Here is a 57,671-nt window from a genome sequence, read left to right as displayed (position 1 = left end):
ACACCGACCCCCGCGCGGCCCACGAGCTGGTCGAGAGGTGCGCCCGGTTGCCCCTGGCCCTGGTCATCGCGATCGCACGTGCCGCCACTCGACCGGAGGCGTCCCTGCGCAGCCTGCTCGACGAACTCACCGCGGACGGCGGGCTCGACGCCTTCGACGCGGGGGAGCCCGACGTCAACCTCAGGAACGTGTTCTCGTGGTCCTACCACGCCCTCACCCCACCCGCCGCGCGCCTGTTCCGCCTGCTCTCCCAGGTTCCCGGCGCCGACATCGGCACCGACGCCGCGGCGTCCCTGGCGGGAACCACCCCCGCCGCGGTGCGGCCGGTGCTGGCCGAACTCGCGCGCGCCCACCTGGTCGACACCCCCGCCCCGAACCGGTTGCGCCTCCACGACCTGCTGCGGGCCTACGCCGCCGAACGCCTGGCCCTGGACGCGCCGCACGAGTGCGATGCGGCGCTGCGCAGGCTGCTGGACCACTACCTGCACACCGCTCTCGCCGCCCAGCGGCACCTCCTCCGGCACCGGACCTCCCCCCACGCGGACCCGGTGCCCACCGACGTCACGGTGACCCCGGTCGAGGACCAGCGGCAGGCGAGCGGCTGGTTCCTCGCCGAGCACCACAACGTGGTCGCCGCGTCCGACCGCGCCGCCGTGCTCGGTCTGCACACCCACGCCTCCCGACTGCCGCAGGCCCTCGCCGCGTTCCTCAAACGCGGCGGCCACTGGCACACCTGGATCCGCACCCAGCGCACCGCTCTCGCCGCCGCCGAACACCTCGGCGACCGGCAGGCCCAAGCGCGCGCCCACCGGGACCTGGCGCGGGGCCTCGCCGTGCTCGGCAACCCCGTCGAAGCCGAGATCCACTTGGAACGGGCGCTGCTGGCGCACAGCGAGGCCGGTGAACCACTCGCGCTCGCGGGCACCCTGCTCACCGCCGGTTGGGTGTGCGTGGACCAGCACAGGTACGGCGAGGCCGCCGACCACGCCCGCCGAGCCCTGGACATCTACCGCGCCGAAGGGCATCGGGCGGGGGAGGGGCCGGCCCTCAACCAACTCGGCTGGGCGCGAACCCACCTCGACGACACCGACTCCGCGATCGCCCACTTCCACCGGAGCCTGGAGATCTACCGCGAGTTGGACCACGGCGTCGGCATCGCCCGCGTGCTCGACAGCCTCGGCCGCGCCCACCACCTGGCGGGGCACCACGTCGAGGCCGTCGAGCACTACCACCAGGCGCTCGCCCTGCAACAGACCCTCGCCCTCGGCGACCGCTTCGACGAAGCCTGCACCCTCAACGGCCTCGGCGACACCCATGCGGCCCTCGGCGACCACGGCGCCGCCCGCGACTGCTGGACCCGGGCCGTCACCCTCTTCGACGAACTGGGCCACACGGAGGCCGAGATGGTGCGCACCAAGCTCTCCCAGGCCGGACCGGAGTGACGACCGCCGCGTCCGATCCTGTGCCTGTCGACGGGTGACCTGCGGAAAGCGTTTACCGAGAGTGACGTGCGCCGTGGTGGTCCGTGCACCGGTTCGGACCTTGACCTCGGTCGCGCGGGGCTGCTCTGATGGCTCGGTACGTGACTGGGAGCGCTCCCAGAGATCCGGCGAGTGAAGGAGCAACGGTGCTCTCCACCAACCGAGTGCGGGTGGTCGCCGCCGCTACGGCGATCAGCGCGCTGACGGGTGGCCTCGTGGTCGCCGGGGTGGCTTCGGCCGCTCCGGGCTGCGGGGTCGACTACGTCGTGCAGAACAAGTGGCAGGGCGGGTTCTCCGCCAACGTCACCATCACCAACCTCGGCGACCCGGTCGACGGGTGGCGCCTGGCGTGGACCTTCCCCGGTACCGAACGCTACGGCCAGGGTTGGAACGCGGTGTTCACGACGTCCGGCGCGAGCGTCACGGCGTCCAATGTGGACTTCAATCGGGTCATCCCGACCGGTGGCACGGCGTCCTTCGGGTTCAACGGCACGATGAGCGGTGACGAAGTCGGCATACCCGCGTCGTTCACGCTCAACGGCACCACGTGCACCGGAGGTGTCAACCCGACGACGACCACCACCACGACTACGACCACGACTAGTACGAACCCGGTTCCGGGTGACCCGACTGGGCGCAAGCAGGTCGAGCGGCTGGACCGCGGGGTGGTGAGCGTGCGGTCGGGCAGCGGCAACCTGGTCAGCTGGCGGCTGCTCGCGGGCGACCCGCGCGATGTCGGCTTCAACGTCTACCGGTCCGGCACGAAGCTGAACTCCTCGCCCATCACGGCGTCCACCAACTACCTCGACGCCGGCGGTCCCAGTGGCGCTTCCTACACCGTGCGGGCCGTGGTCGGCGGGGTCGAGCAGCCCGACTCCCCGGCGTCCCTGTCGTTCGCGAGCGGCTACCTGGACGTCCCGATCCAGGCGCCGGCCAGCGGGTACAGCGCCAACGACGCGAGCGTGGGCGACGTCGACGGCGACGGCAAGTACGAGCTGTTCGTCAAGTGGTACCCCGACAACGCCAAGGACAACTCGCAGGCCGGCGTCACGGGCAACACCTACATCGACGCGGTCCGCCTCGACGGCACCCGGTTGTGGCGCATCGACCTCGGCCGCAACATCCGCTCCGGCGCGCACTACACCCAGTTCCAGGTCTACGACTACGACGGCGACGGCCGCGCCGAGATCGCGATGAAGACCGCCGACGGCACACGCGACGGCCGGGGCACCGTCATCGGCAACGCCTCCGCGGACTACCGCAACGCCGAGGGGTACGTCCTGTCCGGACCGGAGTTCCTGACCATGTTCAGCGGCCAGACCGGCGCCGCGCTGTCCACGGTGAACTACGACCCGCCGCGCGGCACGGTGTCGTCGTGGGGCGACAGCTACGGCAACCGCGTGGACCGCTTCCTGGCCGGCACGGCGTACCTGGACGGCGCCCGCCCGTCGCTGATCATGGCGCGCGGCTACTACACCCGTTCGGTGATCGCCGCGTGGGACTTCCGCAACGGCCAGCTGGTCAAGCGCTGGACGTTCGACTCCAACGCCACCGGCAACAGCACGTACGCGGGCCAGGGCAACCACTCCCTGACCATCGGCGACGTCGACGCCGACGGTCGCGACGAGATCGTCTACGGCGCCGCGGTCATCGACGACACCGGCCGCGGCCTGTGGAACACGAGGTTCGGCCACGGCGACGCCGCCCACCTGGGCGACCTCGACCCGTCCCGGCCGGGCTTGGAGTACTACAAGGTGTCGGAGAGCAGCAACCAGCCCGCGTCGTGGTTCGCCGACGCCCGCACCGGCCAGGTCCTGTGGCAGACCCCGGCCTCCGGGGACAACGGTCGTGGTGTGTCCGGTGATGTGTACGCCGGCAGCCCCGGTGCGGAGTCGTGGTCCAGCGCGGACAGCCAGATGCGCAACACGCGGGGCCAGACCATTGGCCGAAAGCCGTCCTCGGCGAACTTCCTGCTGTGGTGGGACGGTGATCCGACGCGGGAGTTGCTGGACGGCACGCACGTCGACAAGTACGGCACGTCCGGCGACACCCGCCTGCTGACGGGCGCGGACGTGCACTCCAACAACGGCACCAAGTCCACGCCGTCGCTCAGCGCCGACCTGTTCGGCGACTGGCGGGAGGAGGTCGTCTGGCCGACGTTGGACAACAGGGCACTGCGCATCTACGCGACACCCCACCAGACCGACCGCCGCATCCCGACCCTCATGCACGACCCGATGTACCGGGTGGCGATCGCCTGGCAGAACACGGCCTACAACCAGCCACCACACCCGAGCTTCCACATCGGCAACGGCATGACCACCCCACCCTGGCCCGACGTCCACTACGCCAACTGACCACGCGCCGACCGCCGGCGAACTGCCGACGATCGGCCACTACGGCCACCAACGGCCGGCTGTTGGACAGCTGATCGCCAGTCGACCGCCGGCCAGTCCGCTCGTGCCCGGTGCCGCGGGGTCCGGGCACGAGCGGACGATCCCCACTCCGAACGACTTCCTTCCGATCGTTCTTCCAACGATCGTTTCCGCCCCGAACGGTCGCACGTCGCTCGCCCGCCGCCGCCGCCGCTGCGCCGCCGCCGCTGCGCCGCCGCCCGCCCGTGGACGCTCGCGTTCGCGTTCCCCAACACCGCGCAGAAGCTCACCCAGGGCTGGAACGCCAGGTGGAGCCAGTCCGGCTCGACGGTCACGGCGGCGAGCCTGGAGTGGAACCGGTCGCTGGCAACCGGCGCGTCGGTCGACCTCGCCTTCACCGGGTCGTGGAGCGGCGCGAACCCCGTGCCCCCGGCGTTCACGCTCAACGGCGTCGCCTGCACGGGCACCCCGGTCACAACAACCACCACCACCGGGAACCCGCCGGTCGGCCGGAACCCGGTCGAGATCAACGGCCAGCTGCGGGTGTGCGGGGTCAACCTGTGCAACCAGTACAACCGGCCGATCCAGCTGCGCGGCATGAGCACGCACAGCATCCAGTGGTTCGACAAGTGCTACAACAGCGCCTCCTTGGACGCGCTGGCGACGGACTGGAAGGCCGACCTCCTGCGCATCGCGATGTACGTGCAGGAGCAGGGCTACGAGACCAACCCGAGCGGGTTCACCAGCCGCGTCAACAGCCTGGTGGACATGGCCGAAGCGCGGGGCCTGTACGCGGTCATCGACTTCCACACCCTCACTCCCGGCGACCCGAACTACAACCTGGACCGGGCCAAGACGTTCTTCGCCCAGGTCGCCTCCCGCAACGCCGCCAAGAAGAACGTGATCTACGAGATCGCCAACGAGCCCAACGGTGTCTCGTGGGCCGGCATCAAGTCCTACGCGGAGCAGGTCATCCCGGTGATCCGCGCGGCCGACCCGGACGCGGTGGTGCTGGTCGGGACGCGGGGGTGGTCGTCGCTGGGTGTCTCGGACGGGTCGAACGAGAGCGAAGTCGTCAACAATCCCGTCAACGCCACCAACATCATGTACGCCTTCCACTTCTACGCCGCGTCCCACAAGGACAACTACCGCGCCACGGTCAGCCGCGCGGCCTCGCGCCTGCCGCTGTTCGTCAGCGAGTTCGGCACGGTGAGCGCGACCGGCGGCGGCGCGTTCGACCAGGCGAGCAGCACGGCGTGGCTGGACCTGTTGGACCAGCTGAAGATCTCCTACGTCAACTGGACCTACTCGGACGCGAACGAGAGCAGCGCGGCCCTGCGGCCGGGCACCTGCAACGGAAGCACGTACACCGGCAGCGGCGTGCTCACCGAGTCGGGCGCGCTCGTGAAGAGCCGCATCAGCACGGCGGACAATTTCCCGACCAGCTGACCCCGGACCGTGCCCGGCCGCGAGGAGCCCCGGCCGGGCACGGTCACCGAGCGCCTTGATCCCGATAATTGCGGGTCGGGTGCCGTGTGGATGATTGCGCGAATGGACGGGAGCGCGCGGCGTCGCACCGAAGGCGGGGAGCGGGTTTCCCGGGTCGACCAGTGGGCGGTGGCAGCGGAGGCTGGGATCGTCATCCAGGCCGGTCGCGATGCGAACGTGGCTTTCGGGGCCGGGGCGTCGAATCGGGACGTCTCGTGGCCGGTGCGGATCGGGGTTCCGCCGCCGATCGCCGACCGGTACCAGTTGCGGGAGGCCGACCGCCTCCTCGCCGAGGCGCTCCGCTCCGGTCGGACGGTCGTGCTGACGGGGGTGGAGCGTTCCGCCGGGGTCGTCCTCTCCGGACTCGGCGGTGTCGGCAAGTCGCAGTTGGCCGCTCGCTACACCTGGTCGGTGTGGCGGGAGCCGGAGGTCGACGTCGTGGTGTGGGTCGACGCGATGTCGCGCGAAGCGATCCTCAGCCGCTACGCCGAGGTGGCCGCCCGGCTGCTCGTCGACAACGACCCGGCGATCGCGCAGCGTCCGGCGGAGGACGTCGCCCGCGCGCTGGTGGCGTGGCTCGGTGTCACGGACCGGCGGTGGTTGGTCGTGTTCGACGACCTCCAGGACCCGGCCGACCTCAAAGGACTGTGGCCGCCGCACACGTCGTCGGGCCAGGTCGTGGTGACGACCCGCCGGCAGGACGCGGTGCTGCGGCGGGAGGACCGGCACGTCATCGAGCTGGACGTGTTCTCCGAGCAGGAGGCGCTGGCCTACCTGACCGGGAAGCTGCCCGGCGACACCGACCCGGACGAACTGCTCGGCCTGGCCCGCGACCTCGGCCGCCTCCCGCTCGCGCTGGCGCAAGCAGCGGCGTTCATCGCCGACAAACCGTTGTTGACCGTCGCCGACTACCGCGCGCGCTGCAACGACCGCCGCACCGCCCTGGCCCACGTCATGCCCCGCGAAGGCGAACTGCCGGACGAGCACCGCGCGACCGTAGCCGCAACCTGGTCACTGTCGATGGAACGCGCCGACGAACTCGCGCCGGGACTGGCCCGGCCGCTGCTGGAGGTCCTGAGCCTGCTCGACCCGGCCGGCGTGCCAGCCGCCTTGTTCAGCGCCCCGATGGTGTTGCACTACCTGACCGTGGTGCGCGAGGTCGACACGACCGCCGACGAGGTGGCCGACGCGCTGGCCGTCCTGCACCGCCTCGGCCTCATCACCCTCGACCCGACCCAGGCCGCGCGCACGGTCCAGGTGCACTCGCTGGTCCAACGCGTCGTCCGCGACGACCTGACACCCGACGCGTGGGAGTGCTCCGCACTGGCCGCGGCCCGTGGGCTGATGGAGATCTGGCCGGACGTCGAGAGCGACGGGGCGTTCGCGCAGGCGTTGCGGTCGGCGACGGAGGCGCTGGACGTCCACGCCGACGACGTGCTGTGGGAGCCGGTGCCGCACCCGTTGTTCATGTCGGCGGCGAAATCGCTGCGCAATGCCGGTCTGATCACCGCCGCGATGGAGTACTTCACGCGCTGTCGAGACGCCGCCCACGCCGGCTGGGGACCGGACAACCTGGCCACCATCATGATCCGTGCCCAGCTGGCGGACTGTCGCGGTGTGCGGGGAGACCTGGCGGGCGCGATCGCAGACCTGGAGCAGGTGGTCGCCGACCTGACCGAGCTGTTCGGGGACGACCACGATCGCACCCTGAGCGTTCGCGGTGGCCTGTCGTTCTGGAAAGCGAAAGCCGGCGACCTCACCGGGGCGATCGCCGAGCAGGAGGAGCTGCTCGCGGCCCGCATCCGGACGTCGGGTGAAGATCATCCGGACACCGTGTTGGCGCGGCACAACCTCGCGGTGAGCCACAGCCACGCGGGGAAGCTCGTGGAGGCGACAGCCGGCTTCACCACCGTGGTCGAGCACCGGATGCGGACGTTCGGCCCGGACCACCCCTACACCCTGGGTGCCCGCAACGACCTGATCCAGCTCAAAGCGCAAGCGGGCGACGTGGCCGGTGCGATCGCCGGCAACCGGGAACTGCTGGCCGACTACATCCGGGTCATGGGTGTGGACCACCCGATCACCATGATCACGCGCAACAACCTGGCCTGCGTGTTGGCGGATTCCGGCGACCTCGCCGGAGCCGTCGCCGAGCACGAGCGGCTGCTGGTCGACCGCAACCGCGTCCTCGGCGCCGACCATCCCGACACCCTGCTCACCCGAGGCCACCTCGTGCAGCTGAAGGCCGATGCCGGGGACGTGGCCGGTGCGATCGTGGACTGCCGGGAGCTGCTGGCCGACCGCACGAGGGTCTTGGGCCATCGCCATCCGAGCACCTTCTCCTGCCGCAACAGCTTGGCCCTGTTCGCGGCTCGAACCGGTGATCCGGCAGGTGCGGTGACCGAGTTCGAGCGGCTGCTGGTCGACCAGGTGGAGGTGCTGGGGCCGGACCACCCGAACACGCTTGCCACTCGCAGCAACCTCGCTGTGACCCTGCGCGAAGCAGGTGATCTCGCCGGGTCGGTGGACGAACACTGGCGGTTGCTTGAAGACTGCGAGCGTGTTTTGGGGCGTGATCACCCTGACACGCTCAGGACCTGCCACAACCTGTACCAGGTGACCGCCGAGTCCGGGGACGTCGTGCTGGCGATCGTGTTCTACGAGATCCTGCTGCGCGACTGCCTGCGGCTGCTTGGCGAGGGCCACCCGTTCACGGACACCGTCACCGACACGCTCATGCACTGGGAAGCGGTCCTCAAAGAGGGGAACCACCAGCCGGCGCCGGGCAGTTTCGACTCGGCGATCGTGTCCGTCTCCTACTCGGGCGGCGTGATCGTGCGGGGCGGCGCCGAAGGGGCTGTGTGAGCTGTAACACACCTGGAGATCGGTGCGATGACCGTTCGAATGCCCTAATCGGGTGAAGCCACGTCTCGCGTTCGGGTGAACGCCGGGGGTGTTGGTGGTGACTGCGCAGCGCACGACGTTCCGCCGCCGGGTGATCGCACGTCTGGCTGTCGCTGTGCTGGTGGCCGCGGTCGCGGCGGTTCCGCAGTCGCATGCCGGTGCCCAACCCCTCCCGGACGCCGTGGTGGACCCCGCCCTGCGCGAAGCCCTCCGGAACGGGGGCACGGCGGACTTCTGGGTGCACCTCTCCGCCATCGCCGACCTGTCCGGCGCGTACGGCATCGCGGATTGGGCGCAGCGCGGCCGGTTCGTCGTGGACCGGCTGCGGGAGACCGCGACCTCCAGTCAGCAAGACCTGGTCGGCGAGTTGCGCACGCGCGCGGTCAAGCACCAGACGTTCTGGGTCGCCAACCGGGTGTTGGTGCGGCAGGGCACCGCCGCCGTGCTGGACGCGGTCGTGGCGCGGGCCGGGGTGGCCAAGGTGACGGTCGGGCACGTGTTCTCCGTCGTGCAGCCCCGGCAGACCGGCCGCGCGGCCCAGGTCGACGAGGTGGACTGGAACGTCGCCGACACCGGTGCGGACGCGGTGTGGCGGGAGTTCGGGGTGCGGGGTGACGGGGTCGTGGTCGCGAGCATCGACACCGGGGTGCAGTTCGACCACCCCGCGCTCGCCGCCCAGTACCGGGGGCGCCGCGCCGACGGCACGGTCGACCACACCCGCAACTGGTACGACCCGGACGCCGTGTGCGTGCCCACCGGTGACCGGCCGTGCGACGACCAGGGCCACGGCACGCACACGATGGGCACGGTCGTCGGCGACGGCGGCGAGGGCAACCGGATCGGTGTCGCGCCGGGCGCGCGGTGGATCGCCGCCAAGGGCTGCCAGGTCACCACCTGCCCGGAGCACGCCCTGCTGGCCGCCGGGCAGTGGATGCTCGCCCCGACCGACGCCGCCGGCCGCGACCCCGACCCCGCCGCCCGGCCGCACGTGATCATGAACGCGTGGGAGGACCAGGACGGCTCGAACACCTGGTACCGGGACGTCGTGCGCGCCTGGCACGCCGCCGGGCAGTTCGCCGCCTTCGCCGCCGGCAACAACGGGCAGCACCGGTGCGCCAGCGTCAGCGCGCCCGCGAGCTACCCCGAGAGCTACGCCGTCGGCGCGCACGACCGCGACAACGTCCTGACCTTCTTCTCCGGCCTGGGACCGTCCCCAGTGGACGGTGGGATCAAGCCGAACGTGACCGCGCCGGGCGTGGACGTCCGCAGTGCCGCGCTGGGCGGCGGGTACCGCGTGGAGGGCGGCACGTCGATGGCCGTCGCGCACGCCGTGGGCGCGGTCGCGCTGCTGCTGTCCGCCGCGCCGACCCTGGTCGGTGACGTGCCCGCGACCCGGGCCGCCCTGGACGGCTCGGCGCGCGACCCGTTCTACCCCGACTTCATCGGCTGCGGCAGCACCGCCGGCGCGGACACCCTGCACGGCGCTGGCCTGCTCGACGCGTTCGCCGCGGTCCGCCGGGTCGCGTCCGCCGACGTCGCCACCCTCGCCGGCCGGGTCACCGACGCGGACACCGGCGCACCCCTGGCCGAGGCCCGCGTGCGCGCCGCCGGCGACGAAGCCACGACCGCCACCGATGGCACCTACCACCTGTTCCTGCCCGCCGGCACGCACGACGTGGAGACGGCGGCCTTCGGGCACGCCACCCGCATCGCGGACGTCACCCTCACCGCCGGCCAGACCACCCGCCACGACACCGCGCTGGACCCGGTCGCGCTGGTGACCGTGTCCGGCACGGTGACCGACGCCTCCGGCCAGGGCTGGCCGCTGCGCGCCCGCGTCCAGGTGGACGGCCTGCCCGGCGGCCCGGTCACCACCGACGCCGTCACCGGGACCTACGCGGTGCGCCTGGCCCCCGGCGCGCGCCACACCGTCACGGTCACCGCGACCGGCTACCTTCCCGCCACCCGCGAGGTCGACGTCCCCGGCACCGACTCGACCCAGGACTTCGCGCTCACCGCCGACCCGACCTGCACCGCCCCCGGCTACCGGCTGGACCAGGGCCTCCACCAGGGCTTCGACTCCGGCGCCAAGCCGGAGGGCTGGACCGTGCGGATCGGCCAGCCGGACCCGTTCGACCCGCAGGCGGGCGGCTGGCGGTTCGACGACCCGGTGCGGCGCGGCAACCTCACCGGCGGCACGGGCGGCGCGGCCATCGCCGACAGCGACCACGCCGGCCCGTTCACCCAGATCGACACCGACTTGACCTCGCCGCCGGTCGACCTGTCCGGTGTCGCCGCGCCCGTGGTCCGCTTCCGCCACGACCTCCCCACCAACGACGACGAGATCGCCGACGTGGACGTGAGCACCGACGGCGGCGGCAGCTGGACCACGGTGTGGCGGCAGGAAGGCCAGTTCGGGCTGGGCGACCGGCGTGGGCCGCGCGTGGAGGAGGTCGCCATCCCGGAGGCCGCCGGCCAGTCGGACGTCCGGGTGCGTTTCCACTACCACAACGCCAACTTCGACTGGTGGTGGCAGGTGGACGACGTGGTCGTGGGCGGCGCGCCGTGCGCGAGCGACCCCGGCGGCCTGGTCGTCGGCACGGTCACCGACGCCCCCACCGGCACGCCCCGCAGCGCGACCGTGGACAGCGCCACCACCGACCGAGACGGCCGGTACACCCTGTTCACGAGCACGGGACCGCACACCCTCACCGCGTCCAGCCCCGGGTTCGAGTCGGAGACGCGGACCGTCGACGTCCCGGCCGGCGGCGTCACCCGCGCCGACTTCGTGCTGGGCGCGGGTCACCTGGTGGTCACCCCGACCAGGATCGACTCGACGCTGCCGGTCGGCGGCTCCGCCCGCGTCCCGCTCACCCTCACCAACGACGGCACCAAGGACGTCGACTTCCGCTTGGCCCAACGCGACCACGGCTTCCGCTCCGCCACCGCCCCCGCCACGCAACCCCCTGCGGTGCAAAGGATTCCGGCGGACGTGAACGACCAGTGGGCCGGCGCGCAGCCCGACGCCGCACCCGCCGGCGACACCGCCGCCACCGCCCCGCCGTGGGAGCAGGTCGCGTCCTACCCGGCTCGGGTGTTCGACGCGGCGGCGGCCGAGCACGACGGCAAGGTCTACGTGGCAGGCGGCGTCCACGCGGCCGATGGCGACGACTTCTTCTCCAACGACCTGTACGTCTACGACCCGGACCTGAACCGCTGGGACGCCAAGGCCGACTTCTCGCAGACCCGCGAGGCCCCGGCGGCGGCCTTCCTCGACGGCCGGCTCCACCTGGTCGGCGGCTGGCTGGACACCGGCGCCACGACGACCCGCCTGGAGGTCTACGACCCGGCCACCGACACCTGGACCCGGCGCGCGGACGCCCCGGCGGGCCGCTCCGCGCCGGGCGTGGCCGTGCTGGACGGCAAGCTCTACATGGTCGGCGGCTGCACGAGCGCCAGTTGCCCGCGCAGCGCCGACACCTTCCGCTACGACCCGGCGACCGACACCTGGGCCACTGTCGCCGACTACCCGCACGCGGTGTCGTTCCTGTCCTGCGGCACGGTCGACGGGACGTTGGTGTGCGCGGGCGGCAGCGGCGGCGACGAGCCTCGGGCCGAGACCTACGCCTACGACCCGGCGGCCGACCAGTGGCGACCGCTGGCGCCGATGCCGATCCCCGCTTGGGGCGCCGCGCACGCGGTGGCCAACGGTGCCCTGGTGGTGGCCGGCGGTGTGTCGGCGTTCAGCGGCTTCGAGTACGTCACCAGCGAGGCCTCCGCGTACGACGTGGCCCGCGACGAGTGGACCGTGCTGCCCGCCGCCGGTCACGCGACCTACCGCACGGCGGGGGCGTGCGGGTTCTACAAGGTCGGCGGCGCGACGGCCGAGTTCCCGTCGCCGCGCACCCGCATGGTGGAGCGGCTGCCCGGCTGGGACCGGTGTGGCGACCCGTCCGCGCGGTGGCTGTCGCTGGGCACCACCGAGGGCACGGTTCCGGCCGGGCAGAGCGTCACCGTCGAGGTGTCGGTCGCGGCCGGGGACCAGCCTGGCACGTACGCCGCCGGGATCGTGGTCGTCGAGGACACCCCGTACGTCGTGCGGCCGGTGCCCGTGCTGGTCGACGCCACGCCGCCGCCGTCCTGGGGGCTGGTGGAAGGCGTCGTCACGGGCCTCGGGCACTGCGACACCCCGGGCACGCCGCTGCCCGGCGCGGCCGTCGACATCAGCGGCACCCCACTCAAGGCAGGCGTGGACGGGCGGTTCGCGCTCTGGCGGGACAGCGCCGCCGGCCCGGTCACGGTCAGCGCGACCCGGGACGGCTACCTCGCCGGCCGGGTGGAGGGCGTCGCCGTGACCGCCGGCGGCACCACGACCGCGAACGTGGACCTGCGGCGCGACCAGGCCTGCGCTTCGATCGCGCCGCAACGGCTGGACCTGACCGTCCGCGCGGGCGCCACGGCGTCGGCGGACCTCGCCCTGGCCAACACCGGAACGACCTCCTACGAGATCGCCGTCGCGGAGACACCGGTCGCGCTCGACCCGGCCGCCACCCGGCCGTTCACGGTGCCGCCGGGCGCTTCGAAGCTCACCCTGCCCACCGCGCCGCCCGACCCGGTGCCCCCGGTGCCGTCGTGGTTCGACGCGGCGGCGCTGCCCGGCGGGCTCATGGCCTACGGGCACGCCCAGTGCGACGGCGACCCCGACCACGCCTACCTGCTGTCCGGGGTGAACGCGGGCGGCGTGAGCGCCGACGGGACGTGGCGCTACGACGCGACGGCCAACCGGTGGTCCGAACTCGCGCCGCTGCCCCAGGACCTGTGGCCGGAGACGCCGACCCGGTTCGGCCTCACCCTGCCCACGGCGGTGTGCGAGGCCGGGCAGATCCACCTCCTCGGCGGCACCCACGAGTTCGTGCCGTCCACCGCGCACTTCGTCTACGACATCGCGAGCGACACCTGGTTCCGGGCCGCCGACGCGCCCCGCGCGCTGTCCGGCGCGGCGTCGGGCGCGTGGAACGGCAAGGTCTACCTGGTCGGCGGCCAGACCGCGTTCGGCGTGAGCGGCCAGGTGGACGTCTACGACATCGCCACCGACACATGGACGACCCTGCCCGAGCCGATGCCGGAACCGGCCTACCAGGCGGGGTACGCGCGGGCGGGCCGGCACCTCTACGTCGTCGGCGGCGGGGGAGTGCCGGACTCGGCCGCCCCGACCACGACCCGGCGGCTGGACCTGGCCACCGGCGAGTGGACCGTGGGACCGCCGCTGGCCGACCGGCTGCTGCTGCCCGCGCTCGCGGTGACCGACACGGCCCTGTACCTGATCGGCGGGCTGGTGATCTTCGGCGGCGCAAGCGACCACGTCGACCGGCTGCCCACCGCGTCCTGGCCCGGTGGCGCGTGGACGGCGTTCGACCCGCTGCCGGAGGAGAAGATCAACGTCGGCGGGTTCTGCACCCGCGCCACCACCGGCGGCGAGATCATGACCGCGGCCGGCTTCGACACGCGGTTCTCCTCGGAGCGCACGCTGGTGCACGGCGTCGTGCCCGAGCGCTGCCCGACCATCCGGGCCGACGTGCCGTGGCTGTCGGTGTCGCGTACCGAGGCCGACGTGGCCGGTGGTGGCTCGACGACGCTGTCGGTGCGCGTGGACGCCACCGGTCTCGCACCCGGTGAGCACACCGCAACCCTGCTGGTGACCACGACCGCTCCCGGCGCGGCCGAACTGCGGGTGCCGGTGCGGGTGACCGTGCAGGACTCCGCGCCGCCGTCGCTGTACTTCTCGCTGGAGACCGGTGGGACCGTGCGCGGGGTCGAGGTCGCCGACGAGGACGTCGTGGGCGTCAACCCCGACGGCGTGGTGACCCCGTACTTCGACGGCGGCGACGTGGGCTTGAGCGGGCTCAGGCTCGACGCGTTCGCGCGGCTGCCCGGCGGGGCGCTGGCGTTGTCGTTCACCGAACCCGCGTCCATCCCGGGCGTCGCGGGCACGGTGGACGACTCCGACCTGGTCCGGTTCACGCCGACCTCGCTGGGCGCGACCACGGCGGGCACGTTCGAGCTGTGGTTCGACGGCAGCGACGTGGCGCTGGCCGCCGACGACGAGGACGTGGACGCCGTGGACGTGCTGGCGGACGGGCGGATCGCGCTGTCCACGACCGGCGCGCTCAAGGCCGGTCCGGTGGCGGCGGACGACGAGGACCTGGTGGCGTTCACCCCGACCTCGCTGGGCCAGAACACGGCCGGCGCGTTCGCGCTGCTGTTCGACGGCGGTGACGTCGGGCTCGCGGCGGCGGACGAGGACGTGGACGCGCTCGCGGTGCGCTCGGACGGCGCGCTGGCGCTGAGCACCACCGGGCCGCTGTCCGTGGTCGGGCTGTCCGCCTCGGACGACGACGTCGTGGCGTTCACCCCGACCACGCTCGGCCGCGACACGGTCGGCGCGTACGCGCTGCTGGTCGACGGCGCGGCGCTGGGACTGGAACCCGACGACATCACCGGGGTGGCCCTGCCATGAAAGCCCTCGCCCTGACCGCCGCCGCGCTGCTCGCCCTCGCCCCGGTCGCGGTGGTCCACCCCGCCACGGCCCAAGGCCAAGCCACGGCGCAGGCCGCGGGTCCCCAAACCCGCGATCAGGCCAAAGTGGACAGAGCGGTCGCGGACAAGGTTCGGGGCGGTGGCACGGCCGACTTCTGGGTGCGCTTCCGCGGCGAAGCCGACCTGTCGGGCGCGTCTTCGATCCGCGACTGGACCGAGCGCGGCCGGTACGTGGTGGACAAGCTGCGCGAGGCCTCCCACTCCGACCACGCCTCCGCCGTCGCCCAGCTCAAGCGGGAGAACCTGCGGCACCACGAGTTCTGGGCGGTCAACGCCGTCCTGGTGCGCGGCGGCGGGGAGAAGACGGTCGAGGCGCTCAAGCACCGGCCCGAGGTCACCGAGATCCGCGAGCACCGCACGCTCACCCTGCCTGTGCCGCAGTCCACCGGCGCCGCCTCCACCGGCCCGGTCGAGTGGGGTGTCGCCGACATCGGCGCGGACCGGGCGTGGGAGGCCTTCGGCGCGCGTGGCGAAGGCGTCGTGGTGGCCAACATCGACACCGGCGTCCAGTTCGACCACCCGGCGCTGGCCCGCCAGTACCGGGGCCGCAACGCCGACGGGTCGCTGAACCACGAGCACAACTGGTACGACCCGTCCCAGGTGTGCGGCGACCCGACCCTGGGCCCGTGCGACAACAACGGCCACGGCACGCACACGATGGGCACGATGGTCGGCGACGACGGCGCGACCAACCACATCGGTGTCGCGCCGGGCGCGCGGTGGATCGCGGCCAAGGGCTGCGAGGAGGGCTTCTGCTCGGAGTTCGCGCTGGTCTCCTCCGGTCAGTGGGTGCTCGCGCCGACGACGACCAGCGGCACGGACCCGGACCCGGCGCTGCGCCCGCACGTGGTGAACAACTCGTGGGGCGGCGGCGGGAGCAGCGACTGGTACCGCGACCTGGTGCGGGCGTGGGTGGCGGCGGGGATGTTCCCGGCGTTCGCCAACGGCAACTCCGGTTACGGCGTGTGCGGCACGGTCGACGACCCAGGCGGGTACGCCGAGAGCTACGGCGTGGGCGCGTACGACATCCAGGGCCGGATCGCGGAGTTCTCCAGCCTCGGCCCCTCGCCGCACGACGACGGCGTGAAGCCCGACGCGTCCGCGCCCGGGGTGGACGTCCGCAGCGCGGTGCCCGGCGGCGGGTACGACTCGTTCAGCGGCACGTCGATGGCCACACCGCACGTGGCCGGGGCGGTCGCGCTGATGCTGTCCGCCGCGACCGCGCTGGTCGGCGACGTGGCGGCGACCCGGGTGCTGCTGGACTCCACCGCGCGGGACGCCCCCGACTCGGCGGGCTGCGGCGGCACCGCGGGCGACAACAACACCTTCGGCGAGGGCCGGATCGACGTCCTGGCCGCCATCGACTCCTCACCGCGCGGCCCGGTCGGCACGCTGGCCGGGACGGTGTCCGACGCGTCCACCGGCGCACCCGTGGCCGACGCCGAGGTCACCATCACGGGCGGTGTCGCACCCCGCCAGGTCCGCACCGGAGCGGACGGGACCTACGGCGTGACGCTCGCGACCGGCACCTACGAGGTCGCCGTGACCGCCTACGCCCACGAGCCCGCGTCGGCGACCGCCACGATCACGACCGGCACCACCACCCGGGACTTCGCGCTCACCCCGCTGCCCAGGTCGGTCGTGCGCGGCACGATCCGCGATGGTGCCGGCCACGGCTGGCCGCTCTACGCGCGCCTGGACATCGCGGGCTTCCCGGGCGGACCGGTGTTCACCGACCCCGTCACGAGCGCCTACTCCGTCGAGCTGGTGCACGGCCGGACCTACGACATCGCCGTCACCGCACTGCTCGACGGCTACACCCCGGCGTCCCGGGCGGTGGTGCTGCCCGCCGACCCGACGACCCAGGACTTCGCGCTCGCCGCGACCAGCGAGTGCGGTGCGCCCGGCTACACCTTCGGCGTGCGCGGCGTGTACGAGTCGTTCGACGGCCCGACCACACCGCCGGGCTGGCAGGTCGTGGACAACGCCGGCACCGGCCAGGTCTGGGCGTTCGAGGACCACGCCTTCCGCGGCAACCGGACCGGCGGCGAAGGCGGCTTCGCCATCGTGGACAGCGACTACCTCGGCGGCGTGCAGGACACCGAACTGGTCACGCCCACGGTGGACCTGACCGGCGTGGACGCCCCGCGCATCGAGTTCAAGCAGGACATCCGCGCCTTCGCCGACGAGGTGTTCGACGTGGACCTGAGCACCGATGGCGGCGCCAGCTGGACCACGGTCTGGCGCAACGAGGGCAGTGGCGGCACCGGGTCGCTGTCGGGTCCGCGCACCGAAGCCGTGCCGATTCCGGCGGCGGCCGGGCAGTCGGCGGTCAAGGTGCGCTTCCACTACTACGACGCGAACTTCGCCTGGTGGTGGCAGGTGGACGACGTGCTGGTGGGCGCGCCGGCGTGCGTGCCGCTGCCCGGCGGCCTGGTGGTCGGCAACGCCACCGACGGCCGCACCGGTGCCCCGGTCGACGGCGTCGAAGTGGCGAGCGCCCCGGACGCGCCCCGCGCGACCACCGGCCCGACCCCGGACGACCCGGCCGTGCCGGACGGGTTCTACGCCCTGTTCGTGCCCGGCTCCGGGACGACCACGCTGACCGCGACCAAGAAGCTGTACGGCCCGACCCCGCTGACCGCGGACGTGGTGGCGGACTCGGTGGTGCGGCGCGACTTCCCGCTGCGCTCCGGGCACCTGGTGTTCGGCCCGGCGGTGACCGGGACGACCGAGCTGGGCGGCCGGGTGGAGTCCACGCTGACCGTGACCAACGACGGCACCGCCGACGCGCGGCTGGAGCTGTCCCGCCGGGCGGGCGAGGTGACCATCGCGCGGGCGGGCGCGGCCCCGGCGGACGCGGACCGGACCGGCGCGGCCCAGGCGGTCCGGCGCACCGAGGCCGCCGTGTCACCCGACCGGCTCGACCTCGCCCCGGCCGCCGACCCCGCGGGGCCGGCCGCGCCACCGTGGCGGGACATCGCCGACCACCCGTTGCAGGTCATGGACAACTCCGTCGCGGCCGGACCGGACGGCCGGGTGTACTCGGTGGGCGGCTACAGCCCGTCCGAGGGGATGCTCGACCACCTGTACGTCTACGAGCCGCGCACCGACACGTGGTCGCGCGCCGCGGCCACCGACGAGTTGCGGGAGAAGCCGGCGGCGGCGTTCGTCGGCGACAAGCTGTACGTGGTGGGCGGGTTCGACGACTTCGGGATCAACCGGGCCGCCAAGCGCACCGGCGAGGTCTACGACCCCGCCACCGGCCGCTGGCAGGGCATCGCGCAGGCGCCCTACGGCTCGGCCGCCGCCGGCACGGCCGTGCTGGGCGGCAAGCTGTACCTGGTCGGCGGGTGCTCGGGGGACGTGTGCACCGCGGAGTCCAACGCGGCCCGGTACGACCCCGCCACCAACACGTGGCAGTCGCTGCGGCACTACCCCGAGGGCGTGGCGTGGGGCTCGTGCGCGGGCGACGAGGCCCGGCAGCGCGTGTACTGCGCGGGTGGCGTGGACTTCGTCGGCAAGTCCTCGGCGTACGCCTACGACCCGGCGACCGACGAGTGGACGCCGATCGCGGCGCTGCCCGTGCCGCTGTGGGGTTCGGTGTACGCGGCGGCGAACGGCAAGTTCGTCGTCTCGGGCGGGGTGACCGGTGACGAGGTGACCAACGAGGGTTACGCCTACGACCCGTTCGCCGACGCCTGGGACCCGGTGCCGCCCGCCGGCACCGGGGTGTACCGGGGCGGGGGAGCGTGCGGCCTGTACCGGATCGGCGGGGTGCCGGCGGCGTCGGCGACTTCGTCGGCCGAGGTGCTGCCCGAGTACGGGCACTGCGACACGGCCGACGTGCCGTGGCTGTCGGTGTCACCGGGTGCGGTGACCGTGCCCGCGGGTGCGACGGTGGAGTTGACCGTCGTGCTGGACTCGGCGCAGGTCGACCAGCCGGGCACGCACGCGGCGGCGCTGGTGGTCAGCGAGGACACGCCGTACGCGGTGAGCCCGGTGCCGGTCGCGCTGACCGCGACCCCGCCGCCGACGTGGGGCAAGATCTCCGGTTCCCTGACCGGTCTGGGCCGCTGCGACGTGGGTTCCGCGCCGCTGGCCCGGTCCACTGTGGACGTCGACGGCGCGGCACGGGACTTCCACCTGGCGGTCGGCGGCTCCTACGAGGTGTGGACCGACCAGGCGAACGGGCCGGTGGGGCTGACCGTGTCCGCGCCCGGGTTCGTCGGCCAGACCCGCTCGGCGGTGCCCGTGGTCGCCGGTGCGGTGTCCACTGTGGACTTCGCGCTGCGGGCGGACCGGCCGTGCGCGGAGGTGTCGCCTTCCGGGCTGGACCTCGCGGTGGAGCAGGGGGTGACCTCGCGCGCCGAAGTGGTGCTGCGCGACCGGGGCGCCGGGTCGATGGGCTATTCGGTGGCCGAGGTGCCGTTCCTGTTCGACCCGGTGTCGGGCGGGCCGGGCGCGATCGCCGGGACCGGGTGGTTCGGCGGCGCCCCGCTGCCCGAGGACGGCCGGCACCAGGGCCGCGCCCAGTGCGACGGCGACGTGGGCCGGTTCTTCGTCTTCGGCGGGGTGGACCGGTTCGGCAAGGCGCGGGCGACGGCCTGGCGCTACGACGTGGGCGCCAACACGTGGACCGAGCTGGCCCCGCTGCCCACGGCGGTGGAGAGCCCGACCGCGGTGTGCGAGCTGGGCCGGATCCACGTCCTGGGCGGCAGCGGCACCACCGCGCACCAGGTCTACGACACCTCCACCGACACGTGGTCCACGGCGACGGCACTGCCCCGTCCGGTGCGCGGTGCGGCGTCGGCGGTGTGGGACGGGCGGGTCTACCTGGCCGGCGGCGACGCGGACTTCACGCCGGGCGGCACGAGCGGCGCGGTGGACGTGTACGACCCGCGCACGGGCGCGTGGACCGCCGGTCCGGCGCTGCCGGTGGCGGTCGTCGGAGCGGGCTCGGTGCAGGCCGGGCAGCACCTCTACCTGGTGGGCGGCTGGCACGACGGGTCGCCGGGCCAGAACGCCACCGCCGTGCAGCGGCTGGACCTGGCGACCGGCACGTGGACCACCGGTCCGGCGCTGCCGAGCGCGCCCGCCGACTTGGCGTTGGCGGCCACCGACCAGGCGCTGTACGCCATCGGCGGCGACAGCCCCGGCGGCGGGTTCACCGACGGCACGGACGCCGTGCACCGGCTCGCGCTGGGCTCGTGGCCCGCGGGCGGGTGGACTGCGGACGACCGACTGCCGCTGCGCGTGTCCGGCAACACCGGGTTCTGCACGGTCGGCTTCCTGGGCGGCGAGGTGTGGAGCGTCGGCGGCGTCGACCAGTTCGGCGCGGCCGGCCTGTCCTACCTGCACGACATCGGGACCGAGCGGTGTGCCTCGATGCGGGCGGACGTGGCGTGGCTGTCGGTCACCCCGACCTCGGGCGACCTCGCGGCGGACGGCACGCAGCCGCTGGCGGTGACCGTGGACGCGACCGGTCTCGCGCCGGGCGTGCACGTGGCCACGGTGCTGGTGAGCACGACCGATCCCGGTGCGCCGGAACTGCGGGTGCCGGTGCGGGTGACCGTGTCCGCTCCCGCTGCCGCGCACCTGATCTCGTTGCCGGGCAGCGGTTCGGTCGGCGGGGTGGAGTACGCCGACGAGGACGTGCTGGGCGTGACCGCGACCGGGCGCGTGGTGCCGGTGTTCGACGGCAGTGACGTCGGTGTCGGCGACTTGGCCGTGGACGCGTTGGTGCGCCTGCCCGATGGGAGTCTGCTGCTGTCGTTCACGAAACCCGGTGCGGTGCCGGGGATCACGGGCCGGGTGGACGACTCGGACCTGGTCCGCTTCGCCCCGACGTCGTTGGGCGCCACCACCTCCGGCACGTTCACGCTGTGGCTGGACGGCAGTGACGTGGGCCTGACCACCGACGCCGAGGACGTGGACGCGGCGGACGTGCTGCCCGACGGCCGGGTGGTGCTGTCCACGGAGGGCGTGGCGAACGTGCCCGGCGTGACGGCGGCGGACGCGGACCTGGTCATCTTCACGCCGACATCGTTGGGGGAGGAGACGGCGGGGACCTATGCCCTGTGGTTCGACGGCCGCGATGTCGGGTTGGCGGCCAAGGACGAGAACGTGGACGCCGTGGCTGTGGCGGCGGACGGTCGGCTGGGCTTGAGCACCACGGGTCCGCTCGCGGTGGCGGGGTTGTCGGCCGGCCCGGAGGACGTGGCCGCGTTCCGACCGGACGCGCTCGGCCCGGACACTCGGGGCACGTTCGACTCTGCGGTGTTGTTCGACGGCACGGCTTTGGGCTTGCGGAACGTGACGGCCTATGAGGTGGGTTGACGGCGGCGCTGCTCGTAGGCGGCCTTCGCCTGGGCGAAAGCCTCTGTGCCCCAACGGCTTCGGAGGTCCAGCAGCAGCGGGTGCACCATCGCGCGGCCGACCTCCCGGCCGAGCAGGTCGCCCAGCGTGACCCAGGCCTTGGCCAGGGACTCGTAGGCGCCCACCAGGTCGCCCGCGCTGTCGGCGAGGTCCGCCTGGGCCGCCGCGGCGGCGAGGTAGGGGACCGCCGCCCCGGCCCGCAGCGCCTCCGCGCGCGCCGACGCGGCCGAGGCTCGCGCGCGGACGCCGTCGTGCTGCCGCAAGGCGATGGCGAGCGCGACGAGATGCCCCTCCGCCAGGACCGCCGGGTCGTCGGTGGCGGTCATGGCCTGGTCCAGGACGTCGGTGGCCCGCCCGGGGTGGCCCGCGCCGAGCAGGGCGCCGCTGAGTTCCAGCCGCACCCGCGTGGCCTCGTCGGAGCCGTCGAGCGCCTCGACGGCTTCCTCGCAGGCGCGCACGGCGGCGGTGAACCGCCCGGCCGCCGCCTCGAGGTTCGCCAGCCGCACGAGCACCCGCGCCCGGCCCACGGGGTCGGGGTCGTCTGCCGCGGGCAACGCGCGGTAGAGCCACGCGGTGGCGGTGTCCGGGTCGCCCTTCGACCGCGCCACCTCCGCCAACTCCACGGCGGCGGCCCGCCGGGTGACCACGTCGGCGCCGGTGTCCCAGGCGGCACGGGCCGCGCTCGCCGCGTCGTCGGGGCGGTCGACGACCCGCAGCAGCAGCGACGCCTGGGTCAGCAGGGTGGCGCGACCCCGCTGGTCGCCGGACTGGCCGTGGACACCGGCGGCCTCGACCAGGCGGTCGGCGGCGGTCGCCGGGTCGCCCGCCTCCAGTGCCTCGTTGGCCAGGCGCACCAGGTGGGCGGCGGTCACGGTTGGCTCGTCTCGGACACGTCATAGCCCTTCTGCCGCAGCTTCTCCATCGTCTGGGCGATCGCGGTGCGGCGCGCGGCTTGGTGCTCCTGCGCCCACGCGTCCATCTTCGCGGCCAGGGTCTGCGCCTTCTCCTGCTTGACCTGTGCCGCGTCGGTGAGTTCCTGCTTCTCCTGGCCCGCGGTCTGCCCGGCGGTGACGGCGTCCTTGAGCGCGCTCTCGTTGGCATCCTTGAGCTTGCCCGCGCCCTCCTGGGCCGTCTTGACGTCGGTGGCGGACTGCTTGGACTTGGCGTCGGTGGCGGTGATGCGGTCCTTCTCGCCCGCGATCTGCGCCTGCTTGGCCGGCTGCTCCTTGCCGACCTGGCCCATCTTGGTGTCCATGCCGGCGAACGTGGCGAGCAGCCGGGTCGAGTCGGTGTGCAGCTTGGTCATGGCCCGGCCGGGCGGGCCGGGGATCATCGAGGCGTAGTGGGAGAAGCGTTCGAAGGCGGCCAGCGGGCCGGTCAGCGCGACGATCCCGGCCGCGCGGTTGGCGTAGGTGCCCACCGTGGAGGACGCGTTCTCCTGCTCGGCCTTCTTCCGCGCGTTGGCCTCGTTCTTGTGCGCGATCGCCTGCTGGTGGGCGTCGACGGCGGACGTGCCGCCGGTCGCGTCCTTGACGGCGGCGTCGAAGGGCGCGCGGTTGGCCTCGTGGGCGGCCTGCTGCCGGGCCATCCTCTGCTGCGCCAGCTCGGCTTGGGCGCGTTCGCCGAGGATGTTGACGATCTCGCCCTTGAGCGCGGCGATGTCGGCGGGCGTGCCCGGCGGGTCCTGGTAGCGGGGGTTGACCCGTTCCACGACCGTCCCCGCGCCTGCGGGCAGCTGGTTGTCGTCGGTGAACTGCGCGGCGAACGCGGCCTCGCGCTGCTCGTGCGGGGACATCGCGCGCGCGGCGGCGGCCCCCGCCGCACCGGGCAGTCCGGACAGCGCGCCGGACCCCGCACCGCCGGACGGCGCGGTCCGGGTCGGGGAGGGACGCGAGCCGCTGGGGGTCGTCCCGCCTGCTGCTGCGGCCATCGCGTCGGCCCACAGCTTGGCGTCGCTGGGGATCGCGCGGTCCCCGGACCCCGGCGCCCATTGGCGTTGGAAGGCGGTGAGTTCCTTCATCGAGGTGATCGTGTGGGTCTGCGAGCGTCCGCCGGGTCCGTACGGGCCGGTGATGTGGAGTTGGCCCGTCGAGGGGTCGAAGGCGAAGGTCACGGTGTACTCGCCGGACGCGATGGCGATCCGTTCGCGGCGCGCGCCCCGCGTGGTGATCACGTCGTAGAGCATGGTCCGCACGTCGCTGGTGCTCGGCATGACGTCGCCCCGCGCCGACTTGGAACCCGGCACCACCGGCGCGTCGAACGTGCCCGCCGGCGCGGACGCGTCGGCCCGACCCGGGTGGTGGTGCGCCACGCCTTCCCACGGCCCACCGCGCGCCGGCGGGTCCACGGAACCCGTGCCACCCTTGGTCACCGCCCACTGGCGGGTCGTGGGGTTGTACCAGACGCCGAACTCGTAGTTCGGGTTGGCGCGGATGGCGCCTTGGAAGACGGCGTTGGCCTCGCTCAGCCGGGACGTCTTGAACTGCTTGCCGTTGCGGGCCAGCGGGCCGACCGCCGGGTGCGCCGCCGTGGCGGGCCCGACCGTGCGACCCCCGCCGCCCCTGCGCCCACCCCGAGGAGCTTCCCGGCTCCCGCCCGGCACCGGCTCGTGCGGCAGCGGCCCGTCGGGTAGCGGGCCGTCGGGTAGTGGGCCGTCGGGTAGCGGCCCGTCGGGTAGTGGGCCGGGGGTGTCGTGGGGGAGGGGTTCCTCGCCCTTCCCGGTGCCGGGCATGATCCACTCGGCGATGCGGGGACCCCACACGTCGGCCATCGCCTTGTGGCTGTCCTGGAGGTGCGGCGGCAGCGCCCGCTGCTCGGCCACGGCCGACTTGAGCCGGCCCCACGGGCTGGTCTCGGTGGGCCGTCCCTCGACCGCGGGGGCCTCGGTGGCGGGCGGGTGCGGCTCGGGCGGGTGGCTGCCCGGCGGCTCGGACGCGCCGGACTTCTTGCCCGCACCCTGCGGTTTGGCTCCGACGTTGGCCAGCGCGCCGCCCGCGAACCCGCCCAGCATCCCGGCCATCTTCCCGGCGGAGGTGGACAGGTCCGCGCCCTCGTGCTCGACCTCGCGGGGGTCGGCCTCGCTGGTGAAGGTGTGCAGCGCGCGGAAGGCGAGCACGCACGGCTGGAGCACGAGGTTGTTGATCGCGTCGACGACCATCGTGGCGGCCTGGATGCCCAGCGCGATGGCGGACAGCGTCGCCGCGAGCGGGCTGGCGACGCCGACCGTGGCGATGGTGATGACCCACATCGCGGCGGCGATGATCCCGATGATGCCCGAGAGCACGTTGAGGACGTTCGTGATGACGTCGATGACCTCGGAGACGGCGGCGATGCTGTTGGCCAGCCGTTCGTAGTCGTCGGCCCCCTCGCCGAACTTGCCGATGGTCGCGCGGGTCTCGCCCCAGTCCCGGGTGGCCAGGCCGTAGGCGGCGACCGCGCCGCCGATCGCGGCCCCGACCCCGGGGATCGGCACGAACTTGGCGGCCATCCGCGACCCGACACCCAGCGCGAACCCCATCGCCGCACCCTGCGCGAACCCGGCCAGCGCCCCACCCCCGGCCGCCTCGGCGATGAAGTCGGCCCGCTCCCCGGAGAACGCCTCCCCGACCCGGTTCGTCGCCCCCCGCCACCGCTCGTGCTCGGCCAACTCCTCGTCCACCAACGCGAGGTCCTCGGTACCGAGCTCAGCCGCACCGCTCGGGCCGGCAGGTTGCCCTTCGGCAGGCCCCTGCACCCCACCCCCCGCCTGCCCAGCCTGCGGACCGGTGCCGCGCGCCTCGACCGGCCCCGCACCACCGGGACCCGGCGGTCCGCCCGCGCCGGCCCGGGTCGCAGCCGGCCCCGCGCCACCGGCAGGCGCGCGAACATCGGCCGGCCCCGCGCCGGCCGCCGCACGCGAGTCGGCCGCACCCACACCCGCTCGAACATCGGCGGGCGCGGTTTGGCCGGCGCTCTCGCCCTCTGTCCGCCCGGCTGCCTGCCCCGGCGTGCCGGCCTGGCTCGAGGTGGCCGTCGTGGCGGGTTGGGCCGGTCCTCGCCCGTCCGCCGAGCCGCCGCCCGGGCCGCTCGGTCCGCCGCCGCCTTGCCTGCCTGGGTGGTCGCCAGGTCCCGGGCCGCCGCCTTGGCCGCCCGTGCCGTCCGCCGCTGCGGTGCTCGCGGCGGCCTGCTGCTGGGCCTTGTGCTGTTCGGCTTGGGCGACATCGGCCTCGCCGGCGGCGGCCAGGTCGCGGGCCGTGGCGGCGGCTTCGCGGGTGCCGCTCACGTCGACGGTGGTCGTGCCCGGGTCCGGGACGCGTTGCACGGGCCGGACCGGGGGCCGGCGCATCAGGGACGACACCCCGCGGTTGCCGGCCAGGCGTTGCAGCGCCGACACCGCGCCGCGGTCGAGGGTGCCGGACCTCCCCACGGGGGCAGTCTGGTCCGGCACGGGCGCGGCAGCCTTGTCCGGCTTCGCGCGCCCGTGCTCCTCGGGCCCCGCTGGGGCCTTGGCGCCGTGGTCGGCGCCCATCAGGCGTCGGCGCGGGCTCGGAGCAAGCCGTCCACGGGTCCACGATCGGGCGGCGGACACCCCGCCGGAAGGGTGGCGCAGACGACCCGGTGGGTGGCATTTCCTGCCCGTTCGGGCAGTCCGGATTCCCGTAACCTGAAGGACTGATGTGGTCACACGACAGCGGTTTCGAGGTGTTCGACGCACGGGTCGACGCGGCGGACGAGAGCGGCGCACGGGGTGCCGCGCTGCTGGACCGCGGCCTGGTCCGCTTCGCCGCCGGCCTGCTGGAGGACGCGCAGTCCGACCTGGACGACGCCGGGGACGTGCTCATGGAGGCGGGCAACCGGGCGGCAGCCGCAGTGGCGGCGAGCATCGCCTCGCTGACCGCCCGCTGCCGGGGTGACCGGGAGGGCGCGGTCGCGCGGGCCATGTTCGCGCGGGGGTGGGCGCCGCCGGAGACGGTGGCGGCCGTCGCGGGTCACATCGCCGTCGCCGAGGCCGCCCTGGACGCGCACGACCCCGGACCCGGCCTGTGGGCGTACATGGAGACCACGAACGTCTTCGGCGACAACGGTCTCGGTGACGACACCCGCGAGGCGCTGGCCGCCTACGCGGACTGGCTCAACGAGGGCGACTACGCCGAGCGCCGCCCGACGACCCCCGACCTGACCGGCCACCGCGCCGACCCGCGCGTGCTCGACGCGGTGGGCCGCGCACTCCTCGGCGAGATCCCGGTGGACGGGCTCACCGCCGCGCAGACGGCCACCACCGACACCCTGGCCCACGTGGCCGCCGGTGCGGCCCTCGGCGTGCTCCACTTCCGGCGGGGCGATGGCGAGGAGGCGTCGGAGACGATCGTGGACGCCCACCTGTTCGGCGCGACGATCCCGCCCGACTGACCGACTACCCCGGTCACGAGCAGAACTACCCGGTCACCAGCAGGACGACCCCGCCGCCGATCAGCACCAGCCCGGCGACGGCGCAGAGCACCCACCCGCCGGCCACGTGGTCACCCGGCCGCCGCCGGACGAGCGGCGCAGCGATCCCGGTCGCACCCACGGCGAGCACGACCACCCCGGCGACCAGCAGCGCGGCGGCGGGCAGGCTGTCGCGCAGGAACCACACACCCCACGCCAGCACCGCCACCCAGCCGAGGCGGAAGAACCACACGGCCGTGCTCGCACGACGGTTGCCGGTCGGTTCGGACACACCCCCATCCTGCCCCCGAGGGCAAGCGGGACTGCCTCTCACGGCGTCTGGCAGCCCCTTCCGCAAGGCCCGGCCACCCGCCCACGCTCGAACCATGCCGATGATGGAGCCGGAACTCGAACCCGCCGCCGTGCTGTCAGGCTTCCACGAGACCTTCCGCCGCCTGGGGCTCAACACCGAGCTGACGGTCCAACTCGCGGCGCAGGTGTTCGCGCTGGCCGAGGTGCTGATCGCGCGGGGCGTGGTGGGGCTGGACGAGGTGAACCGGCGCCAGCGGGCCCTGGAGGGGCGGTTGCGAGCCGACAGCGACGCGGACAACGCCGTCCAGCTGTCCGAGGAGGCCGACAAGTACGCCCTGGAGACCGAGCGGGTGGAGATCGACTGCGCGAGCAGGCTGCCGCTGTGCCGGGCGGCGTGCTGCCGGCTGCGCTTCGCCCTGAGCCGCCAGGACGTCGAGGAGGGCGCGGTGCAGTGGGAGATCGCCCGCCCCTACCTCAACCGGCAGCGCGCCGACGGCTACTGCGTCCACACCGACGAGCGCACCCTGGGCTGCCAGGTCTACGACCGCCGCCCCGGCGTGTGCCGCCGCTACGACTGCCGCCGCGACACGCGCATCTGGGTCGACTTCGACTCCCGCATCCCCAACCCCGAGCTGGCCGCACTCGCGCCCGCCTCAGCCGTCTGACACCTAGTCGACCACCTTGTAGTAGCGCAAGGGCGTGTAGCCGGCGGCGGTGCCGGACGTCCACTTGCGTTCCACGGGCGGCTGGCCATCGGGGCCGGTTTGCTCGCGGACCACGGGTTCCGTCCTGGCCTCATCGGCCCACCCCACGAACAGCGCCGCGTGGTTGGCGTTGGCCAGGGCGTCGCCGGGGAGCAGGTCGGCGCGCGGGATCTCGGTGGCGACCTCGCGCAGCGTGGTGGTGGTGCGGGAGTGGGTCAGGCCCCACGCCATCGAGACGTAGCCGGAGCAGTCGGTGCGGTAGTCGCCGAAAGCGTTGCGGTGGCAGGCGTTCTGGTTGTACGGCACGCGTTCGTCCAACCAGGACTGCGATCTGGACTGGGTCTCGGCGCGCGAGGTGACGCGGTCCTCCGGCGTGGTGCCGCAGGCGATGGCCCCTTCCGGATCGGCGTGCGCCGCCGGTGCGTGGAGCGCCGCGGCGCAGACGAGCACGGCGACGAGTGTTCGCGTGGTCATGCGGGGTGGGTGCCCGGCCCCGGTCGGGGTGGTACCTAAACCACTCGACCGGGCGGCGCTGCCAGACGGTCGATGCCCGTCGAGGATGAGGTCCAGTCCCAGCGCGAAGCCCGGAAGGTGTCACGGACGGCCGCGGGACGGGGTTTGGTTCGAGACGCCGTGGCGCAGGGGAGTGCCCGGGTCAGGGGAGTGGGCCGGGGAGACGTCCGGGGCGCGGCGGGTGGTGCCGGTGGACGGGGCGTTGCGTTGGTCGCCGTGGGCGGGTTCCGCGCCGTGCTCCACCTCGGACAACCGGGTGGTCAGCAGTTGCAGGACGGGTGTCCTGTGGGCGTGGGCGCGTTCGTGGTCCAGTACGCGGCGCAGGTCCTCCGCCGACAGCGACCGCACCCGGTGGCGCAGGTCGCCGGCGGTGAGGTGGTCGTAGTCGTGGATGGGGAAGGCGGTGTCGTCCATGTCGGACGGCTACCCGCGCACCCCGCGCGGAAACGGCCGGTAGAGCCTCACGCGGTCACGGGCTGCTCCGCCGGCAGGAGCTGGTCCACCGCCCGCCGGGGCGTGGGGGCCACGGGCGTGCCGAAGCCGATGCGCAGGACGGCCTGCGGGACGACCCCGCCCAGCGACCGGCGCAGTTCGTCGCGGACCGCCCGCACCTCGATGGCCTGCGACAGGAAGGACGCCGACAGGCCCAGGGTGGTGGCGGTGAGCAGCACGCGTTGCAGCGCCTGACCGGTCTGCACCTCGGCCAGCGGACCGTCGTAGTAGGAGCACAGCACCACGATCAGGGGATCGGACTCGTAGTCCTTGCCGGGTGCGCGGTCGGCCGCCTGGAAGTCGCGCAGCGCCCACTCGTCCTGGGGCGCGGGCCGCACGCCGGCCGACGCGGGCGGGACGCCGTCATCCGTGCGGGCACCGGTGAAGGCGGCGAGTTCGGCGCGCACCCCCTCGTCGGCGGCCTGCGCCCGGTGCGCGCGGGCCACCAGGGCCTGGAGCCGCGCGCGTTCCGCGCGGTCGTCGACGACGTGCAGCCACGACCGCTCGCGCTCGGCGGCGCGCACCAGCGCCTGCCGGTGCGCGACGGGCACGGGCACGTCCCGGAACGGCTTGCGGTTGGACCGGCGGGCCGGGACTGCGGCGACCAGCCGCCGGGTGTCCTCGTCCAGGGGCAGCGCGCCGCCGCGCCGCACGGTCGCCAGCGCGCCGGGCGCGTCGTGGCCGGGCAGCAGGGTCACCAGCGGCCGGATGCCCCGCGCCCGCAGCCCGAGCCGCAGGTTGAACAGGGCGGCCCCGCAGGCCAGGCGCAGCTCGCGGTCGTCGGGGTCGGTGGCGGGCAGCCGCCGGTCCAGGTCGGGGTGCAGCTCGATGCGGTCGCCGGCCAGCCGGAACCGCCACGGTTGCGTGTTGTGCACCGACGGGGCGAGCGAAGCAGTGTGCAGCAGTTCCCGCACGTCCTCACGCGCCAAGCCCAGCGCCTCGGTCACCTCTGCCATCGCACTCACCTCGCGAACACTCCTTCATCCGGTCACCTCCCACTGTCGGTGCGCGCCGGGGGCTCTCACACGGTCGAAGGTCCCGACCCGACCGGGACCACCGCACCGCCGGGCCGCGGCCTTCCGACCGCTGTCCGGGGCCGGCCGCGTGCCTAGCGTCGGAGTCCGGACGTCTTGAGGAGGACCGTGATGACCACTCCGGTGGTGGTGGGTGTGGACGGGTCGGCGTCGGCGCTGTCGGCGGTGGCGTGGGCGGCCCGGGAGGCGCGGCGGCACCGGGTGCCGGTGAAGTTGGTGCACGCGTACCTGGTGCCCACGCGGGGTTACCCGGAGATCGTGCTGACCGGGCACGAGGTGCGGCGGGCGCTGGAGGAGCAGGGCAAGCGGTGGCTGGCCGAGGCCGAGGCCGCCGCCCGCGCGGCGGACGACGTCGAGGTGGAGGTGGCGCTGGAGCACTCCGGCGCGGCCGGGGCGATGGTGTGGGAGTCGGAGCGGGCGCGGCTGGTCGTGCTCGGCTCGCGCGGACTGGGTGGGTTCACCGGGCTGGTCGTGGGCTCGGTGGCGGTGGCGGTGGCCGCGCACGGCAAGTGCCCGGTGGTCGTCGTGCGCGGCGAGGACCACGCCGACGGTCCCGTGGTGGTCGGCGTGGACGGGTCGCCGGCCAGTGAGGAGGCCGTGGACTTCGCGTTCGAGGCGGCCTCGGCGCGGGGCGTGCCGCTCAAGGCGGTGCACGCGTGGACCGACTTCCTGGTGGACGGCGCGTACGGCAGCCGGTTGGCGGTGGACTGGGCGCAGGTCGAGGCGGCCGAGGAACGGGTGTTGGCGGAGCGGCTCGCGGGCCGGTCGGAGAAGTACCCGGACGTGGTGGTCCAGCGGCTCGTGGTGCGGGACCGCCCGGTGCGTGCTTTGCTGGCCGAGGCGGAGGGTGCGGGACTGCTCGTGGTGGGCAGCCGCGGGCACGGCGGTTTCACCGGGATGCTGCTCGGCTCGACCAGCCAGGCGCTGGTGCACCACGCGACCTGCCCGCTGGCCGTCGTCCGGCCGATCGACGGGGAGTGAGATGTCGGCGAGCAACCGCTTCGACCTGGTGGACGCCTACTGGCGGGCGGCGAACTACCTGGCCGCCGGGCAGATCTACCTGCTGGACAACCCGCTGCTGCGCGAGCCCCTGACGCCCGCGCACATCAAGCCCAGGCTGCTCGGGCACTGGGGCACGACCCCGGGCCTGAACTTCCTCTACGCCCACCTCAACCGGGTGATCCGGGAGCGGGACCTGGACGTGCTGTTCGTGACCGGCCCCGGCCACGGCGGTCCGGCGCTGCTGGCCAACACGTGGCTGGAGGGCTCGTACGGGGACAACTACCCGGAGGTGCCGCGCGACGAGCACGGGATGCGCACCCTGTTCCGGCAGTTCTCCTTCCCCGGCGGGGTGCCCAGCCACGTCGCCCCGGACGTGCCCGGCTCCATCCACGAGGGCGGTGAGCTGGGGTACTCGCTGGCGCACGCGTTCGGCGCGGCGTTCGACAACCCGGACCTGCTGGTGGCGTGCGTGGTCGGCGACGGCGAGGCCGAGACCGGGCCGCTGGCGGCCAGTTGGCACGGCGCGAAGTTCCTGGACCCGGTGCGCGACGGCGCGGTGCTGCCGATCCTGCACCTCAACGGGTACAAGATCGCCAACCCGACCCTGCTGGCCCGCATCCCGCACGACGAGCTGGACGCCCTGCTGCGCGGGTACGGCTACGCGCCGTCCTACGTGGAGGGTGACGACCCGGCGGAGATGCACGCCCGCATGGCCGAGGTGCTCGACGGCGTGCTGGACGACCTGCACCACATCAAGACCTCCCGCGAACGCCCGAAGTGGCCGATGATCGTGTTGCGCAGCCCCAAGGGCTGGACTGGTCCGTCCGAAGTGGACGGTGTGCCGGTGGAGGGCACCTGGCGGTCGCACCAGGTGCCGCTGGCCGGCGTCCGCGACAACCCCGAGCACCTGCGGCTGCTGGAGGAGTGGCTGCGCTCCTACCGGCCGGAAGAGCTGTTCGACGACCACGGCCGCCCCCGGCCCGAGCTGCTCGAACTCGCCCCGCGCGGCGACAAGCGGATGGGCGCGACCCCGCACGCCAACGGCGGCCTGCTGCTGCGCGAACTGCGGCTGCCGGGCGTGGGGGCCTACAGCGTCGAGGTGGCCAAGCACGGCACCACCTCCTCCGAACCGACCCGCGCGCTGGGTCGGATGCTGCGGGACGTGTTCACGCTCAACGCCGAGCAGCGCAACTTCCGCCTGTTCGGCCCGGACGAGACCGCGTCCAACCGGCTCGACGCGGTGTTCGAGGCGACCGGGAAGCAGTGGCAGATCGGGACCGAACCCACCGACCAGAACCTGGCCGCCGACGGCCGCGTGGTGGAGGTGCTGTCCGAGCACCTGTGCCAGGGCCTGCTGGAGGGCTACCTGCTGACCGGGCGGCACGGCCTGTTCAACTGCTACGAGGCGTTCACCCACATCGTGGACTCGATGTTCAACCAGCACGCCAAGTGGCTGGGCACGCACCGCAAGCTGCCGTGGCGGCGGCCGGTGGCGTCGCTGAACTACCTGCTGTCCTCGCACGTGTGGCGGCAGGACCACAACGGCTTCTCCCACCAGGACCCCGGGTTCATCGACCACGTGATGAACAAGAAGGCCGAGGTCGTGCGGGTCTACCTGCCGCCGGACACCAACACCCTGCTGTCGGTCGCCGACCACTGCCTGCGCAGCCGCGACCACGTCAACGTCGTGGTGTCGGGCAAGAACCTGACCCCCGACTGGCTGGGCCCGGAGGAAGCGGCGCTGCACTGCGCGCGCGGCGCGGGCATCTGGGAGTGGGCGGGCACCGAGGACGGCGACCCGGACGTGGTGCTGGCGTGCGCGGGCGACGCGCCCACGATGGAGGTCATGGCGGCCACCGCGCTGCTCCGCGAGCACGTGCCCGACCTGCGGGTCCGCGTGGTGAACGTGGTGGACCTGATGCGCCTGCAACCGGAGACCGAGCACCCGCACGGCATGCCGGACCGCGAGTTCGACGCGCTGTTCACCCCCGACAAGCCGGTGATCTTCGCCTACCACGGCTACCCGTGGCTGATCCACCGCCTGACCTACCGGCGCACCAACCACGACAACATCCACGTGCGGGGCTACAAGGAGGTCGGCACCACCACGACCCCGTTCGACATGCTCGTGCTCAACGACATGGACCGGTACCGGCTGGTCATCGACGTGGTGGACCGGGTCCCGGGCCTGGGTCCGCGCGCGGCGCTGCTGCGCCGGCACATGCAGGACCAGCGCACCCGCCACCACGCCCACATCCGCGAGCACGGCGAGGACCTGCCCGAGATCCGCGACTGGACGTGGCCCTGCTGATGAACACCCTGGTGGTCAACGCGGGCTCGTCGAGCCTGAAGCTGAGCGTGCTGGGCGAGCACGACGAACTGCTCGGCCGGCACCACGTCGAGCGGTGGGACGGCCGCGCTGTCCACCTGCCCGAGGACTTCCCGGAGGTCCACGCCGTCGGCCACCGCGTGGTGCACGGCGGCGCGGACCTCACCTCCCCGGTCGTGCTGGACGACAAGGCCCGCGCCGAGATCGAACGACTGACCGACCTCGCGCCGCTGCACCAGCCCCGCGCGCTGGCCGGGATCGACGCGGTGACCGCCCTGCTGCCGGACGTGCCGAGGGTGGCGTGCTTCGACACGGCCTTCCACGCCACCCTGCCGCCGGTCGCGGCCACCTACCCGCTGCCCGCGCGGTGGCGGGAGCGGTTCGGCCTGCGGCGCTACGGCTTCCACGGCCTGTCCCACTCCTACGCCGCGCGCCGGGCTGTGGAGCTGGCCGGCGGCGGTACCCGGGTGGTGACCTGCCACCTGGGCGCGGGCTGCTCGCTGGCGGCGGTGCGCGACGGCCGTTCGGTGGACACCACGATGGGGTTCACCCCGTTGGGCGGCTTGGCGATGGCCACCCGCAGCGGCGACCTCGACCCGGGCCTGCTGGTGTGGCTGCTGGACGGGCGGCTGGGCCTGGACGAGGTCAACGACGGCCTGGAGCACGGGTCGGGCCTGCTCGGCGTGGGCGGCCACGCGGACCTGCGCGACCTGCGCGCCGCCGACGACGAGAACGCCCGCCTGGCCGTCGACCTGTTCGTCCACCGCCTGCGCCAGTCCGTGGCGGCGATGGCGGCGTCGCTGGGCGGCCTGGACCTGCTGGTGTTCACCGGGGGCATCGGCGAGCACGACGCGGAGGTGCGCGCGGACACTGTCACCGGCTTGGCGTTCCTGGGCGTGGAGCTGGACCCGGAGCGCAACGCCGAGCGGGAGGGTGACGAGCGGATCAGCACGGGACGCTCCGACGCGGACGTCTGGGTCGTGGAGGCGCGGGAGGACGTCGAGATCGCGCACGGCGTGCGCCAGGCGCTCGGGTGAGGCGCCACGCGGTGCTTTGCCGTCGGGTTGGCCGCGTGACAGGCTTTCGCCATGACCGGATCCGAGGAGTCGCGTGACCTGCTGGGCGGGTTGCGGCTCGACGAGCTCCTCGACGGCGTGCGGGAACGGTTGACCGAGATCGCCTCCACGCGGGACAAGATGCAGCGCCTCCTGGACGCCGTCCTCGCGGTCGGCTCCGGTCTGGAGCTGGACTCGACGTTGCAGCGCATCGTGCAGGCGGCGACCGAGCTGGTCGGCGCCCGGTACGGCGCGTTGGGCGTGCTCGGGCCGCGCGAAGGCCTGTCGGAGTTCGTCTACGTGGGCATCGACCCGCAGACCCGGTCCCGGATGGGGCACCTGCCGCAGGGCAAGGGCCTGCTCGGCCTGCTGATCAAGGACCCGCGTGCGATCCGGCTGCACGACCTGTCCCAGCACGCCGCGTCGGTGGGCTTCCCGGCCAACCACCCGCCGATGCACAGCTTCCTGGGCGTGCCGGTGCGGGTCCGGGACGAGGTGTTCGGCAACCTCTACATGACCGAGAAGATCGACGGTTCGGACTTCACCGCCGACGACGAGGTCGTGCTCTCGGCGCTGGCCGCGGCGGCGGGCGTGGCGGTCGAGAACGCCCGCCTGTTCGAGCGGTCCCGGATGCGGGAGCGGTGGCTGGAGGCGACGGCCGAGGTCAACGGCGAGCTGCTGGGCGGCGCGTCGGCGGAGGCGGCGCTGTCGCTGATCACCCAGCGGACGCGGGAGCTGTCGGCGGCGGCGCTGGCGGTGGTGCTGCTGGCGGAGGACGGCCGGCTGCGCATCGCCGCCGGCGCGGGGACCGGCGTGGAGGACCTGGTCGGCGGCGAGCTGCCGGTGGAGGGCTCGTTCGCCGGGGACGTGCTGTCCTCGGCGGCCCCGCTGCTGGTCGAGGACCTGGAGGGACAGCTGTGGGGCCGGGCCGTGGACGTCGGCCCGGGTGTCGCGGTGCCGCTGCGGACGGGGTCGTCGGTGACCGGCGTGCTGCTGGTGGCGCGGGAGAAGGGCGGGTCGCCGTTCGGGCCGGACCAGGTGCCGCTGCTGGCGTCGTTCGCCGACCAGGCGGCGGTGGCGTTGGAGTTCGCGGAGAACCAGCGGGCGCGGCGGCTGGTGGACGTGCTGGAAGACCGCGACCGGATCGCCCGCGACCTGCACGACCACGTGATCCAGCGGCTGTTCGCGACCGGGATGAGCCTCCAGGGCGCGGTGGCGTCGATCCGGGAGCCGAGGATCCGCGAACGGGTGGAGAAGGCGGTCAGGCAGCTCGACGAGACCGTGCTGGAGATCCGCACGTCGATCTTCGACCTCCAGACCTCCGACGACGCCCCGGGCCTGCGCCGCCGCCTGCTCGACCTGGTCTCCGAACTGACCGACGACGCCCCGCTCACCTCGACCGTCCGGATGACCGGCACCGTGGACAACTCCGTGCCCGACGAGCTGGCCGAGGACATCGAGGCGGTCGTGCGGGAAGCGGTCAGCAACGCCGTCCGACACGCCCGCGCGGCCACCCTCACCCTCACCGTCGAGGCCGCGGGCCAGCTGACTATCACCGTCCTGGACGACGGCGTCGGCATCCCCGACCGCATCGCCCGCAGCGGCCTGCGCAACCTGGAACACCGCGCCACCCGCCGCGGCGGCACGTCCTCGGCGGTCGCGGTCCCCGGCGGCGGCACCCGCGTGACCTGGCAAGTCCCGCTCTGACCCAGGCATTGAACCCCAGCTTCGGCACACCCCAGGGCGCTCAGCGGTAGCGGACCGGGGTCGTCCACCTCTCGTCCGCGTGCCCCGCCCAGTAGCGCTCCCTCAGCCGCCGGGTGCGCGGACCCGGGCTCCCGGCACCCACCGCCCGACCGTTCACCTCGGTCACCGGCATGACACCCCCGGCGGTCGAGGTCACCAGCACCTCCGAGGCGCGCAGCAAGTCCTCCTCGGACAGCCGCCCCTCCTCCACCCGCTCCTCGGCGAGCAGATCGAGGACCGTCTGCCGCGTGATCCCCCGCAACACCCCACTCCCGGGCGTGATCCACCGATCGTCCACGAACGCGAAGACGTTGTACCCCGCGCCCTCGGTGATCCCACCGGACACGTCCCGCAGCACCACCAGCTCGGCCCCGTGGTCGTAGGCCTCGAACTGCGCCATCTGGATGTCGAGCCAGTGGTAGTTCTTCACCGCCGGGTCGACGCTCTCCGGGGCGATCCTCGGCCGCGAGCTGATCCACAGCGACGCGCCCCGCTCCTGCCGCTCCGGGCTGGTGATCCACACGAACGGGACGGCGTAGGCGTAGAAGGTGCTGCGCGTCGTGCGGAGGTCGCGGCTGCCCGGGACCGTCTGGCGGCCCCGCGTGCAGGTCATGGACACGTAGGCGTCCCGCAGCCCCGCACGGCTCACGCACTCGTGCAGCACGTCCTCGATCCGCCGCCGGTCCAGCCCCGGGTCCAGCCGCAGCGCCTTCATGCTCGCCTCGAACCGGTCGAGGTGGTCGTCGAGCCGGAAGAACCCGCCCTGCCACACGTGCACCACGTCGTAGGTGCTGTCGCCCTTGGTCACGCCCAGGTCGAGCACGGGGATGCGGGCCTCGTCGACCGGGCAGAACCGCCCGTCGACGAACGCGACACCCGACGTCATGGACTCCCCTTCACCTCGACACGAGCACCCAGAGCAGCAACAGCGACGACAACGACCCGATCACCACGGCGGCCAGGGCGATGGCCCGGTCGTTGGGGCGCTTCGGGTTCCTCAACGCCGTCACCGCGAGCGCCAAGCCCAGCGGCGCGCACCAGCACAGCGTGGAGAGGACCAGGGCCACGATCGGCAGCGCGGACACCGACGCGGTCCGCGCCGGCGGCTGCCACGGCGGCGGTTCCCAATGCGGCGGCTGCCACTGCGGTGACGGCTGGTCCCAGTGGGGCGGGGTGGGCCGCTGGTCCCAGTGGGACGGCGGCGGGTCCCAGTGCGGCCGGGCGGGAGGCGGCTCGTCCCACGCGGGCGGACCGGCCCCCGTGACGACCTCCTCGCTGTCCCAGAGGGTGCGCGGCGGCTCCGGCGGGTCGTCGAACGGCGCCTCCTCGTCCCACGCGCTGCGCGGCGCGTCGGCCGGCTTCGCGCGGGACGCGTCGAACTCCGCCCGGCACCGGGGGTCCAGCAGCACGTCCTTGGCGACGTGCAGCAGCTTGGTCTCGTACTCGCTGCCGCCGGGGCGGTCGGGGTGCACGAGCTGCACCTGCTTGCGGTGCGCGGCGACGATCTCGGCCCGCGTGGCCGTCGGCGGCACACCGAGCAGCGCGTACGGGTCGTGCCCGTCGAGGTCGCGCAGGGACGGGCCGGTCATCGCGGGTTCCCCGTCACCTCGGCTCGCCAGCAGGTCAGCTCCCACGAGCGGGGGCCGGTCTCCTCCCGGTAGCCGTGCCCGGTGCCGGCGGCGAAGGTCACGTACCGGCGGTTGGCCAGGTAGCACCAGATCCGCAGCGTGCCGCCGCCCAACCCGTGACCGGAACCGGGCTGGAAGAAGTAGTAGTCGTGCCACAGGTCGGCGTGGTCGTCCACGAACGGTTCCTGGAGCAGTTGCTGCGCGCGGACGGGCAGGTGGCCCAGGAAGCCGGTCATGCCCGAGCCCAGCTGCCGCGACAGCGCGGACGTCGGCGCGCTGGGCGGGCTGCCCGGTCCGACCGTGCGCGCGGCGGGCGCGGCGGCGCGGGGCGGAGGCGCCCCGGTGACCGTCGCGCGGCGGAAGGTGGCGCCGTCCAGCCGCAGCGCCCGGATCTCGTGCGCGGGCTTGCCGGCCGCGTTGATCGTCGGCTCCACGGTCACGAACGCCTCCGTGCCCAGGACGACGGCCGCGTTGCGCCCGCTGTGGTTGGTGGCCCACCACTCCACGACCTGGCCGATCTTGGCGTTGACCCGCTCCTGGATCTTGGGCCCGAGCTGCTCCCAGACCTCTTCGCGCGTGCCGACGGAGTCGGTGAAGCTCAGGTGGCCCGCCGAGTGCACCTCGCCGGAGCCCGACGCGCCGCCGTGCCGGGCGGGCAACCGCTGACCGGGCCGGGCCGGCACAGCGGAGCGATCGGATCGCATGGGTAAGCGGTCGTCCACCACCGTGTCCCTCCAACGGTCTGCCATGATCGGCGGCCAATCGTAGTTGGACGCGTCACCACCATCCCTGACGGACCACCGGGACCGGGAACCGACTATACGAATGTGTTGGACGTTCGCGAAGTTTTCCGCCGTCGAACTACGCGAGCGTCCAACAAATTCAGGTAGCACTCCAGCACACCCCACCGTCCGGGCGACCAGTCCACTCACCGGAGTCACCTCCGGCCACGTTGGTGCCACGACCTGACACGTTCGCGTGGAAGATCACCTCTTGAGTCCATTGAGGACGGTTGATGGGCGAGGATGGGCCGCGTTCGCCGTCCGACCGGGAAGGAAGGTGCCATGTCCTCCACCACGCCCGTCCACCTGGTCGGCTCGCTGCCCAAGCCGCTGTGCGACGACCCGGCCACCGCGATGGACTGGTTCCTGGGACACCGCGGCGACGCCGAGCTGACCGCCCTGCCGTGCGACCGCGACCCCCGGTGGATCATCGACTGGCTGGACCGCTTGGTCGAGGTGCCCGCGCTGGAGCAGGTCCGGTCGGGTGACAGCAGCTGCTACGCGGACATGCCGTACTACCGCCTGCGCCCCGGCCACCACCTCCAGCCCGGCGACGTGGCCTCCGGCCTGCCCGCGCGGGTGGCGGACGCGTTTTCGGCGCTCTCGGCCAGGGGCGGTTGTCCGCCGCTGCGGGTGCAGGTCGGGGTACCCAATGCGCTGGACCTGGCACTGTTCGCGTTCGGTTCCCCGGAGGCCGCCCACGAGCACCTGCCGGTGTTCCAGGCGGCGGTGGTGGGGGAGGTCGCGGAGATCGCCGCACGGTGGGGCGACCGGGTGCAGTTCCAGCTGGAGACGCCCGTGGTGCTCGTGTCGTACCACCTGACCGGCCGCGAGGGTTGGCCCGTGCTGACCGGCCGTTTGGTGGGCCAGGTGGCCGAGGTCCTGGCGGCGGTGCCCCAGGGCCGCTGGGTGCTGCACCTCTGCTACGGCGACCTGGGCCACACTCCGGTCTTCACGCCCACGGACTTGGACGCACCGGTGACGTTCCTCAACGCCCTATCCGACCACCAGGCAGCCCACCGAATCCCCATGCCGACCGTCCACCTCCCGGTCACCACGGGCAACACGGCCCCACCCACCACCCCGACGTTCTTCGCCGCGCTGGGCCGGCTGCGACGCGGGGTCGAGGTGATCGCGGGCGTGGTGGCGGAGGAACACCCAACGGAGAGCCAGACGGCCCTGAACCTGCTGGAAGACGCGCTGGGCCACCCAGTAGCAGCCGTAGCCGCCGCCTGCGGCTACGGCAGGCGCACCCCAGCCGCAGCAGCCGCCAACCTATCCCTCGCCGCCACCCTCGCCCGCCGCCACACCGTCCACTGACACCGTCCAGCAGCACACCCCAGCCACGGCGGCGTCCCCCAAAACACCCACCCAACACCGACCCGACACTCCACCCGCCCCCGCTCAGCCCCCACTCGACCTAGCCGCCGCCGCTGTCCGCCGCCGCTGTCCGCCGCCGCTGCCCGCCGCCGCTGTCCGCCGCCGCTGTCCGCCGCCGCTGCCCGCCACCATTGCCCGCCGCCGCCACCACCACTGCCTGCCACCATTGCCCGCCGCCGCCGCCACCACTGCCTGCCTGCCGCCGCCATCGGCTGCCACAGCTGCCCGCCCTTCCGCCGGCACCGCTGCCGACCTCGGCCCGCGTCCGTAGCCTCCGCCGCCTCTGCGGCCAACGCCCGCCTCCGCCCGCCCGCGCTTCCGCCGCCTATGCCGCCTCGACCCGCCCGCGCCCCCGCCTCCGCCCGCCCGCGCCTCGACCCGCCCCCGCGTCCGCGCGGCTGCCCGCCCGCGCCGTTGTCCGCCCGCGCGGCTGCCCGCCTGGCCTCCCTCCGCCTCCGCTGCGCCTGCGCCGCCGGGCTGCCGCCGCCTCTGTCTGCCCCTGCTTGCGCCGCCGCCCGCCGCATGTCCACCTCAACCCGAGACCCGGCCAGCGCTTCACTCCACCGCACGCCCACCGATGTCGTACCCGCGTGGGAGAATGGTGTCGGGGGCCGGAGGCCGCCGCCTTCGCGCCCCGGCCGCTGCACTCGCGTTCTGCCCCGGCGGTCCCGGCACCCGCCCGCCGCCTTGGCACCCGCCGCTCTCGCTCGCAACCTCGGCACGTCCCGGGTGCTCGCCGCCTGCTGTCCCGCCGCTCCCGCTCGCCGCTCGCCGCTCGCCGCTCGCCGCTCGCCGCTCCCGCTCGCCGCTCCCGCTCGCCGCTCCCGCTCGCCGCTCCCGCTCGCCCCGCCGCTCGCCGCCCCGCCCTGGGTGCGCGCCGCCCCGCCCTAGGGTGCGCGGCACCCCGCTCGGCGGTGGCGCTGCTGCGCTCGCTCTCCCGGCCCCGGGCGAGCCCGATCCTCGCCGCTGGCCGCTGGCCGCTGGCCCGCCGGCCGCCATGAGTCCGCCGTCCGCTAGCCGCCAACCGTCCGCCCAGCCGCCAGCCGCCAGCCGCCAGCCGCCAGCCCAGCCGCCAGCCGCCAGCCGTCCGCCCAGCCGCCAGCTGTCCGCCAGCCCAGCTGCCAGCCGTCCGCCGCCCCGATGCCCAGGTGCTCGCGCCCTGCCGCCCCGCCGCTCGCCGCTGCATTCGCTCCCGACCCCTCGGCGTCCCCTGGGACCTCGTCGCCGTGCTCGCTCACCCCTCGCCCCACCCCTCGCCCGCCCCGCGCGCGGCCCAGCCCTCGCCGTCCTGTTGCGCCGTCCCGCTGCGCCGGCGCGCCGTCCCAGCGCTCGCCGCCCTGCTGCCTCAGCCTCGCCGTCCCAGGCCTCGCCGTCCCGTCGCTTCAGCCCTCGCTGCCCGAGCGCGCGTCGTCCCCGCCGCCCCAGCCCCGTCGTCCCCGCCTGTCCCAGCGCCCGCCGTCCCGACGCTCCCCGTCGCCCTCGCTCGCGCCCCCAAACACCCCGGCGTGCAGCAGGCGCCTGCCGCCGCCTGATCGGCAGGGGTTTCGGCTGGCCGGAGGGCGGCGGACGGGTGATGCTGGACGGGATGGCAACCCAGCGGGATCCGAGTCGTTCGGCGCTGGCCGACCTGGTCGCCCGTCAGCGTGACGAGATCGACCGGCTTCGGGTTGCTGCGCGGCGGCAGGCTGTGGTGGAGCAGGCCAAAGGGGTGTTGGCCGAGAGGTTGGGGTGTCGGCCTGACGAGGCGTTCGAGGACATGGTGCGGTTGTCCCAGGCCACCGGGAACGACCTGATCCTGATCGCCGCCAGTGTGCTCGGCGTCCCGCCGCCTCCGCCGGGGGAGCGGCTGACCGGTGGGGAAGAGCTGTTCGACCCGACTCCGTACGTCCGGCAGGTTGGCAAGGATCCCGTGGAGCGTGTGCCGCGGCCGGTGGCGCTTGCGGCGGTGGGGACGGCGGTTGACGCTGAGGAGTTGGCCGAGTTGGTGTGCGAGCACGCCGGGTGTGACAGCGTGTTGATCTACCTGGTGGAGCCGGACGGCGGGCTGCGGCTGGAAGGTGCGGCGAACGTCCCTGCCCGGGTGCGGCTGGAGTGGGATCGGGTGCCTACGCAGCTCGACACCGGGGTGCTGGCCGCGGTGCGCAGTGGGTTGCCGCGGTGGCTGCCCGATCTGGAGGCGGCGCGTCGGCAGCATGCCCTGATCGGTGACCCGGAGACGGTGTGGCGCTCGAGAGCTTGGCTGCCGTTCCGGGACCAGACGCGCACCGCCGGCGTGATCGGGATGTTGTGGACCGAGCGGCACGAGTTTCCGGCCGGGGAGCAGTGGGACCTGGAACTGCTGGTCCGTGCTGCCGGCTCGACCCTGCTGTCGCGGCTGAGCTCCGGGGGCGCCGCGCACAGCCGCAACTGGACGTTGTGGGCGCAGCACCTGCTGGACGTGTTGCCGGGCTCGGTGGCGCTGCTCGGCGCGGTCCACTCCACCACCGGCGAAGTGGTGGACTTCCGGTTCGAGGCCGCCAGTCCGGACGCGGTGGACTTCTCCGGCCGTCGGTACCGGCAGCTGGTCGGGCGCAGCATCCTCAGCAGCTACCCGACCGTCGAGGGCACCGAGCTGTGGGCGTCCTACCACCGGGTGTTGCGCACGGGGGTCCGGGAGGTCCTGCACGAGTTCCAGTACGAGGAGAACACCCCCGGTCTGCCACGGCACGGCCGCTACACGTTGACCATCGGCAAGTTCGGCGACGGACTGATCCTCGCCTGGCACGAGCACGAGGACCCGTTGCAGCTGGAGCGGCTGCGCAGCGTCCAGCGGCTGGGCAACATCGGCTGGGGCGAGTGGAACCTGGTCACCGACGAGATCACCTGGTCCGACCAGCTCTACGTCATCTTCGACCGCGACCCGGCGCTGGGGCCCATGTCCCTGGACGAGATCCGCGCCTCCGTCGTCCCCGAGGACCTCCCGATCATCCAGAACGCCGTGCGCCGGATGCTGGAACGCGGCGAGCGCACCGACTCCGAGCTGCGCCTGCGGGCAGGCGACCAGATCCGCTTCGGCCGCTTCATCGGCGAACCCGTCCTCGACGTCGAGGGCCGTCCTGTCCGGCTCGACGTGGTCCTCCAGGACGTCACCGCGACCCGCCGGGCCGAGCAGCGGATGTTCGACCTGGGCGAGCAGTTCGCCCGAGAACACCAGGTGGCCGACCACCTCCGCACCGCCGTGCTGCCCGTGCCCAGCGCGCCCCTGCGGCTGCCCGGCCTGAAGGTCGCCGTCCGCTACCTCGCCGCCGAGCAGTGGGCGCAGGTGGGCGGCGACTGGTACCACGCCTTCCCCCTCGGCGACGGCAGCACCCTCCTGGCGATCGGCGACGTGGCGGGCCACGGCCTGGCCACCGCCGCCGCGATGGCCAAGCTGCGGTACGCCCTCACCGGCGCCGCCCTGACCACGCCGGACCCGGCGGGCATCCTGACCGTCCTCAACCGGATGCTGACCGAGAGCCAGGACGTCACCCTGGCCACCGCCATCGTCGGCCGCTTCACCCCCGCGACTGGCCACCTCTCCTGGTCGCAGGCGGGCCACCCGCCGCCCCTGCTAGTCCGCCCCGACGAGGTCGTCGCCCTGGACCGCCCTCCGGGCCCCGTCCTGGGCGGCATCCCCACCGCGACCTACGCCACCGCCCACACCGCCCTGCACCCCGGCGACACCGTCCTGATGTACACCGACGGCCTCATCGAACGCAGGCCCTCCACCACCGAGGACGAGGACGACGAGGACGACCTGGGGCACCTGCTGTCGGAGATCAGGAAGTTCGTCGCCGACCTGGACCCGGTCGAGATGCCGGAAGCCCTGACCTCCCGCCTGGTCCCCGCCTCGCCCCTCGACGACACCTGCATGCTGGCCGCCCTGGTCACCCGCTAGACCCCCGACGCCGTGAACCCGTCCAGCCACGGCGCTGGTCAGTCGGGGTTGACGAGCACCGGTTCCGGTCGAGCGGCGGCGGCTCTCGGCCGGTACCGGGCCTCGGCCTCGTACCGGAGCCGTTCGGCGGCCAGGAAGCACCGGTTGAGCCCGGTCCGCACGTCCAACGCGTTGATGCCCGTCTTCAGCACGTAGAACAACCCGATGTTCACCAACGCCACCGACAACGCGTACACGTACGTGTCCTTGAGCGTCCCGTTCATGATCAGGTACGCGAAGATCCACACCGACGTGCTGTACAGCGTGATGGTCGGCCCCCACTGCCGGAACGCGTCCAGCCCGATGACCTTCTGGTGCTCCGGCGGCACGGTGCTCAACCGGGCGGCCCGCGCGGCGGCCAGGGACCGGGTCGCGAAGGCCGCGCACAGCAGGTTCGAGGCCATCACGCCGGTGTAGCCGATGGCGGTGCCGATCGGCCACATCCGCGTGTCCACCAGGTTCACCCACAAGATCAGCCACGACGCCCACGGGGCCATCAGCCGGATCGCGAACTCGGCGGCGACGCGCAGGAAGGCGCCCGGCAACGCGGGCGACCTGGCCACCAGCGTGGTGAGGCCGCCGAGGATGTTCTGGTAGTAGCGGACGGAAGCCAGGGCGAAGCTCAGACCGATGATCCGCGCGGGCAGGTTCTCCCACACCTGCCCGAGCTTGTACTCCGGCACGCGCAGGTCGTCCACGAGCGGGATCACGTTGGGCTGCACGTTCCACGGGCGCAGCAGCAGCTGGACCGGTGGGCCGAGCACGTCGATGCCGACATCGCGCAGGAACCACAGCACGCACACCGTGGCGCTGACGAAGTAGCTCAGTGACGACACCACCGAGAAGAACAACAGCCACCGGGCGTGCATCGACCGTCGAGGGTCGGAGAGCACGCCCTGCTGGCGGCGCATGCGGTGGACGCGCCGTCGCCGCTTGGGTTCGCGGGACGGCGGGAACAGCGTCCGCACGGTCTCGGTCACGGTGTGCCGGTCGTAGGGGATGGCGTTCGGGCGCTGGTCGGGGTCCTCCACCAGCGCCGCCTGGGTGACGTCGAGCTCCTGCTCCAGCACCCGGTGCAGGTAGCGGTAGACGTCCTGGTCGTCGATCGGCACCGGGAACACCAGCAGCCGCCGGTCGGGGCGCACGTCGATCAGGTCCTCGACCACGCGGGCGATCAGCGGCGCCTGCCCGTAGAAGCGGTCGGGGATGGTGTCGTCGCGGTTCTCGCCGACATCGCCGAGCGCGATCAGGATGCGCCCGAGCGAGTACAGGTCGGCCTTGGTCACGTCCTCGGAGCCCGCGCGCACCTCGGGCGCGACGTACACGCTCTGCGCGCTGCCCGGACCGGTCGCGAACGCGCCGCTGTAGAGGTAGTTGCGGCCGAAGTCGACGAAGGTCAGGTCGTAGGACCGGCCGTCGCCCTCGGCCCGCCTGCGCACGATCACGTTGGTGAGCGACAGGTCCTCGTGCCGCCGGCCCGCCTGGTGCAGTTCGGCCAGCGCCGCCAGCAGCGGCAGGCCGACCTTCCGGATCAGGTCGAGGCGCACGTTGCCGGCCGGGGTCGGGCGCCGGCGGCGGAAGCGGCCCACGGCCGGGGCGGCGGCCTCCCGCTTGAGGTGCTCGATCTCCTCCGCGAGGGTCCGGCCCTCGGCGAAGTCCATGAGGATCCAGTTGTCCGTGCTCGCCCACACCCGCACCATGTGGCCCACCGCGCGGCCGTCGGCGTCCAGCGCGTTGTGGTCGACCTCGTAGGAGCGGGTCTTGGCCGCGATGACCGGGATGTGGGCGTAGGGGAACAGGACGCACTTGAGCGCGAACGCGTTGCGGTGCCCGGTTCCCCGCGGCGGACGGCCGCGCAGGATGAACGACGTCGACCCGTGCCGGTGGAACTCCAGTTCCGCGCCCTGCACGGTGGCCCACTCGCCGGACACGTGCGGGTCCACCGCGCGGCCCGGCGCGTACAGCTCGACCAGCGCGAGCCGCACGGAGGCGTCCCGGACCAGGGCCTGGCACACCTTCGCGCAGTCGTGCTCGCCGCGTTCCGGGTCGGTGGGCTCCATCGTGATCAGCGTGATCAGCAGGACGGACAGGTAGCCGAACACCTCGACGTCGCGCCGCTGGTGGCCGCGCGCGCGACCGGTCCGGAACCCGCGGCACCACGTCGTCAGCGCGGCGATGGCCGCGTCGCGCTCGACGCCCGCCTCCAGCTGGAACGACAGCCGGTCCAGCGGGATGCCGGCCAGGACCCGCCGCCAGTCGTCGCCGGTGCCGCACAGGTCGTGGATCTCGCGCAGGACCCGGACGTCGGAGTCCTGGCCCGCCAGGCGCAGGACGCGCCGGAGCACGTGCCGCAGGACGTCCTTGCCCGCCGGGTCGGTGTGCGGGTCGGTCACGGCGTGGCCGGTCTCGGCGGGTACACCGTCAGGCGCGGGACGACCACCACGTCCTCGCCCTCCAGCACCTCGTGCGCGAGCCGGTAGGCCGACCGGGCGCCGTCGAGGAGCTTGCCGCGGTCCACCTCGTGCCGCTTGACCTCCGGGGTGTCCGGCAGCGGCGCCAGGTCGAGGATCGCGGGCGTGCCGGGGTGCAGGCGGCTGCGGTCCAGGTGCGGCCGGTCGCGCAGCTTGTACTCGTCCATCGACGCGATGAACCCGGTGCCCAGGCCCGGCCGCACCCGCTCCAGGTGCCGGGCCACCACCCGGTTGACCATCGGCGCGGTGCCGGAACTCGGCGCGGACATCGGCCGGGTGCTCAGCGACAGCACGTGCGTGCAGCCGTCCAGCACGGCCGCGCGGTACGGGTGGAACCGCAGCACGCCGCCGTCGATCGCGCGCTTGCCGCGGAAGTCCGCGGTGCCCCGGATGGCCAGCGGTAACCACGTGCTCGCGCGCAACGCCGACCGCAGGTCTTCGGGGGAGTCGAACTCGCCCACGTCGAGGGTCTGCAATTCGTCGACATCGGTGACCATGACGTGCAGCTTCTGCGCCGCCGCGATGATGGCCGCGTAGTCCAGCGGTTTGCGGCGCGCCAGGACTTCCTCGAACACGTACTCCAGGTTCATCGGACCCTCACCGCGCAACACGCGGCGGAAGTCCAGGAACACGCCGGTGGTCAGGTCGTCGAAGTAGATGGACAACGGGAACCAGGTGCGCCGGGTGATGAAGTACGCCCCGTTCACCGCGCCCGACGAGCACGTGTAGACGTCGTCGAAGCTGTCGGCGAACCCCATGTCCTCCAACGCGCTCAGCATCGCGCCGGAGACCACTCCGCGCAGGCCACCGCCCTCGACGGCCAACCCGACCTTGAACCCGTCGGCGCGCTTGCCCGGCACGCTGCCGCTCGCCCGCCGCTGGAGCAGCACTTCGCGCACGGGGTGGTCCGCCGCCCAGAACGATTGCACCCGGGTGATTCCGGAACGGGATTCCCGCCGACCCGGAAGAACCGTTCGCCACTTGGTCACACCGCTTGGCCACGCCATCAATGCCCGCCCCCACAAGACGATCGACGCAAGCCACGGTAGCGGATCTTCGTGATCGTGCGGCCGGTATCGGCGCGGGTCCACTGTTCGGCCCATTCGAAGCGGCGGAACGAGTGCGCACTATTGCGGAACGGCGTATTGCGCGTTCCGGCTCAGGTGGTCATCGGGCGCGCGGGGTGGGGAGGCGGAAGAGTCCCTTCAGGCGGCGAAGGGCTTCCCTGTCGCCGGACGCCGACGCGGCACCGGTCTCGATGGCCTCGGCGAGGGTGAGGCGCTGGCCGGTCACGTCGACGAAGGTCTCCGCGCCGAGCGTGATGATGGCGTCGGGGCGCTGGGCCGGGCCGTGCAGCGCCTCGATGTCACCGTCGTCGACCCGGGCGTGGAAGACCTCGTCGTCCACGCGGAACTCGTACACCGCCCGCAGCCCGGCGGCGGCCCTGGGGTCGAAGCAGGCGCGCAGGCCCAGCACCGCCCAGCCGGGGTGGAACGTCTCGTCCTCCCGCCTCGGCCCCATCGCCCACTTCAGCCCCCAGCGGGCCAGCGCCAGGACCGCCGGCCCGAGTTCCTCGCCCGCCTCGGTGAGGGCGTAGACGGGGGTGCGGGCCGGCGGCGGGAGCGTGGTCTTGTGCGCCAGGCCTTCGTGTTCGAGGTGCTTGAGGCGCGCGGCCAGCAGCCCGGTGCCCAGCCCGCGCAGGCTGGCCTGGAGGTCGCCGAACCGCTTGGGCCCGGTCAGCAGTTCGCGGACCAGCAGCAGCGTCCACCGCTCGCCGACGAGGTCGAGGGTGCGCGCGGTCGCGCAGTACTGGTGGTAGGTCCGCTGTTCCACTTCTCCATTTTAGACTCGGCGCTTCTCGTTCTCGAAGATCTCCAGCAGCACCCGGGCGAGTGCTTCCGGTCGGGCCAGTGGCACGTCGTGCGGGCCTTCCAGCGTCCGGACCTGGTACCCGACCGCCGCGCCGAACTCGGCGAAGGGGTAGGTCTCCGGCAGGCAGCACACGGCCGTCCCGGGAATCCCGTCCACGGCACTGCCCAGCAGGGTCGGTTCGGTGAACGTGCGCAGCGCCTGCGGGACCAGGCGCTCGGCCAGCCACGTCACGTCGTCGGGGTCGGTGATCCCGTACGCCGCCGGCGGCGGGGCCGGGACGCGCCACCCGTCCCCGCGCTCCCGGGCCGCCGCGCGGACGGCGGTGCCGAAGGACTCCGGGGCCAGGTCGACCAGGGAAGCACCGTCCGGCCCGGCCCAGCCGTCCACGAGCACGACGTGGTGGACGGCCTCGGGCCGCGCGTCGGCCGCCTCCCGCACGACCAGGCCCGCGTAGCTGTGCCCGACCAGCACGACCGGCTCTTCGGCCTGGTCGAGGGCGGCGACGACCGTCTTGGCGTCGTCGTGGAGCCCGTGGTCCCCGGCGGTGGTCAGGTCCGGGGTGAGGGTGCGGGCGCCGGCGGCGTGCAGCAGCGGGACGACCCGGTCCCAGGCCCACGGGCCGTGCCAGGCGCCGTGGACGAGCACGTAGGTGGTCATCGTCGAACCTCCTCGAAGGGTGTGGTTCGAGATCATAATCTACGCACTTCCCGTTTTTGAAGTGCAGCAGCCGGAGAGCCCCTCCTGCCAGCGTCGGACCCTGGCCGGGCGGGCCAGGATCGTGGCCAACACCCGGGCCGCGTGCCGGCAGGGGGTGGTGGCGTGGTGGGTGGCGAGGGTGGTCGGGTCGATCCACTCCTCGACCACCACCATCTCCGCCGGTTCGTTGGGGTCGAGGTAGGGCCGGAAGGACAGGCACCCCGGGTTGTCCAGCGCCGGTTCCACCAAGGCCTCCAGCGCCGTGCGCAGGCGGTCCGCCTGGCCCGGTCCGGCGAGGTACTGGGTGACCACCACGACGGTCACGGGCGGACCGGGCCGCTGCCCGCCTGTTGTGCCGCCGCCGCGATCTCGGCCAGGTCCTCCTCGGTCAGGGTGACCGCGGGAGCACCGATCCAGCCGTCGACCTGGCCGGGCTTGCGCGCGCCGACGATGGCGCCGGTGACGCCCGGCCACGCCAGCACCCACGCGATGGCGACCTCCGCGACCGACACGCCGTGGCGGGCGGCGATCGGGCGCAGGGCGTCGGCCAGGGCGAGGTTCGCGGTCAGGTTGGTGGTGAAGTCGGTGTGCGCGGAACGCCAGTCGTCGGCGGGCAGGGCGGCGGCGCGTGCGGCGGTGAACGCGCCGGTGAGCAGGCCGGCCTTGGTGAACACGTACGGACGGTCGGCGTCGGGCAGGTCGGCGATCGCCTTGCCGACCAGTTCCTCGGAGTGGCCGAGGCCGTAGACGGCGGCCGTGTCGATCCAGTTGACCCGGAGTCCACGGCGTGGCGGATCGCGGCGATCGACTCGGCGTCGTCGGTGGCGCCCCAGCCGAAGGTCCAGCCGGACCCGGACACCGCCCAGGAGCCGAAGCCGACGCGGGTGATGTCCATGCCCGTGGTGCCGAGGGCGGACCGTTGCATGGTGGAACTCCTTCGTGAAGTGGTTTTGTGCCAACCACTTTCGGCCCGCCGGCCGACCGCAACCAGTGCGCGCGGTGCCTGGGCACGGCGTGCCCAGGCTGAGGTGGCGACCGCCCGGCCATACTGGGCGGCATGGACAGGCGTGCGGAGTTGGGGGAGTTCCTGAGGTCCCGCAGGGCACGGCTGCGGCCCGAGGAGCTGGGCCTGGCCGACCACGGCCGGCGGCGCGTGCCCGGCCTGCGGCGCGAGGAGCCGGCGCGGCTGGCCGGGGTGAGCGTGGACCACTACGTGCGGCTGGAGCAGGGGCGCACGCTGCACTTCTCCGAAGCCGTGCTGGACGCGGTGGCCCGCGCGCTGCGCCTGGACGAGGTCGAACGCGCCCACCTGCACCGGCTGGCCCGGCCGTGGACGCCCTCGACGGACGCCCCGGCGCCGCAACAGGTGCGCCCCGGTTTGCAGCGGTTGCTGGACCTGGCGGCGGAGTTGTCGGCCGCCAGTCGCGAGTTCGCGGCGGTGTGGGCCGAGCACGGGCTCAAGGACAAGACCCACGGGCACTACCGGTACCTGCACCCCGTGGTGGGCGAGCTGGACCTCGGGTTCGAGAGCCTGCGCCTGCCCGACGAGCCGGACCAGGTCCTGATCGCCCACACCTTCGAGGAGGGGTCGCCCGCGGAGACGAAGCTGCGGCTGCTGAGCGCCTGGGAAGCGGTGGGGGCGTGAAGGACATGACCGTTCCCCCGTACGGCGCGGGCACGCTGGCCGAGGTCGTGCCGTCGTTGTTGGCGGGCTTCGGCGTTCCCGGGATGGTGGACGTGCTGGGGCTCGCGGGTCCGACCCGGGTGTGCCTGCTGCTGGTGGACGGCCTGGGCTGGCAGTTGTTGCAGGCCCACCGCGAGGACGCGCCTTTCCTGACGTCGTCGGCGGGCAGGCCGGTCGCCGCCGGCTTCCCCGCGACGACCGCGACCAGCATCGCGTCGCTGTCCACGGGTGTGGCCGGGGGCGAGCACGGGGTGGTGGGCTTCACGTTCGCCGTGGACGGGGAGCTGCTCGACGCGTTGCGGTGGCGCCGGTACGGGGTGGCGGAGTCGGTGGACCTGCGGTCGGTGCTGGTGCCCGAGGAGGTGCAGCCCCGGCCCACGGCGTGGGAGCTCGCAGCGGAGGCCGGGGTCGACGTCAGCTTCGTCGTGCCCAGGGAGCAGCGGGGGAGCGGCCTGTCGCGGGCGGTGCTGCGGGGCGGGCAGGTGCACCCGGTGCTGGGGCTGGGTGATCTCGTCGCGCGGACCGCGGAAGCGTTGGGGGAGCGGGCGTTCTGCTACACCTACCACGCCGACCTGGACACGCTGGGGCACGTGTACGGGCCGGGCAGCGAGCCGTGGCGGCACCAGCTGCGGTTCGTGGACCGGTTGGCCGAACTGCTCGCCGGGAACCTGCCGCCCGGCGGGGCACTGGTGGTGACGGCCGACCACGGGATGGTGGAGGCGGGCGACCGGATCGACTTCGACACCGAGCCGGCGCTGCGGGACGGGGTGCGGTTGCTGGGCGGGGAAACGCGCGTGCGGCACGTGTACACCGACGTGCCCGACGACGTGCGCGTCCGGTGGGGCGACGTGTTGGGGGAGCGGGCGGTGGTCCTCGATCGCGAGGAGGCGATCGCGGCCGGCTGGTTCGGTCCCGCGGTCGCCGCGCACGTGCGCGGCCGGATCGGGGACCTGGTGGTGGCCCTGCGCGGGACGGCGGTGGTGGTCCGGTCGGAGGTGGAGTCCCGGCTGAGCGGGCTGGTCGGGCACCACGGGTCGTTGACCGAGGCGGAGCAGTTGGTGCCCCTGCTCGTGTTCCGCTCCGCCTGATCCGCTGGACTCGCGCTTCGCTTCCTCAAGCCCACGCTTCGCGGGTTCAAACGGGACGCGCTCCGCGCTCGCAAGCTCGGACGCGCTTCGCGCTTGGGAACGCGCGGAGCGCTCGAAAGATCAAAAGAAGCGCTCGCCGCGCGGCAGGCCCCCGGGGGGAAGGGCGTCGGTTTCTTTCCCCGTCCGGCCTGCCGGAGGCAACCACACTTGGCCCGTTTTCGCAACCGGAAAAGCTGGTTGCAAAAACGGACCAAGCGTGGTTGGGCTTCGCCCAGGCCGGACGGGGAAAGAAACCGAGGCCCTTCCCGTGGGCGCTAGCCGCTTGGCGGAACGCAAGAGCGTGCCGCCTTCGGCGGGAAAGCGCGCCTTCGGCGGGAAACGGCGCGCTCCGCGCACGACCAGTGACCGGGTTATGCATTACTCATCTAGCGGCGGGCGTGGTGGGCCAGTGAGTCGGCCACCAGCGCGGTCGCTTCGGCGAGGGACATGCCCGCCTGCTTGAGCGCGGTGAGGGTCAGCGGGTGGACCAGGCCGGTGATCGCCTTGGCCAGCGCGGCGTCGTCCCCGGCGGCTTCGGCGTGCAGGCGGTGGACGCGGTCGCGGAACTCGGCGTCCGCTCGGGCGACCGCCGGGACGTCGGCCAGTTCCGGGCCCAGGACCCGGTGCCAGTGCCCGGTCCGGTCGTAGAACTCGAACATCTGCTCGGTGAGCGCTCGCAGGCGGGCCTTCGTCGAGCGCTTGCCGGTGAAGATCGTGGCGTCCGGGATGCGGACCTCCGCCATCAGCCGGGTCACCACGGCCTCGATCAGCAGGTCGTGGGTGGCGAAGTGGTTGAACACCGTGGCGGGGGAGACGTCGGCCGCGCGGGCCACCTCGGTCATCGTCGTCGCCCTCGCGCCGCGCTCGGCGAACAGCTCGGCGGCAGCGGTGACGACCCGGTCGCGGGTGCGGGCCGCCTGTGCCGAGCGCCGGTCCATCGAGTAGGGCCTGGGCATTGACATCCCCCATGATTGAGTGAACCATTCATTCAATCAAATCGTAGCGCGCGGAGGTGCGCGATGGACGTTCCGACCCGTCTCGGCCCGCTGAACGTGCGGGTGACCGGTGCAGGCCCCGTGGCCGTGTTGTGGCACAGCCTGTTCGTCGACTCGACCACCTGGCGGGAGGTCGAGGGGCCGTTGGCGGGGGAGCGCCGGCTGGTGCTGGTCGACGGGCCGGGGCACGGGCCGAACCCGCCGCCGGCGCGTCGGTTCACGCTGGACGACTGTGCGGGCGCCGCCGCCGACGTGCTCGACCACCTGGGCGTCGCGGACCCGGTGGACTGGGTGGGCAACGCCTGGGGCGGGCACGTCGGCCTCCGGTTCGCCGCCACCCGGCCCGCGCGCTGCCGGAGCGTGGCCGCGATCGGGACGCCCGTCCACGCGCTGGGCGCCGCGGACCGCCGGCGGTCCCGGTTGTTGGTGGCGCTGTACCGGCTCTTCGGCGCCGGGCCGGTCGTGGGGCTGCTGACGAAGGCTCTGGTGGGCTCCGACGCCCATGCGGCCGAGGTGGTGGGTGCCGCGTTCCGGCGGGCCGGGCGGCGCGGGATGGTCACGGCGATCGAGTCGATCAGCCTGCGGCGGCCCGACCTGACGCCCGAGCTCCCGTCGATCGGCGTGCCGACGCTGCTCTCCACGGGGCAGAACGATCCGATGTGGACGGTCGCGGACGCCCGTGCCGCCGCCGCCCTGCTGCCGCGCGGGGCGCTGGTGGTCCTGCCCGGGGCGGGGCACGTCGGGCCGTTGTTCGCCGCGCCGGCGGAGGTGGTGGAGCTGCTCCGGGCGTTCTGGCGTCAGCCGGACGAGGTGGTGGCGCGGGCGAGCAGCCCGTCCACGAACGCGTGGAGGCCTTCGACGTAGGTGTCGCGGGCGGCCAGCACGGGCCAGCGGTCGCCGAGGGCGGCCAGGGTCGGCAGCCGTGCCGCGTCGAAGGTGAAGTCGATGCCCTTCGCCGGGCGGCGCGTCGAGCGGGCGCGGACGAGGATTTCGCCCACGGTGTAGTACCAGATGCTGCGGAAGACCGTGACGGCCTGGTCGGGCGTGCAGCCGCTGTCGACCGCGCCGGCCACGATGGCCTCCACCAGCCACAGGGACGAGTCGCCGAGCAGGCCGACGAAACCGTCCACGGTGAGCACTACGGGGTTGACGCTGGTCACCGTGGCGGTCGTGCAGTTCCTGGTGTCGCTGGACCTGTCGGTGGTCAACGTCGGCCTGCCGAGCATCGCCGCGGGCCTGGGCTTCGGACCGGTGGGCCTGACCTGGGTCGTCCACGCCTACGCCCTCACCTTCGGAGGCCTGCTCCTGCTGGGCGGCAAGACCGCCGACCGCCACGGCCGAAGGCGGGCACTGCTGGTCGGGCTCGCGCTGTTCGGCCTGGCTTCGCTCGCCGGCGGTTTCGCCCAGGCGCCCGGCCACCTCGTCGCCGCCCGCGCCGCGCAGGGCGTCGGGGTCGCCCTCCTTGCGCCGGCCGCGTTGGCGCTGCTCAGCGCGACCTTTCCGAGCGGTCGGGCGCGGGTGCGCGCGTTCGGGGTGTGGAGCGCGGTGAACGCCGCCGGTGGTGCCCTCGGCGTCCTGGTCGGCGGGGTGCTCACCGAGTACGCGGGGTGGCGCTGGGTGATGTTCGTGAACCTGCCGATCGTCGCGTGCGCGGTGCTCCTGGCGTGGCGGGGTGTGGCCCCCGACCGGCCGCTCTCGCGCGGCGGGCGGACGGACGTGCTGGGTGCCGTTCGTCCTGCCCCGCGCCATGCCCGAGAGGAGCCCGGTCCGATGACGTACACGCACGGCGTCACGTGACGGGCGCGGCGGTCGGTCGGCGGCTCCTAGCGTGGCGATGTGCCCGCGCCGGAACGGAACGGCGGGGCGGATCTCCAGGCAGACAAGGAAAAGCAGTGTCCGAGACGACTTACACCGCCATCGCCACCTCCACCGCCGAAGGCCGCAACGGCGGCCGGGCCGTGTCCGACGACGGGGTGCTCGACGTGACCCTCGCCGTGCCGAAGGCGTTCGGCGGCTCGGGTGCCGGGACCAACCCCGAGCAGCTGTTCGCCGCCGGCTGGGCGTCGTGCTTCGTCGGCGCGGTGCGGCGGGTCGCGGCCAAGAACAAGGTCGCGGTGCAGGACCTCTCCGTGGCGGCGGAGGTGACCCTGCACCACAAGGACGACGAGTTCTTCCTCAGCGCCGTGCTGAACCTGGAGGTGTCCGGGGTGGACCAGGCCACGGCCGACGACCTGGCCGAGGGCGCGCACCAGATCTGCCCGTACTCCAAGTCCACCCGCGGCAACATCGAGGTCGAGCTGACCGCCAAGGCCGTCTAGAACCGCGAGGCGTCCACGACCGCCCGCGCGAAGGCCCGCGGGGCCTCCTGCGGCACGTTGTGGCCGATCCCGGCGAACACCCGGTGCTCGTACCGGCCGGTGAACATCGACCGGTACGAGCCGCCGTCGATGTTCGGCCCGTCGAAGTCGCTGCCGATCGTGATGGTCGGGACGGCGATCTTGGGTGCGGCGGCGAGCAGCTGTTCGTACTCGTCGAACCGGGCCTCGCCGGGCGCGAGGCCGAGTCGCCACCGGTAGTTGTGCAGCACGATCGCCACGTGGTCGGGGTTGGCGAACGACGCCGCCGTGCGCGCGTAGGTGGCGTCGTCGAAGTCCCAGGTCGGCGAGGCGATCCGCCAGATCAACCGGTTGAACTCGGCGGTGTTGTCCCGGTACCCGGCCGCGCCGCGCTCGGTGGCGAAGTAGAACTGGTACCACCAGCCGTACTCGGCGGCGGGCGTGAGCGGGTTCCGGTTGGCGGCCAGGTTCGTGATCAGGTAGCCGCTGACCGACACCAGCGCGGCGCAGCGGGACGGCCACAGGGCGGCGATCACGTCGGCGGTCCGCGCACCCCAGTCGAAGCCGCCGATCACGGCGCGGTCGATGCGCAGGGCGTCCATCAGCGCGATGACGTCCAGTGCCACGGCCGACTGTTGCGCGTTGCGGATGGTGTCGGCCGAGCGGAACACCGTGGGGCCGAAGCCGCGCAGGTACGGCACGATGACGCGGTAGCCGCGTGCGGCGAGCAGCGGGCCGACGTCGATGTAGCTGCACGGGTCGTATGGCCAGCCGTGGAGCAGGAGGACGACCGGGCCTCGGGCGGGGCCGTACTCGACGTAGGCCATCCGCACGTCCCCGGCGTCGACGTGCCGAACCGGCCCGAGCGAGTTGTGCCCTCCCTGTGCAGTGCCGTTACCGCTGTCCTCGGCCGCCGCGACGCCCGTCGTCACGCCGGGCACGGCCAGTGAGGCCGCGACCGCCTGCGTGAACCGTCGCCTGGTGATCATCAGGTTGCTTCCCTTCGCTGGTCCGGCGTGCACCGCGACGCTAGGGAGGACCCGGCGGCCGTCGCGCCCGTCACCTGACGCCGTCGCTGTACGTCACCACCGGTTAGACTGGGTGCCGATCAAGAAGGAGACCGGTCGAAGTGGCAGGCGAGCTCGACGTCTCCGGGTGACTACCCGGCCCCGCAGACCACCGCGCGTGCGCAGAGCACGACCGCCGTGGTCCGCGTCGTAGTCCCCTGATCCGCTCACCCGAAGGTCTCCATGTCTTCCATCGTGTGCACCGCCCTGTCCTTCGCCTGGCCCGACGACACCCCGGTGTTCGACGACCTGTCGTTCACCGTCGGCCCCGGCCGCACCGGCCTGGTCGCTCCCAACGGCGCCGGCAAGTCCACCCTGCTGCGCCTGATCGCCGGCGACCTGCGCCCCACAAAGGGCACGGTCACTGTCCGGGGCGTGCTCGGCTACCTACCCCAGCACCTGCCGATGGCCACGGACCTCACCGTGGCGCAGGTCCTGGGCATCGACCACGTCCTGCACGCCCTGCACGCCATCGAGTCCGGCGACGCCGCCGAGGAACACTTCACCGCCGTCGGGAACGACTGGGACATCGAGGAACGCACCCGTGCCCACCTGGACAGGTTGGGCCTGGGCGACGTCCACCCGACCCGCACCCTCGGCACGCTCAGCGGCGGCCAGGTCGTCTCCCTGGGCTTGGCAGCGCAACTCCTCAAACAACCAGACGTGCTCCTCCTCGACGAACCCACCAACAACCTCGACCGCACCGCCCGCACCCGTCTGCACGCCGTGCTGGAGGCGTGGAACGGCTGCCTGGTGGTAGTCAGCCACGACCGCGAACTCCTGGACCGCGTGGACCGCATCGCGGAGTTGGAACGAGGAGAGCTGAGCCTGCACGGCGGCAACTTCACGGCCTACGAGGAGGCAGTCCGCATCGAACGCGAAGCCGCCGAACGAGCCGTCCGCAACGCCGAACAGGAAGTCAAACGCGAAAAGGCCCAACTCCAACAATCCCGAGAACGAGCCACCCGCCGAGCCAACACCGCCGCCCGCAACCTGGGCGATGCGGGCCTGCCCAAGATCTTCGCCGGCACCATGAAGCGCAACGCGGAGAAGACGGCCGCCAAGTCCGAGGAAACCCACGCCGATCGGGTGGCCGAGGCGCAGTCCAAACTGGACGAAACCAGCCGGAACCTGCCGGAGGACCAGGTCATCACCTTGGTCCTCCCCGCCACGACTGTTCCTGCGGGCCGCACGGTCTTCCACGGGGAGGGCTTGCGTGGACAGCACGGCGAGCACACGGTGTTCGAGGGTGTGGATCTGATCATCCGTGGCCCTGAACGGATCGCTCTGACGGGGGAGAACGGGGCGGGGAAGTCGACGTTGTTGAGGTTGCTGGATGGCGGGGAGCGGGTCGCTTACCTGTCACAGCGGTTGGACCTGCTGGATCCTGATCGGAGTGTCCTGGACAACCTTGCCAGGTTTGCGCCGAGTTTGTCGGCGGAACGCCGGATGCATTTGTTGGCGAGGTTCTTGTTTCGGGGCGAGCGGGCGCACCTGGCGGTGGGGGTGTTGTCGGGCGGCGAGCGCCTACGCGCAACTCTTGCCTGCGTCCTGTATGCCGAACCCGCGCCGCACTTGTTGTTGCTGGATGAGCCGACCAACAACTTGGACCTGGTGAGTGTGGGGCAGTTGGAGAACGCGCTCAATGCGTATCGGGGTGCGTTCGTGGTGGTCAGCCACGACGAACGTTTCCTGGAGAACATCGGCATCACCCGACGCCTAGCCTTGAAGGGCGGCCAGCTCATCCGGGACTAACGCCCATACGACCCAACGTCCGAAGGGTGGTCCGCGCCGAAGGCGCGAGCCGAAGCGGCTAGCGCCCACGGGAAGGGCCTCGGTTTCTTTCCCCGTCCGGCCTGGGC

General features: G+C 73.3%; 39 protein-coding genes and 1 pseudogene (1 of these 40 running past the window's edge). 20 read left to right on the top strand and 20 right to left on the bottom strand.

The features are described from left to right. From WBN91_RS16775 to WBN91_RS16750, 6 genes are all read left to right on the top strand, one after another. Positions 1 to 1,442, top strand: the 3' portion of a protein-coding gene (locus tag WBN91_RS16775; RefSeq protein WP_337723655.1) for an AfsR/SARP family transcriptional regulator. 1,354 nt of this gene lie to the left of the window's left edge; the window shows 1,442 of its 2,796 coding nt (coding positions 1,355-2,796); the start codon falls outside the window, past its left edge; the stop codon is at positions 1,440 to 1,442. A gap of 185 nt (positions 1,443 to 1,627) precedes the next feature. Next, the gene (locus WBN91_RS16770; RefSeq protein ID WP_337723654.1) at positions 1,628 to 3,838 is read left to right on the top strand and encodes a rhamnogalacturonan lyase family protein; all 2,211 of its coding nucleotides are present in this window, start codon (positions 1,628 to 1,630) and stop codon (positions 3,836 to 3,838) included. A gap of 231 nt (positions 3,839 to 4,069) precedes the next feature. Then, a complete protein-coding gene (locus WBN91_RS16765) occupies positions 4,070 to 5,305 on the top strand; it encodes a cellulase family glycosylhydrolase (protein ID WP_337723695.1) in 1,236 nt (411 codons plus the stop codon). 102 nt (positions 5,306 to 5,407) lie between these two features. Continuing rightward, complete coding sequence (gene fxsT, locus WBN91_RS16760; protein ID WP_337723652.1) at positions 5,408 to 8,209, top strand: FxSxx-COOH system tetratricopeptide repeat protein; 2,802 nt, start codon at positions 5,408 to 5,410, stop codon at positions 8,207 to 8,209. Positions 8,210 to 8,306: 97 nt separating this feature from the next. Beyond that, entirely contained in the window at positions 8,307 to 14,765 is a 6,459-nt protein-coding gene (locus WBN91_RS16755) for a Kelch repeat-containing protein (RefSeq protein ID WP_337723651.1), read from the top strand. Further along, complete coding sequence (locus WBN91_RS16750; RefSeq protein ID WP_337723650.1) at positions 14,762 to 21,184, top strand: S8 family serine peptidase; 6,423 nt, start codon at positions 14,762 to 14,764, stop codon at positions 21,182 to 21,184. The genes WBN91_RS16755 and WBN91_RS16750 overlap by 4 nt, the downstream gene beginning before the upstream one ends. On the opposite strand, the gene WBN91_RS16745 is transcribed toward WBN91_RS16750, so the two are convergent. Beyond that, positions 21,169 to 22,095, bottom strand: coding sequence for a hypothetical protein (locus WBN91_RS16745; RefSeq protein WP_337723648.1), 927 nt, complete (start codon positions 22,093 to 22,095; stop codon positions 21,169 to 21,171). The genes WBN91_RS16750 and WBN91_RS16745 overlap by 16 nt on opposite strands. Next, positions 22,092 to 25,628 (bottom strand): hypothetical protein, encoded by a 3,537-nt coding sequence (locus tag WBN91_RS16740; protein ID WP_337723647.1) that lies wholly within the window; start codon positions 25,626 to 25,628, stop codon positions 22,092 to 22,094. The genes WBN91_RS16745 and WBN91_RS16740 overlap by 4 nt, the downstream gene beginning before the upstream one ends. A 248-nt stretch (positions 25,629 to 25,876) precedes the next feature. Between WBN91_RS16740 and WBN91_RS16735 the strand changes: the two genes are divergently transcribed. Then, entirely contained in the window at positions 25,877 to 26,611 is a 735-nt protein-coding gene (locus WBN91_RS16735; protein WP_337723646.1) for a hypothetical protein, read from the top strand. Between the two features lie 25 nt (positions 26,612 to 26,636). Here the strand turns inward: WBN91_RS16735 and WBN91_RS16730 are convergent, their stop codons facing one another. Then, positions 26,637 to 26,921, bottom strand: a complete 285-nt coding sequence (locus tag WBN91_RS16730; protein WP_337723645.1) for a hypothetical protein — start codon at positions 26,919 to 26,921, stop codon at positions 26,637 to 26,639. 94 nt (positions 26,922 to 27,015) lie between these two features. Between WBN91_RS16730 and WBN91_RS16725 the strand changes: the two genes are divergently transcribed. Further along, complete coding sequence (locus WBN91_RS16725) at positions 27,016 to 27,606, top strand: YkgJ family cysteine cluster protein (RefSeq protein ID WP_337723644.1); 591 nt, start codon at positions 27,016 to 27,018, stop codon at positions 27,604 to 27,606. Positions 27,607 to 27,609: 3 nt separating this feature from the next. Here the strand turns inward: WBN91_RS16725 and WBN91_RS16720 are convergent, their stop codons facing one another. The 3 genes from WBN91_RS16720 to WBN91_RS16710 form a co-directional block, all read right to left on the bottom strand. Beyond that, the gene (locus tag WBN91_RS16720) at positions 27,610 to 28,119 is read right to left on the bottom strand and encodes a hypothetical protein (RefSeq protein WP_337723643.1); all 510 of its coding nucleotides are present in this window, start codon (positions 28,117 to 28,119) and stop codon (positions 27,610 to 27,612) included. 120 nt (positions 28,120 to 28,239) lie between these two features. Beyond that, positions 28,240 to 28,572, bottom strand: a complete 333-nt coding sequence (locus tag WBN91_RS16715; RefSeq protein WP_337723642.1) for a hypothetical protein — start codon at positions 28,570 to 28,572, stop codon at positions 28,240 to 28,242. A gap of 47 nt (positions 28,573 to 28,619) precedes the next feature. Further along, a complete protein-coding gene (locus WBN91_RS16710) occupies positions 28,620 to 29,606 on the bottom strand; it encodes an Acg family FMN-binding oxidoreductase (RefSeq protein ID WP_337723641.1) in 987 nt (328 codons plus the stop codon). 189 nt (positions 29,607 to 29,795) lie between these two features. Between WBN91_RS16710 and WBN91_RS16705 the strand changes: the two genes are divergently transcribed. Genes WBN91_RS16705 through WBN91_RS16690 form a run of 4 tightly spaced genes read left to right on the top strand, consistent with a single transcriptional unit; the run spans position 29,796 to position 35,777 of the window. After that, positions 29,796 to 30,665 (top strand): universal stress protein, encoded by an 870-nt coding sequence (locus WBN91_RS16705; protein WP_337723640.1) that lies wholly within the window; start codon positions 29,796 to 29,798, stop codon positions 30,663 to 30,665. A gap of 1 nt (position 30,666) precedes the next feature. Beyond that, positions 30,667 to 32,997, top strand: coding sequence for a phosphoketolase family protein (locus WBN91_RS16700; protein ID WP_337723639.1), 2,331 nt, complete (start codon positions 30,667 to 30,669; stop codon positions 32,995 to 32,997). Further along, a complete protein-coding gene (locus WBN91_RS16695; protein ID WP_337723638.1) occupies positions 32,997 to 34,052 on the top strand; it encodes an acetate/propionate family kinase in 1,056 nt (351 codons plus the stop codon). Before WBN91_RS16700 ends, WBN91_RS16695 begins: the two co-directional genes overlap by 1 nt. A gap of 51 nt (positions 34,053 to 34,103) precedes the next feature. Then, positions 34,104 to 35,777, top strand: coding sequence for a sensor histidine kinase (locus tag WBN91_RS16690; protein WP_337723637.1), 1,674 nt, complete (start codon positions 34,104 to 34,106; stop codon positions 35,775 to 35,777). A gap of 40 nt (positions 35,778 to 35,817) precedes the next feature. Here the strand turns inward: WBN91_RS16690 and WBN91_RS16685 are convergent, their stop codons facing one another. From WBN91_RS16685 to WBN91_RS16675, 3 genes are read right to left on the bottom strand one after another with little or no spacing between them, the layout of a single operon-like run. Beyond that, positions 35,818 to 36,702, bottom strand: coding sequence for an aminotransferase class IV (locus WBN91_RS16685; RefSeq protein ID WP_337723636.1), 885 nt, complete (start codon positions 36,700 to 36,702; stop codon positions 35,818 to 35,820). A 10-nt stretch (positions 36,703 to 36,712) separates the two neighbouring features. Beyond that, positions 36,713 to 37,405, bottom strand: coding sequence for a DnaJ domain-containing protein (locus WBN91_RS16680; protein WP_337723635.1), 693 nt, complete (start codon positions 37,403 to 37,405; stop codon positions 36,713 to 36,715). Then, on the bottom strand, positions 37,402 to 38,148 hold the full coding sequence (locus WBN91_RS16675) for a hypothetical protein (RefSeq protein WP_337723634.1): 747 nt from the start codon (positions 38,146 to 38,148) through the stop codon (positions 37,402 to 37,404). The genes WBN91_RS16680 and WBN91_RS16675 overlap by 4 nt, the downstream gene beginning before the upstream one ends. A 360-nt stretch (positions 38,149 to 38,508) precedes the next feature. On the opposite strand from WBN91_RS16675, the gene WBN91_RS16670 reads away from it, so the two are divergent. After that, the gene (locus WBN91_RS16670) at positions 38,509 to 39,546 is read left to right on the top strand and encodes a hypothetical protein (protein WP_337723633.1); all 1,038 of its coding nucleotides are present in this window, start codon (positions 38,509 to 38,511) and stop codon (positions 39,544 to 39,546) included. Positions 39,547 to 40,619: 1,073 nt separating this feature from the next. Here WBN91_RS16670 and WBN91_RS16665 read toward each other — a convergent pair. Next, positions 40,620 to 40,844, bottom strand: a complete 225-nt coding sequence (locus WBN91_RS16665; RefSeq protein ID WP_337723632.1) for a hypothetical protein — start codon at positions 40,842 to 40,844, stop codon at positions 40,620 to 40,622. 347 nt (positions 40,845 to 41,191) lie between these two features. Here WBN91_RS16665 and WBN91_RS16660 point away from each other — a divergent pair, with 347 nt between their 5' ends. Beyond that, on the top strand, positions 41,192 to 43,522 hold the full coding sequence (locus WBN91_RS16660) for a SpoIIE family protein phosphatase (protein WP_337723631.1): 2,331 nt from the start codon (positions 41,192 to 41,194) through the stop codon (positions 43,520 to 43,522). Between the two features lie 38 nt (positions 43,523 to 43,560). Here WBN91_RS16660 and WBN91_RS16655 read toward each other — a convergent pair whose 3' ends face one another. From WBN91_RS16655 to WBN91_RS39180, 7 genes and pseudogenes are all read right to left on the bottom strand, one after another. Then, positions 43,561 to 45,954, bottom strand: a complete 2,394-nt coding sequence (locus tag WBN91_RS16655) for a hypothetical protein (RefSeq protein ID WP_337723630.1) — start codon at positions 45,952 to 45,954, stop codon at positions 43,561 to 43,563. After that, positions 45,951 to 46,961: a patatin-like phospholipase family protein gene (locus WBN91_RS16650; RefSeq protein ID WP_337723629.1), complete on the bottom strand. Its 1,011-nt coding sequence runs from the start codon at positions 46,959 to 46,961 to the stop codon at positions 45,951 to 45,953. Before WBN91_RS16650 ends, WBN91_RS16655 begins: the two co-directional genes overlap by 4 nt. 238 nt (positions 46,962 to 47,199) lie before the next feature. Next, entirely contained in the window at positions 47,200 to 47,865 is a 666-nt protein-coding gene (locus WBN91_RS16645) for a winged helix-turn-helix transcriptional regulator (protein WP_337723628.1), read from the bottom strand. A 9-nt stretch (positions 47,866 to 47,874) separates the two neighbouring features. Next, positions 47,875 to 48,561 (bottom strand): alpha/beta fold hydrolase, encoded by a 687-nt coding sequence (locus WBN91_RS16640; RefSeq protein ID WP_337723627.1) that lies wholly within the window; start codon positions 48,559 to 48,561, stop codon positions 47,875 to 47,877. 39 nt (positions 48,562 to 48,600) lie between these two features. Continuing rightward, the gene (locus tag WBN91_RS16635; protein ID WP_337723626.1) at positions 48,601 to 48,924 is read right to left on the bottom strand and encodes an antibiotic biosynthesis monooxygenase family protein; all 324 of its coding nucleotides are present in this window, start codon (positions 48,922 to 48,924) and stop codon (positions 48,601 to 48,603) included. Then, positions 48,921 to 49,274, bottom strand: a complete 354-nt coding sequence (locus WBN91_RS16630; protein ID WP_337723625.1) for an aldo/keto reductase — start codon at positions 49,272 to 49,274, stop codon at positions 48,921 to 48,923. The genes WBN91_RS16635 and WBN91_RS16630 overlap by 4 nt, the downstream gene beginning before the upstream one ends. 48 nt (positions 49,275 to 49,322) lie before the next feature. Continuing rightward, positions 49,323 to 49,706 (bottom strand): annotated as a pseudogene (locus tag WBN91_RS39180) (hypothetical protein); the annotation flags it as partial. Between WBN91_RS39180 and WBN91_RS16625 the strand changes: the two are divergent. Together WBN91_RS16625 and WBN91_RS16620 are read left to right on the top strand one after the other, a co-directional pair. Next, positions 49,658 to 50,245 carry a helix-turn-helix transcriptional regulator gene (locus WBN91_RS16625; RefSeq protein ID WP_337723624.1) on the top strand — a complete coding sequence of 196 codons (588 nt, stop codon included), beginning with the start codon at positions 49,658 to 49,660 and terminating at the stop codon, positions 50,243 to 50,245. The pseudogene WBN91_RS39180 and the gene WBN91_RS16625 sit on opposite strands and share 49 nt — an antisense overlap. A 5-nt stretch (positions 50,246 to 50,250) precedes the next feature. Further along, a complete protein-coding gene (locus WBN91_RS16620; protein ID WP_337723623.1) occupies positions 50,251 to 51,372 on the top strand; it encodes an alkaline phosphatase family protein in 1,122 nt (373 codons plus the stop codon). A 425-nt stretch (positions 51,373 to 51,797) separates the two neighbouring features. Here the strand turns inward: WBN91_RS16620 and WBN91_RS16615 are convergent, their stop codons facing one another. Beyond that, positions 51,798 to 52,367, bottom strand: a complete 570-nt coding sequence (locus WBN91_RS16615; RefSeq protein ID WP_337729290.1) for a TetR/AcrR family transcriptional regulator — start codon at positions 52,365 to 52,367, stop codon at positions 51,798 to 51,800. 63 nt (positions 52,368 to 52,430) lie between these two features. Between WBN91_RS16615 and WBN91_RS16610 the strand changes: the two genes are divergently transcribed. Next, the gene (locus WBN91_RS16610) at positions 52,431 to 53,270 is read left to right on the top strand and encodes an alpha/beta fold hydrolase (RefSeq protein WP_337729291.1); all 840 of its coding nucleotides are present in this window, start codon (positions 52,431 to 52,433) and stop codon (positions 53,268 to 53,270) included. Here WBN91_RS16610 and WBN91_RS16605 read toward each other — a convergent pair. Then, entirely contained in the window at positions 53,204 to 53,566 is a 363-nt protein-coding gene (locus WBN91_RS16605; RefSeq protein WP_337729292.1) for a hypothetical protein, read from the bottom strand. The genes WBN91_RS16610 and WBN91_RS16605 overlap by 67 nt on opposite strands. A 1-nt stretch (position 53,567) precedes the next feature. On the opposite strand from WBN91_RS16605, the gene WBN91_RS16600 reads away from it, so the two are divergent. Both WBN91_RS16600 and WBN91_RS16595 read left to right on the top strand, forming a co-directional pair. Then, the gene (locus WBN91_RS16600; protein WP_337729293.1) at positions 53,568 to 54,203 is read left to right on the top strand and encodes an MFS transporter; all 636 of its coding nucleotides are present in this window, start codon (positions 53,568 to 53,570) and stop codon (positions 54,201 to 54,203) included. Positions 54,204 to 54,298: 95 nt separating this feature from the next. Then, positions 54,299 to 54,724 carry an organic hydroperoxide resistance protein gene (locus tag WBN91_RS16595; RefSeq protein WP_337729294.1) on the top strand — a complete coding sequence of 142 codons (426 nt, stop codon included), beginning with the start codon at positions 54,299 to 54,301 and terminating at the stop codon, positions 54,722 to 54,724. Here the strand turns inward: WBN91_RS16595 and WBN91_RS16590 are convergent. Then, positions 54,721 to 55,731, bottom strand: a complete 1,011-nt coding sequence (locus WBN91_RS16590) for an alpha/beta fold hydrolase (protein ID WP_337729295.1) — start codon at positions 55,729 to 55,731, stop codon at positions 54,721 to 54,723. The two genes, WBN91_RS16595 and WBN91_RS16590, sit on opposite strands and share 4 nt — an antisense overlap. Positions 55,732 to 55,992: 261 nt before the next feature. On the opposite strand from WBN91_RS16590, the gene WBN91_RS16585 reads away from it, so the two are divergent. Continuing rightward, on the top strand, positions 55,993 to 57,564 hold the full coding sequence (locus WBN91_RS16585) for an ABC-F family ATP-binding cassette domain-containing protein (protein ID WP_337729296.1): 1,572 nt from the start codon (positions 55,993 to 55,995) through the stop codon (positions 57,562 to 57,564). The last annotated feature ends 107 nt before the right edge of the window (positions 57,565 to 57,671 follow it).

Origin of the sequence: Saccharothrix sp. CCNWYY140 (assembly GCF_037401995.1) — a bacterium.
GTDB lineage: Bacteria > Actinomycetota > Actinomycetes > Mycobacteriales > Pseudonocardiaceae > Actinosynnema.
This window is presented reverse-complemented; position numbering and strand designations above follow the sequence as displayed.

What these genes read in the sequence shown, in the direction of transcription:
- WBN91_RS16735 (WP_337723646.1), top strand. Translation starts at nt 25,877, where the DNA reads ATGTGGTCACACGACAGCGGTTTCGAGGTGTTCGACGCACGGGTCGAC.
- WBN91_RS16660 (WP_337723631.1), top strand. Translation starts at nt 41,192, where the DNA reads ATGGCAACCCAGCGGGATCCGAGTCGTTCGGCGCTGGCCGACCTGGTC.
- WBN91_RS16615 (WP_337729290.1), bottom strand. Translation starts at nt 52,367, where the DNA reads ATGCCCAGGCCCTACTCGATGGACCGGCGCTCGGCACAGGCGGCCCGC.
- WBN91_RS16720 (WP_337723643.1), bottom strand. Translation starts at nt 28,119, where the DNA reads ATGACCACGCGAACACTCGTCGCCGTGCTCGTCTGCGCCGCGGCGCTC.
- WBN91_RS16640 (WP_337723627.1), bottom strand. Translation starts at nt 48,561, where the DNA reads ATGACCACCTACGTGCTCGTCCACGGCGCCTGGCACGGCCCGTGGGCC.
- WBN91_RS16695 (WP_337723638.1), top strand. Translation starts at nt 32,997, where the DNA reads ATGAACACCCTGGTGGTCAACGCGGGCTCGTCGAGCCTGAAGCTGAGC.
- WBN91_RS16680 (WP_337723635.1), bottom strand. Translation starts at nt 37,405, where the DNA reads ATGACCGGCCCGTCCCTGCGCGACCTCGACGGGCACGACCCGTACGCG.
- WBN91_RS16700 (WP_337723639.1), top strand. Translation starts at nt 30,667, where the DNA reads ATGTCGGCGAGCAACCGCTTCGACCTGGTGGACGCCTACTGGCGGGCG.
- WBN91_RS16620 (WP_337723623.1), top strand. Translation starts at nt 50,251, where the DNA reads ATGACCGTTCCCCCGTACGGCGCGGGCACGCTGGCCGAGGTCGTGCCG.
- WBN91_RS16705 (WP_337723640.1), top strand. Translation starts at nt 29,796, where the DNA reads ATGACCACTCCGGTGGTGGTGGGTGTGGACGGGTCGGCGTCGGCGCTG.
- WBN91_RS16675 (WP_337723634.1), bottom strand. Translation starts at nt 38,148, where the DNA reads ATGCGATCCGATCGCTCCGCTGTGCCGGCCCGGCCCGGTCAGCGGTTG.
- WBN91_RS16690 (WP_337723637.1), top strand. Translation starts at nt 34,104, where the DNA reads ATGACCGGATCCGAGGAGTCGCGTGACCTGCTGGGCGGGTTGCGGCTC.
- WBN91_RS16590 (WP_337729295.1), bottom strand. Translation starts at nt 55,731, where the DNA reads ATGATCACCAGGCGACGGTTCACGCAGGCGGTCGCGGCCTCACTGGCC.
- WBN91_RS16710 (WP_337723641.1), bottom strand. Translation starts at nt 29,606, where the DNA reads ATGGCAGAGGTGACCGAGGCGCTGGGCTTGGCGCGTGAGGACGTGCGG.
- WBN91_RS16685 (WP_337723636.1), bottom strand. Translation starts at nt 36,702, where the DNA reads ATGACGTCGGGTGTCGCGTTCGTCGACGGGCGGTTCTGCCCGGTCGAC.
- WBN91_RS16610 (WP_337729291.1), top strand. Translation starts at nt 52,431, where the DNA reads ATGGACGTTCCGACCCGTCTCGGCCCGCTGAACGTGCGGGTGACCGGT.
- WBN91_RS16625 (WP_337723624.1), top strand. Translation starts at nt 49,658, where the DNA reads ATGGACAGGCGTGCGGAGTTGGGGGAGTTCCTGAGGTCCCGCAGGGCA.
- WBN91_RS16725 (WP_337723644.1), top strand. Translation starts at nt 27,016, where the DNA reads ATGCCGATGATGGAGCCGGAACTCGAACCCGCCGCCGTGCTGTCAGGC.
- WBN91_RS16715 (WP_337723642.1), bottom strand. Translation starts at nt 28,572, where the DNA reads ATGGACGACACCGCCTTCCCCATCCACGACTACGACCACCTCACCGCC.
- WBN91_RS16585 (WP_337729296.1), top strand. Translation starts at nt 55,993, where the DNA reads ATGTCTTCCATCGTGTGCACCGCCCTGTCCTTCGCCTGGCCCGACGAC.
- WBN91_RS16670 (WP_337723633.1), top strand. Translation starts at nt 38,509, where the DNA reads ATGTCCTCCACCACGCCCGTCCACCTGGTCGGCTCGCTGCCCAAGCCG.
- WBN91_RS16750 (WP_337723650.1), top strand. Translation starts at nt 14,762, where the DNA reads ATGAAAGCCCTCGCCCTGACCGCCGCCGCGCTGCTCGCCCTCGCCCCG.
- fxsT (WP_337723652.1), top strand. Translation starts at nt 5,408, where the DNA reads ATGGACGGGAGCGCGCGGCGTCGCACCGAAGGCGGGGAGCGGGTTTCC.